56 protein-coding genes (2 of these 56 cut by a window edge) are annotated in these 55,643 nt (G+C 56.4%); 23 read left to right on the top strand and 33 right to left on the bottom strand.

The features are described from left to right. From pstS to psbQ, 3 genes are all read right to left on the bottom strand, one after another. Positions 1–445, bottom strand: the 5' portion of a protein-coding gene (gene pstS / locus SynBIOSE41_RS17680) for a phosphate ABC transporter substrate-binding protein PstS (RefSeq protein ID WP_186539145.1). It extends 557 nt beyond the left edge of the window; 445 of the gene's 1,002 nt are visible here — the first part of the coding sequence; it begins with the start codon at positions 443–445; its stop codon lies off the left edge, out of view. A gap of 73 nt (positions 446–518) precedes the next feature. After that, positions 519–1,604 (bottom strand): FAD-binding oxidoreductase, encoded by a 1,086-nt coding sequence (locus tag SynBIOSE41_RS17675; RefSeq protein ID WP_255476068.1) that lies wholly within the window; start codon positions 1,602–1,604, stop codon positions 519–521. A gap of 17 nt (positions 1,605–1,621) precedes the next feature. Next, positions 1,622–2,080 carry a photosystem II protein PsbQ gene (psbQ, locus tag SynBIOSE41_RS17670; RefSeq protein WP_186539144.1) on the bottom strand — a complete coding sequence of 153 codons (459 nt, stop codon included), beginning with the start codon at positions 2,078–2,080 and terminating at the stop codon, positions 1,622–1,624. Between the two features lie 155 nt (positions 2,081–2,235). On the opposite strand from psbQ, the gene SynBIOSE41_RS18250 reads away from it, so the two are divergent. The 3 genes from SynBIOSE41_RS18250 (at position 2,236) to SynBIOSE41_RS17655 (ending at position 4,578) form a co-directional block, all read left to right on the top strand. After that, the gene (locus SynBIOSE41_RS18250; RefSeq protein ID WP_255475870.1) at positions 2,236–2,376 is read left to right on the top strand and encodes a ParB N-terminal domain-containing protein; all 141 of its coding nucleotides are present in this window, start codon (positions 2,236–2,238) and stop codon (positions 2,374–2,376) included. Positions 2,377–2,467: 91 nt separating this feature from the next. Further along, entirely contained in the window at positions 2,468–3,322 is an 855-nt protein-coding gene (gene purU / locus SynBIOSE41_RS17660) for a formyltetrahydrofolate deformylase (protein WP_186539143.1), read from the top strand. Continuing rightward, entirely contained in the window at positions 3,322–4,578 is a 1,257-nt protein-coding gene (locus SynBIOSE41_RS17655; RefSeq protein WP_186539142.1) for an O-antigen ligase, read from the top strand. The genes purU and SynBIOSE41_RS17655 overlap by 1 nt, the downstream gene beginning before the upstream one ends. A gap of 77 nt (positions 4,579–4,655) precedes the next feature. Here the strand turns inward: SynBIOSE41_RS17655 and SynBIOSE41_RS17650 are convergent, their stop codons facing one another. From SynBIOSE41_RS17650 to acnB, 4 genes are all read right to left on the bottom strand, one after another. Further along, positions 4,656–6,887 (bottom strand): C2 family cysteine protease, encoded by a 2,232-nt coding sequence (locus tag SynBIOSE41_RS17650; protein WP_186539141.1) that lies wholly within the window; start codon positions 6,885–6,887, stop codon positions 4,656–4,658. A gap of 352 nt (positions 6,888–7,239) precedes the next feature. After that, positions 7,240–8,805 (bottom strand): radical SAM protein, encoded by a 1,566-nt coding sequence (locus SynBIOSE41_RS17645; protein WP_186541416.1) that lies wholly within the window; start codon positions 8,803–8,805, stop codon positions 7,240–7,242. Positions 8,806–9,041: 236 nt separating this feature from the next. Beyond that, the gene (locus SynBIOSE41_RS17640; RefSeq protein WP_186539140.1) at positions 9,042–10,535 is read right to left on the bottom strand and encodes a ClC family H(+)/Cl(-) exchange transporter; all 1,494 of its coding nucleotides are present in this window, start codon (positions 10,533–10,535) and stop codon (positions 9,042–9,044) included. 18 nt (positions 10,536–10,553) lie between these two features. After that, a complete protein-coding gene (gene acnB, locus SynBIOSE41_RS17635; protein WP_186539139.1) occupies positions 10,554–13,136 on the bottom strand; it encodes a bifunctional aconitate hydratase 2/2-methylisocitrate dehydratase in 2,583 nt (860 codons plus the stop codon). 114 nt (positions 13,137–13,250) lie between these two features. Here acnB and SynBIOSE41_RS17630 point away from each other — a divergent pair, with 114 nt between their 5' ends. After that, on the top strand, positions 13,251–14,330 hold the full coding sequence (locus tag SynBIOSE41_RS17630; RefSeq protein ID WP_186539138.1) for a 3-deoxy-7-phosphoheptulonate synthase: 1,080 nt from the start codon (positions 13,251–13,253) through the stop codon (positions 14,328–14,330). 23 nt (positions 14,331–14,353) lie between these two features. Here the strand turns inward: SynBIOSE41_RS17630 and SynBIOSE41_RS17625 are convergent, their stop codons facing one another. From SynBIOSE41_RS17625 to SynBIOSE41_RS17610, 4 genes are all read right to left on the bottom strand, one after another. Continuing rightward, a complete protein-coding gene (locus SynBIOSE41_RS17625; RefSeq protein WP_255475869.1) occupies positions 14,354–14,998 on the bottom strand; it encodes a diacylglycerol/polyprenol kinase family protein in 645 nt (214 codons plus the stop codon). Positions 14,999–15,002: 4 nt separating this feature from the next. Then, positions 15,003–16,022 carry an RpoD/SigA family RNA polymerase sigma factor gene (locus tag SynBIOSE41_RS17620; protein WP_186539137.1) on the bottom strand — a complete coding sequence of 340 codons (1,020 nt, stop codon included), beginning with the start codon at positions 16,020–16,022 and terminating at the stop codon, positions 15,003–15,005. A gap of 178 nt (positions 16,023–16,200) precedes the next feature. Beyond that, entirely contained in the window at positions 16,201–18,336 is a 2,136-nt protein-coding gene (gene ppk1 / locus SynBIOSE41_RS17615; RefSeq protein ID WP_186539136.1) for a polyphosphate kinase 1, read from the bottom strand. A 93-nt stretch (positions 18,337–18,429) separates the two neighbouring features. Continuing rightward, a complete protein-coding gene (locus tag SynBIOSE41_RS17610; RefSeq protein WP_186539135.1) occupies positions 18,430–19,701 on the bottom strand; it encodes an MFS transporter in 1,272 nt (423 codons plus the stop codon). Here SynBIOSE41_RS17610 and SynBIOSE41_RS17605 point away from each other — a divergent pair. Continuing rightward, entirely contained in the window at positions 19,700–20,167 is a 468-nt protein-coding gene (locus SynBIOSE41_RS17605; protein WP_186539134.1) for a GNAT family N-acetyltransferase, read from the top strand. The genes SynBIOSE41_RS17610 and SynBIOSE41_RS17605 overlap by 2 nt on opposite strands. On the opposite strand, the gene SynBIOSE41_RS17600 is transcribed toward SynBIOSE41_RS17605, so the two are convergent. Continuing rightward, the gene (locus SynBIOSE41_RS17600) at positions 20,128–21,198 is read right to left on the bottom strand and encodes an anthranilate phosphoribosyltransferase family protein (RefSeq protein WP_186539133.1); all 1,071 of its coding nucleotides are present in this window, start codon (positions 21,196–21,198) and stop codon (positions 20,128–20,130) included. The genes SynBIOSE41_RS17605 and SynBIOSE41_RS17600 overlap by 40 nt on opposite strands. A 73-nt stretch (positions 21,199–21,271) precedes the next feature. Next, positions 21,272–21,436, bottom strand: coding sequence for a cyanate hydratase (locus tag SynBIOSE41_RS17595; protein ID WP_186539132.1), 165 nt, complete (start codon positions 21,434–21,436; stop codon positions 21,272–21,274). 178 nt (positions 21,437–21,614) lie between these two features. Here SynBIOSE41_RS17595 and cynS point away from each other — a divergent pair, with 178 nt between their 5' ends. Then, positions 21,615–22,067, top strand: coding sequence for a cyanase (gene cynS / locus SynBIOSE41_RS17590; protein WP_370594248.1), 453 nt, complete (start codon positions 21,615–21,617; stop codon positions 22,065–22,067). Positions 22,068–22,139: 72 nt separating this feature from the next. Here cynS and SynBIOSE41_RS17585 read toward each other — a convergent pair whose 3' ends face one another. From SynBIOSE41_RS17585 to SynBIOSE41_RS17570, 4 genes are all read right to left on the bottom strand, one after another. After that, positions 22,140–22,859, bottom strand: coding sequence for a HEAT repeat domain-containing protein (locus SynBIOSE41_RS17585; protein ID WP_186539130.1), 720 nt, complete (start codon positions 22,857–22,859; stop codon positions 22,140–22,142). A 22-nt stretch (positions 22,860–22,881) separates the two neighbouring features. Further along, complete coding sequence (locus tag SynBIOSE41_RS17580; protein WP_186541413.1) at positions 22,882–23,772, bottom strand: formate/nitrite transporter family protein; 891 nt, start codon at positions 23,770–23,772, stop codon at positions 22,882–22,884. Positions 23,773–24,076: 304 nt separating this feature from the next. Beyond that, a complete protein-coding gene (locus tag SynBIOSE41_RS17575) occupies positions 24,077–25,633 on the bottom strand; it encodes a ferredoxin--nitrite reductase (RefSeq protein WP_186539129.1) in 1,557 nt (518 codons plus the stop codon). A gap of 250 nt (positions 25,634–25,883) precedes the next feature. After that, positions 25,884–26,132, bottom strand: coding sequence for a hypothetical protein (locus SynBIOSE41_RS17570; protein WP_074159328.1), 249 nt, complete (start codon positions 26,130–26,132; stop codon positions 25,884–25,886). Between the two features lie 27 nt (positions 26,133–26,159). Between SynBIOSE41_RS17570 and SynBIOSE41_RS17565 the strand changes: the two genes are divergently transcribed. Further along, positions 26,160–26,819 (top strand): DNA mismatch repair protein MutS, encoded by a 660-nt coding sequence (locus tag SynBIOSE41_RS17565; RefSeq protein WP_186539128.1) that lies wholly within the window; start codon positions 26,160–26,162, stop codon positions 26,817–26,819. Then, positions 26,816–27,604, top strand: coding sequence for a uroporphyrinogen-III C-methyltransferase (cobA, locus tag SynBIOSE41_RS17560; protein ID WP_186539127.1), 789 nt, complete (start codon positions 26,816–26,818; stop codon positions 27,602–27,604). The genes SynBIOSE41_RS17565 and cobA overlap by 4 nt, the downstream gene beginning before the upstream one ends. Positions 27,605–27,607: 3 nt before the next feature. On the opposite strand, the gene moaB is transcribed toward cobA, so the two are convergent. Next, on the bottom strand, positions 27,608–28,177 hold the full coding sequence (moaB, locus tag SynBIOSE41_RS17555) for a molybdenum cofactor biosynthesis protein B (protein WP_186539126.1): 570 nt from the start codon (positions 28,175–28,177) through the stop codon (positions 27,608–27,610). 7 nt (positions 28,178–28,184) lie between these two features. On the opposite strand from moaB, the gene SynBIOSE41_RS17550 reads away from it, so the two are divergent. Beyond that, entirely contained in the window at positions 28,185–28,448 is a 264-nt protein-coding gene (locus tag SynBIOSE41_RS17550) for a MoaD/ThiS family protein (protein WP_066908768.1), read from the top strand. Between the two features lie 62 nt (positions 28,449–28,510). Further along, positions 28,511–28,897, top strand: coding sequence for a molybdenum cofactor biosynthesis protein MoaE (locus SynBIOSE41_RS17545; RefSeq protein ID WP_255476067.1), 387 nt, complete (start codon positions 28,511–28,513; stop codon positions 28,895–28,897). 14 nt (positions 28,898–28,911) lie between these two features. On the opposite strand, the gene SynBIOSE41_RS17540 is transcribed toward SynBIOSE41_RS17545, so the two are convergent. Genes SynBIOSE41_RS17540 through SynBIOSE41_RS17530 form a run of 3 tightly spaced genes read right to left on the bottom strand, consistent with a single transcriptional unit; the run spans position 28,912 to position 30,893 of the window. Beyond that, complete coding sequence (locus SynBIOSE41_RS17540; RefSeq protein WP_186539125.1) at positions 28,912–30,183, bottom strand: molybdopterin molybdotransferase MoeA; 1,272 nt, start codon at positions 30,181–30,183, stop codon at positions 28,912–28,914. Continuing rightward, positions 30,164–30,640, bottom strand: a complete 477-nt coding sequence (gene moaC, locus SynBIOSE41_RS17535) for a cyclic pyranopterin monophosphate synthase MoaC (RefSeq protein ID WP_186539124.1) — start codon at positions 30,638–30,640, stop codon at positions 30,164–30,166. The genes SynBIOSE41_RS17540 and moaC overlap by 20 nt, the downstream gene beginning before the upstream one ends. Positions 30,641–30,677: 37 nt before the next feature. Beyond that, positions 30,678–30,893 (bottom strand): hypothetical protein, encoded by a 216-nt coding sequence (locus tag SynBIOSE41_RS17530; RefSeq protein WP_186539123.1) that lies wholly within the window; start codon positions 30,891–30,893, stop codon positions 30,678–30,680. Between the two features lie 295 nt (positions 30,894–31,188). On the opposite strand from SynBIOSE41_RS17530, the gene SynBIOSE41_RS17525 reads away from it, so the two are divergent. Further along, complete coding sequence (locus SynBIOSE41_RS17525; protein ID WP_066908782.1) at positions 31,189–31,656, top strand: nitrate reductase associated protein; 468 nt, start codon at positions 31,189–31,191, stop codon at positions 31,654–31,656. Here SynBIOSE41_RS17525 and SynBIOSE41_RS17520 read toward each other — a convergent pair. Beyond that, positions 31,637–33,865: a molybdopterin oxidoreductase family protein gene (locus SynBIOSE41_RS17520; protein ID WP_186539122.1), complete on the bottom strand. Its 2,229-nt coding sequence runs from the start codon at positions 33,863–33,865 to the stop codon at positions 31,637–31,639. The genes SynBIOSE41_RS17525 and SynBIOSE41_RS17520 overlap by 20 nt on opposite strands. Positions 33,866–33,945: 80 nt before the next feature. Beyond that, entirely contained in the window at positions 33,946–35,514 is a 1,569-nt protein-coding gene (locus SynBIOSE41_RS17515) for an MFS transporter (protein WP_186539121.1), read from the bottom strand. Positions 35,515–35,770: 256 nt separating this feature from the next. Between SynBIOSE41_RS17515 and SynBIOSE41_RS17510 the strand changes: the two genes are divergently transcribed. Together SynBIOSE41_RS17510 and SynBIOSE41_RS17505 are read left to right on the top strand one after the other, a co-directional pair. After that, on the top strand, positions 35,771–36,355 hold the full coding sequence (locus tag SynBIOSE41_RS17510; RefSeq protein WP_186539120.1) for a molybdenum cofactor guanylyltransferase: 585 nt from the start codon (positions 35,771–35,773) through the stop codon (positions 36,353–36,355). Then, positions 36,352–37,395, top strand: a complete 1,044-nt coding sequence (locus SynBIOSE41_RS17505) for a GTP 3',8-cyclase MoaA (protein WP_066908791.1) — start codon at positions 36,352–36,354, stop codon at positions 37,393–37,395. Before SynBIOSE41_RS17510 ends, SynBIOSE41_RS17505 begins: the two co-directional genes overlap by 4 nt. 213 nt (positions 37,396–37,608) lie before the next feature. Here the strand turns inward: SynBIOSE41_RS17505 and SynBIOSE41_RS17500 are convergent, their stop codons facing one another. After that, positions 37,609–38,544, bottom strand: a complete 936-nt coding sequence (locus tag SynBIOSE41_RS17500) for a DUF5672 family protein (protein ID WP_186539119.1) — start codon at positions 38,542–38,544, stop codon at positions 37,609–37,611. Positions 38,545–38,687: 143 nt separating this feature from the next. On the opposite strand from SynBIOSE41_RS17500, the gene SynBIOSE41_RS17495 reads away from it, so the two are divergent. The 3 genes from SynBIOSE41_RS17495 to SynBIOSE41_RS17485 all read left to right on the top strand — a co-directional run bounded on the left by SynBIOSE41_RS17495 (position 38,688) and on the right by SynBIOSE41_RS17485 (position 41,697). Continuing rightward, complete coding sequence (locus SynBIOSE41_RS17495; protein ID WP_186539118.1) at positions 38,688–40,436, top strand: glycosyltransferase family 4 protein; 1,749 nt, start codon at positions 38,688–38,690, stop codon at positions 40,434–40,436. Between the two features lie 439 nt (positions 40,437–40,875). Continuing rightward, complete coding sequence (locus SynBIOSE41_RS17490) at positions 40,876–41,124, top strand: hypothetical protein (RefSeq protein ID WP_255475867.1); 249 nt, start codon at positions 40,876–40,878, stop codon at positions 41,122–41,124. 81 nt (positions 41,125–41,205) lie between these two features. Continuing rightward, positions 41,206–41,697, top strand: a complete 492-nt coding sequence (locus SynBIOSE41_RS17485; RefSeq protein ID WP_186539117.1) for a redox protein — start codon at positions 41,206–41,208, stop codon at positions 41,695–41,697. Here SynBIOSE41_RS17485 and SynBIOSE41_RS17480 read toward each other — a convergent pair. The 9 genes from SynBIOSE41_RS17480 to SynBIOSE41_RS17440 all read right to left on the bottom strand — a co-directional run bounded on the left by SynBIOSE41_RS17480 (position 41,685) and on the right by SynBIOSE41_RS17440 (position 49,819). Further along, positions 41,685–42,578 carry a transglutaminase family protein gene (locus SynBIOSE41_RS17480; RefSeq protein ID WP_186539116.1) on the bottom strand — a complete coding sequence of 298 codons (894 nt, stop codon included), beginning with the start codon at positions 42,576–42,578 and terminating at the stop codon, positions 41,685–41,687. The genes SynBIOSE41_RS17485 and SynBIOSE41_RS17480 overlap by 13 nt on opposite strands. After that, positions 42,551–43,546 (bottom strand): alpha-E domain-containing protein, encoded by a 996-nt coding sequence (locus tag SynBIOSE41_RS17475; RefSeq protein ID WP_186539115.1) that lies wholly within the window; start codon positions 43,544–43,546, stop codon positions 42,551–42,553. The genes SynBIOSE41_RS17480 and SynBIOSE41_RS17475 overlap by 28 nt, the downstream gene beginning before the upstream one ends. Then, positions 43,540–45,015 (bottom strand): circularly permuted type 2 ATP-grasp protein, encoded by a 1,476-nt coding sequence (locus SynBIOSE41_RS17470; RefSeq protein ID WP_186539114.1) that lies wholly within the window; start codon positions 45,013–45,015, stop codon positions 43,540–43,542. Before SynBIOSE41_RS17470 ends, SynBIOSE41_RS17475 begins: the two co-directional genes overlap by 7 nt. A gap of 392 nt (positions 45,016–45,407) precedes the next feature. Beyond that, positions 45,408–45,575, bottom strand: a complete 168-nt coding sequence (locus SynBIOSE41_RS17465) for a DUF4278 domain-containing protein (protein ID WP_074159330.1) — start codon at positions 45,573–45,575, stop codon at positions 45,408–45,410. A 167-nt stretch (positions 45,576–45,742) separates the two neighbouring features. Continuing rightward, entirely contained in the window at positions 45,743–46,480 is a 738-nt protein-coding gene (locus tag SynBIOSE41_RS17460) for a type 1 glutamine amidotransferase (protein WP_370594158.1), read from the bottom strand. A gap of 14 nt (positions 46,481–46,494) precedes the next feature. Beyond that, entirely contained in the window at positions 46,495–48,204 is a 1,710-nt protein-coding gene (ureC, locus tag SynBIOSE41_RS17455) for an urease subunit alpha (RefSeq protein WP_186539112.1), read from the bottom strand. 3 nt (positions 48,205–48,207) lie between these two features. Continuing rightward, a complete protein-coding gene (locus SynBIOSE41_RS17450) occupies positions 48,208–48,528 on the bottom strand; it encodes an urease subunit beta (RefSeq protein WP_066908810.1) in 321 nt (106 codons plus the stop codon). 10 nt (positions 48,529–48,538) lie between these two features. Continuing rightward, positions 48,539–48,841 (bottom strand): urease subunit gamma, encoded by a 303-nt coding sequence (locus SynBIOSE41_RS17445; RefSeq protein ID WP_066908813.1) that lies wholly within the window; start codon positions 48,839–48,841, stop codon positions 48,539–48,541. A gap of 18 nt (positions 48,842–48,859) precedes the next feature. After that, a complete protein-coding gene (locus SynBIOSE41_RS17440; protein ID WP_186539111.1) occupies positions 48,860–49,819 on the bottom strand; it encodes an urease accessory protein UreD in 960 nt (319 codons plus the stop codon). Between the two features lie 99 nt (positions 49,820–49,918). On the opposite strand from SynBIOSE41_RS17440, the gene ureE reads away from it, so the two are divergent. The 7 genes from ureE to urtD all read left to right on the top strand — a co-directional run. Beyond that, positions 49,919–50,407: an urease accessory protein UreE gene (ureE, locus tag SynBIOSE41_RS17435; RefSeq protein ID WP_066908961.1), complete on the top strand. Its 489-nt coding sequence runs from the start codon at positions 49,919–49,921 to the stop codon at positions 50,405–50,407. After that, positions 50,404–51,075, top strand: coding sequence for an urease accessory protein UreF (locus tag SynBIOSE41_RS17430; protein ID WP_186539110.1), 672 nt, complete (start codon positions 50,404–50,406; stop codon positions 51,073–51,075). The genes ureE and SynBIOSE41_RS17430 overlap by 4 nt, the downstream gene beginning before the upstream one ends. Further along, positions 51,075–51,677 carry an urease accessory protein UreG gene (ureG, locus tag SynBIOSE41_RS17425; RefSeq protein WP_186539109.1) on the top strand — a complete coding sequence of 201 codons (603 nt, stop codon included), beginning with the start codon at positions 51,075–51,077 and terminating at the stop codon, positions 51,675–51,677. The genes SynBIOSE41_RS17430 and ureG overlap by 1 nt, the downstream gene beginning before the upstream one ends. A 234-nt stretch (positions 51,678–51,911) precedes the next feature. Next, the gene (urtA, locus tag SynBIOSE41_RS17420; RefSeq protein ID WP_186539108.1) at positions 51,912–53,216 is read left to right on the top strand and encodes an urea ABC transporter substrate-binding protein; all 1,305 of its coding nucleotides are present in this window, start codon (positions 51,912–51,914) and stop codon (positions 53,214–53,216) included. A gap of 101 nt (positions 53,217–53,317) precedes the next feature. Beyond that, positions 53,318–54,472 (top strand): branched-chain amino acid ABC transporter permease, encoded by a 1,155-nt coding sequence (locus SynBIOSE41_RS17415; protein WP_186539107.1) that lies wholly within the window; start codon positions 53,318–53,320, stop codon positions 54,470–54,472. Between the two features lie 3 nt (positions 54,473–54,475). Next, on the top strand, positions 54,476–55,603 hold the full coding sequence (gene urtC, locus SynBIOSE41_RS17410) for an urea ABC transporter permease subunit UrtC (protein WP_067326961.1): 1,128 nt from the start codon (positions 54,476–54,478) through the stop codon (positions 55,601–55,603). Continuing rightward, a protein-coding gene (gene urtD / locus SynBIOSE41_RS17405) for an urea ABC transporter ATP-binding protein UrtD (protein WP_186539106.1) crosses the window boundary here: on the top strand, positions 55,600–55,643 show its beginning. The gene runs 730 nt beyond the window's last position; only the first 44 of its 774 coding nucleotides appear in the window; the start codon lies at positions 55,600–55,602; its stop codon lies off the right edge, out of view. The genes urtC and urtD overlap by 4 nt, the downstream gene beginning before the upstream one ends.

Below are 55,643 nucleotides of genomic sequence, written 5' to 3'. Positions count from 1 at the left end.
ATCCGAGTGCGCTGTAGTTCGTGATCTGCCCGAGAAAAATCCCTGCCAGTTGCTTTTGGGTGAGTGATAAATCGCAGCCGGGGTTGTTGTAAGCCACGGCGATCGCCCCGGCGGTCATGGGGATCTGCACCACACCGCGACTCACCTTGGCAATGGCTTCGGGCTTCATCGGTTTGTCGGAGGCGCCGAAATCGACCGTTTCTGCGGTGAATTGACGGACACCAGCACCTGAACCCACTGACTGGTAATTGACATTCACACCATGGGACGACAATCCCTGAAACCATCGCTGGTAAATAGCCGCAGGGAAGGAAGCGCCTGCTGCGGAGAGCTGGCCCTGGACTTTTTCATCACCACCACCACCTGTGGAGCAAGCAGCCAGGCTGAGTCCTGCGGCCATACCCGAGATGACAGTGAGCGTTCTCGTGAGAAAAGAGCGTTGCATGAACTCTTCTAAAAAATCGATGGAGAGTGAAGAACACCCGGATTGAACTTATTGCAATGCGATGAGACCCGATTTAAGGGCTGGTTATCGATTGTTGATCAACGTGCTGGCCAACCCATTCAGCGGTTGCGGGTGTCAGCAACACGCCGTTGCGGTAGTGCCCTGACGCCAGCAGCAGCCCAGGTTCGAGCTCTTCCAACAGTGGAGCAGGTCGTTCTCGTGGTCGTGCACGCAAGCCATGCCATTGGCCGAGCAGCTGGGAGTCTTCCAGCCATGCCGGGGCCAGGTCGTTGAGCCGTTTCATGGTCTCTTGGGCTGCAGGATCCGCTGTCACGCCAGGCTCCAGCGTGGCTCCGATCCACAGGCGGTTCTGCCCCTGGGGAATCAGATTGATGCCGCCGCAGGTGAGCACTGCTGGCCACCCTGACCATGGCTTGGCTGGCTTGTTGAGCTGAAGTTCAAGCACCTGTCCGAGCACGGCATCCATGGGACGTTGATGCCCAAGGCTCTGCAGCAGTTTGGTGCTGCCCAAAGCAGAACAGATCACCACCACATCGAAGTCGTCGATCCCTCCGTCTGCAGTGAGGAGCCTCCACTGGCTCCGATCTGAGCTGCTTTGCCGCAGCAGTTCCACAACCTCTGTCGCTCGTAGTTCGATGTTGTGCTCAACCAGGCTTCGTCTCAGGGCTCGAAGCAGCTGCAGCGGATCGATCCGTCCATCACGTTTCGACAGCATCGCCCCATGACCAGCCTGTGGCCATGGCGGATCAGCCTGCTCAAGCTTTTTGTTGGTGATGAACTGCAGTCCTGAATCGGGTCTTGAATCTGCAAGCTGTTGCATCCGCTGTGCTTCTTCCGCGTCGCTGGCGAGTTGAATCAACGGAGTCTCCAGCTGCAGCGGCGACTCCGGATGATTCAGTTGCTCAACCCACGACGGCCAAAGCGTCATGCTGCGTTGACGCAGCCTCCAGGCCCGGCCGCTCGAACGCCGGAAGGCATGGCCCATCAGCACGCCAAGAGATGCGGTGCTGCCATTCAGATCACGATCAGCTGGCTTGGACGGGATCGGCCTGGCCAGCAATGGGTCCGCAAGCAAAACTTTATGCCCTTGCCCAGCAAGATGCCAAGCGGTGCCAGTGCCGGTGACTCCGGCACCAATGACGGCGATGGAGGCGATCAGCTCAGAGCCTGCTCGGGGATGACGGCTGCGTAATTGCTGAAGCCTGATTCCAGCTCGTCCAATGACTTCTGAAGTTTGCCGTCGTCCTGGAGACGAGCGGCTTCATCGAGATCAGCCATGGCGTCCTTCAGGGACGTCGCCAATTTGTTGGCTTCTGCTCTGTCCTGGGGAAGCAGCCGTTGGTTGATGTACAGCATTTCGCGGCCCACTTCCTGCATGGGGCCATGGATCAGGTTGCGAGTGAAGGTCCAGTCGCGTTCTTCAACGAGCTTGGCCAGTTCAGGCAGTCGGTCCCTGGCAGCCGTGAAGCCTTCCACCTGCCGGCGGATCACAGCCATATCTTCAGGGCTGATGGTTGCGGGATTGGCATTGGCACTGCCATCACAAGCTGCGAGGCCGAAACAGAGGGCGAGGCAGAGGCAGAAGGCGGCCACGCGGCGCAGGGCGCTCAGCATCGGGGTTCACAAGAATCGAGGCGACTTTAACCGCCATCTAAATTTGGTTGAAACACCATCGTTACGAGTGCTCTCATGCGGGTGGACATGGTGCCGTTGGCTTCCGTCCGCAGATCTCGGAGTGATGTCTTGACGACGACAAGCTGGAAGCTCTGATGGCCTCCATTCGTGAGGAGGGATTGCACGAACCGATCGATCTCTTGGAGGTGGATAGTCAGCTCAGTGGGTTCAACAACTGTCACAGGGTTGCGGCCCATGAACGTCTTGGACTGACAACCATTCGTGCTCGGATCTGACAGGCCATCTCCAGGGACGTGAACCTGCATCTTCGCTGACAGGTAAGCAACCATCCGGGCCCAGAATCAACGCTTCATCTTTCTCAGAGTCTTGTCCTCCGCTTCGGTCATCCTTCAGCTGATCTGTCCCGACCGTCCGGCACTCGTGAGTGAGCTCGCCGGCTGGGTGGCTGCGAACGGGGGCAACATCCGTCATGCCGATCACCACACCGATTCCGGTGCCGGCCTGTTTCTCAGCAGAATTGAGTGGGGTCTGGAGGGCTTCGGACTACCGCGCCAGGCGATTGCACCAGCGGTGGAGTCACTGGCGCAACGGCTCGTGGGTGAGGCTCAGCTGCACTTCTCTGATGAGCATCCCCGTGTGGCGATTCTGGTGAGCAAGCAAAGTCACTGCCTGCTGGATCTGCTCTGGCGGGCTCGCAGTGGAGAACTGCCCATGCAGGTTCCCATCGTGATTGCCAATCACCCTGATTTGGAGGGCAGCTGCAAAGAGTTCGGAGTCCCGTTTGTGCATGTTCCGCTAACCCGAGAGACCAAGGCTGAAGCTGAGCACACCATCCTTGAGCTGCTGATCGAACATCGCGTGGAGCTGGCGGTGCTGGCTAAGTACATGCAGGTGCTCAGCGGTAGTTTCCTTGAGCAATTTCCCAATGTGATCAATATCCACCACTCATTTCTGCCTGCCTTCAAGGGTGCACAGCCGTATCACCGTGCCTGGGAACGGGGCGTGAAACTGATCGGTGCAACGTCCCACTACGTGACCGAGGAACTGGACGATGGCCCGATCATTGAGCAGACCATCGCCCATGTGAGCCATCGCGATGAGGTGCAGGATCTGATCCGCAAGGGTCGTGACACCGAACGACTTGCTTTGGCCAGGGCTCTACGCCTTCACCTCTGCCGTCAAGTGATGGTCTATCGGGGCCGTACGGCAGTGTTCGCGTGATGGCCTGGCTGGATCAGGGCCGTCCCTCCCTGGCATCGTCACGTGGTTGGCGCTGCTTTCAGCTCGGCCTGTTTCTGCTGCCGTCGTCAGCTCTGCTGGGAAGTCTGTTGCTGTTCCCAGCGCTGTTGTTCGGCTGTGCCGGGCGTGATCGGCCCTACTGGCGTGACCCCTGGAATGCTCCGCTGCTGGCGGCTGCCGGCCTGATGGTGCTTGGTTGCTTTGGGGCCTATGACCAGGGGCTTGCCTGGGTGGGGCTGGCCAATTGGCTGCCTTTTTTCTGGGGTTTCTGGGGTTTTCAGCCCTATTTGATGAACCCTGAGTCCCGCCGCCGCTCTGCCCTCTGGTTGGTGGCCGGCAGTGTGCCTGTGGTGGTGACCGGTCTCGGTCAGCTGTGGTGGGGATGGCAGGGACCTTGGCAGCTGTTGGGTGGATTGATCGTGTGGTTTGTGGCCGCAGGGGGTCGTCCTGAAGGGCGCCTTTCCGGTTTGTTTGATTACGCCAACATCGCTTCTGCCTGGTTGGCTCTGGTCTGGCCACTGACCCTGGCTGCCCTCGTGCAGCAGGGGTTGAACCGCTGGCGCCGTGTCGTGGTGGTGATCCTGGCCGTGTTGTTGGTGGTGGCGTTGGTGCTCACGGAATCCCGTAACGGCTGGGGTTCATTGGTGTTGGTGGTGCCGATCGTTCTGGGTCCACCCAGTTGGCCCTGGTTGATTCCTCTGCTGGCGCTAGCGCTTCTGCCGGTATTGCTGTCCGTGCTCCCAGGGGTGCCGCTTATGCTTCAGGATCCAGCCCGGACTCTGGTGCCTGAAGGTCTCTGGGCTCGTCTCAACGACAGCCAGTACGGCGGGGAAAGAGTTCTGGCTTCTACGCGCATCAGTCAATGGAATGTTGCGCTGCAATTGATTGTTGAACGGCCCTGGCTTGGCTGGGGAGCGGCGGCGTTCTCAGTGATCTATCCCCTGCGCACCGGTCAGTGGCATGGCCATGCCCACAACCTGCCGCTGGAGCTGGCCATCAGCCATGGTCTGCCGGTGGCAGTGCTGATGGTGGGTTTTGTCTTAGCCCTGTTGGTGGTCAGCCTGCGCCGAGGACTGTCCGGCTTGTTCGACCGGGCCTGGTGGACGGCGTTGTTCGTGCTGATGGTTCTGCACGGCACAGATCTGCCCTTCTTTGACAGCCGGTTGAACATTGCCGGCTGGATTCTGTTGGCAGGGCTGCGTAGCAGTTTTAGTGAGCGGGCTCATGCCCAACATTGACCTCTGGCTTAGCTCAGCAGGTGAAGTTTGTGTTCACGCGATGAGAACAAAGATGGGGCAGTTGTTTCTTTTAATTCTCAAGCCCAGCTCAAGATGGGCATGATTCCATGGCTGGCAAGTTCGCTCCAGCGGGCTGTGAATGTGTGATTGCTGCTGCTACTGCTGGATCCCCAAGGATTCACGATCGTGAATAACCCAGTGCTGGCGTTGTAGTCAGTAATTGCAAAAGCATGTCCATCCACGAAATCCCTTCGGCCGTTACTCCCCCAGGTGTTACCTAATGACCCCAGCCAAAGTGCTTTGTTGTTGTTAAGTGCAGCAATCGCTTGAGATTCAAATGCATTCCAGCTTGTTTGGCTCCTATAGGCACTGGACCAGCCATTCAGGCCTGTTCCAGAACCACCAGTTCCTGTGTAGTAGAAGGAAACAGTTGTACTTGTATTTCCTGAAAGGTGTGTCAGAGCATCCATCCAACCTCCTTCTACAGCCGCATAACTGTTTTTGGAGCTGTCGCTACCTCTCGAGAAAGCCTCTGTTTCATTGGCTTGTGCATAGCCTTTTTCCAGTAAGGCCACCCACTTTTCGCCTGTTAGCCCCCAAGATGCGTTGCCTGCAAGTGCTGTGCTGTAGCCGTTCGTGCTTGGCACGTAAGAATCGACGGTGACCCAGACTTCGCTGAGGCTGTTGTCATAAAACCGAACGCCATAGGTACCATCACCATTGTCTTTAAACATCTCTGTGATGATGCTTGAATCAGCGTCTGCGTAGGAGCAAGCAGCTGCTAAGACATAGCAAGTTCCTGCTTGTCCTTGTCTGATATCGTCAAAGTTAACTCCATCGACAAACAGATCACCAACCATTTCGTCGTAAGCAAATGTCATCGCGCTTGCACTTGCGGCAGAGTCGCCTTGGACGAAGTTTGTGGGGCGATCAAGACCGCCATACCACTTATCCACGAGTGAATTGAGATGAGCTTCAGTGGAGCCCTCGTAGAGGTTGCCAAGATTGATACGGCTTGACTCGCCTCCAGTCCACCACTGATTTGCGCTATTGCCATTGACGACGGCATCAAAGATATAACTTTGGTACGAAGCTTCTGTCGCCGAAAGGTATCCACCGAGATTGGTTTCAATGGTTTGCAGGTCGGTCAGTTCTGTTGCAGTGACGCCTCCACTGGCAACGTCAGCCAACAGTGATCTGAGCTCCTGGTGGGTGAACAGTTCGTCGCTTAAAGCGATGTTTACATTGTTAATGATTGAGCTGTTTGAGATGCCGTTGATTTTGTTTGTGCTTCCAATAATGGAATCGCCATTGAAATCTTGCTGAAAATTAGATTCAGCCTGGAAGTAAGTAGATGAGCCAGCAGATGCATAGCCTTCTGAAATTGTGTAAGCCCAGTTGGAATCATGCCGTCCAAGCCAAAGCTTGCCGTCGGAAAATTCCCAAGAGGAGGTATTGATACCATCGATGGTTTCAGCGCCGACGAGTGTCCATCCGGTCCAGGTGCTATCACCCCATTGCGTGCCATCGGAGTGTGTGATGGAGACGGAGTTGCCCGTTGAATCTTGTACATAGCCGTAACCGTCAGAATCTTTGAGCAGGTTGATTGAACCAGCAGATTCGGTTGTGGTCAGAGGAGCACCAGTGACGCCATCTTCATTGAAATCTTGCTGAAAATCAGATTCAGCCTGATAAAGAGATGCTCCCGTCAGCCAATCGCCATCAACGGGATTCCAATCGCTATCCATGTTGTATCTATAAAATGATTCATATAAAGAGCTCCCGAAAGCCAGTTGATTGATTTCGTTAACTCTTTCGGCGCCAATGATGCTCCATCCGTTGGAGTCGGTGTAGTCAATGAAGTTGTACCCAGCTTCGTCGTAGACATAATAATTGCCCCAGTAGTTGTAGAGACTGGCGTTACCCTGTTCTTCAATCCATCCGTAAGAACTGTGGAATTGATTTTGTGCATTACCGCTCTGCTCTATGTTGCAGCCATCAAATTGATGAGTTTTGCTTGTCTCAAATCCGTCCTCAGGTGTTGTTGTGGAGTCGGTAATAGTTGAAGCAATTCCTCCACTATATTCTTTCTCTTCAATCAAGGTTTGCTCATTTAGAGCCCCGTCTAGATTGATTTCAGTATCGCTGCTAATCAGGGACAGTGCTGCATTGTTCTCTGAGTAATTGTTGATATCCTGTCCAAACCCATAACCCACATTCGAATGAATAGCTGCAGAAGACGAAGCGCTAATAATATCGTCTACTTTTCCGGAGGTCGAAGATAATTGAGGTGTATTGAGGTCTTCCATGGTGAAACATCTATAGGTTTAATTTAATTCCATGCATTGACGATTCTATGCATTGAGTTTGACTTAATCTCAGGTTGTGATCTGTGACTGAGATCCACTAATCCTGTGATCTTGATTACAGGTTTCAAATAACCGCTTTTAGTTTGCTGCCGGACTTCGCCCCTTGTGGAAGTGTTCTCTGTAATCAGCCTTAAAAAACGGTGAGAGGCTGTTGGTCTTGGCTGAGATGTGCGACTGAATTGACCAGTTTGTGGTGGCCTTTCAAAGTGAGACGTTCGTCTCTGTAAATACCGCAACAACTTTTGAGTTTCAGATTGCATCACGCTTCTAGGTGTTTTTACTTGTGCTTCTTTTAACTGATCGACTTCTCTCGATCCTTGATCAGACGGTCCTTGGTTAAAGGACCGTTGAGGTGCCCCCAAGGTAGCTCTGATTCGGTATCCCAAACGTCGTGCACGACATGTTCCCAGCTTGCGGGTAAAGGCAGAGTGACGCCCCCGCTCTGGGCTTTTGGAAGATCGCCTGCTAACGCCGCTCTGTAGGCCTTCTTCCAACCCCCGAGGCTTTCCTGCGAGCCGCGTACTGCAGCGATCACAGGTGCCAGGCGGCGGTCACTGCGGGAGAGCAAAGCCTGGATCACACTCCAGCCGTAACTCTCGGGCCTCAGATCAATCCCTTTTGGCTTCAGGCGTTTGGCCAGTCGTTTCAGTCGTTTGTCGGCTTCAGGCCTGACGCCCTGCCATTGGAACGGGGTTTGAGCCTTGGGGACGAAAGTGCTCACGCCCAGGGTGAAACGCAAGCCAGGGGTGCTCTTTTTGAGCTGAAGCAGCAGATCAGCAGTTAATTCCACATCTTCTTCTTCTTCGCTGGGGAGCCCCACCATTCCGTAGAGCTTGAGGGCACGCAGCCCCCCGTCTTTGGCATGGCGTGCAGCGGCGCTGATCTCTTCGTTGCTTAATTTTTTATTCACCACCTCGCGCATGCGTTCGCTGCCGCTTTCGATGGCGATCGTGAGTGATTTGCTGCCGCGCCTGGCCAGTCCACTGGCAAGTTCTGTGGTCACGGTGGCTGCCCGCACCGAACTCACACTCACCCGCACGTCATCAAAGCGCTCATGACCGAGCCAGCTGAGCAGGTCTGCGAACTGTGGATGCTGAGTCACCGATGCACCCAGTAGTCCCAGCCTGCGCGTTGCCACCAGACCTTTCTCGACAGCAGGGATCAGGCCGTCGTCTAGAGAGGGCGTGCGGAAGGGAAGCGTGAGATAACTGGCCAGACAGAAACGGCACAGTTCCGGGCAGCTGCGGACCACCTCCACCATGTGGATATCGGGCCAGGCGGATTCCGGGGTGATCACCGTTGAATGGCTAAGGCTGTTACCGCGCCAGGTTTGCTTGGTGATCGTTGCTGGAAGATCTGCTTCGATCGGGTCGATGCTTTGCAGACTGCCGTCATTGCTGTAGCGGGGGGCGTACAGCGATGGCACATAAATCCCAGGCACCTGAGCCAACCGCCGCAGGCGCACGGATCGTGATTCAGACCGCACCTCCTGAAGTGCGTCGATGAAGTTGGGCAGCAGTTCTTCGCCATCCCCCAGCAGGATCACATCGAAAAAGGGAGCCAGAGGTTCGGGGTTTGCGGTCAGCACAGGACCTCCACCAAACACGATTGGATCCTGATCCGAGCGCTGCTCGCTCCAGATGGGAATCCGCTGTTGCTCTAGCAGATCCAGCAGCACCGGACCATCCAGTTCCCAGCTGAGGGAGAGTCCGAACAGATCGCACTGTCGATGCGGTGGATCGCACTGATCGGTGAACAGGCGACGCACATCCAGATCCGAGCGCATGGCCAGAGTCGCCCACACGATTTGGTAACCGAGGCTGGTGATCCCCACCGTGTAAGTGCTGGGAAAGGCCATCACCGCACGCAGGGCTCCGGTTTCCGGCACAGCCGGATCAAACAGCAGGGTTTCCTGGTTCAGGAGGGCCTGGGCCTCAGATGATCATCTTCATCCTGAAGGATCAATGATTCAGAGGCTCCTGCCAAGGCCATCAATGCTGTTGCCCCGCGACGTGAAGAATTGCTCATCCTCGGCAGCGGCAGAAACTCCTTAGCCAAATGTTGTTTGTCTTAGCCATGGAATGAAGATTGCTCCTATGGATCAGGTTTTTTGGTTTTGTCTTTAGGAGGAGTGGATGGTTTGGGAGGGTCAAACTTTCTGCGTCGAATCGATCCCTCCCAAGCGTGGTGAATGCCGCCCCGTCGTTCCCTGCGGGCTTCCAGGTGATCTTCCTCCAGCAACTCCATGCCCAGCTGGCGCTCATAGATCGAGCGGTCATCAAACAGACGTGCCACGAGGAAGCTGGCCAGGCAGGCCACCAGGATCGGCTTAAGGATCAGCAGATCTTTGGTGAGTGCGAAGGCCAGGAACATGGCCGTGATCGGTGTGCGCGAACAGCTGGCCACGAAGGCACCCATGCCGGCGAACACGTAGGTGCTTGGCACGTGTCCGGTGAGCGCTTCCACCCAGATGCCGCAGGCCAGACCGATGGCGCCGCCAAGGGTGAGCATCGGGTAGAACAATCCGCCTGGAGCTCCCGACGCTGCAGCCAGGCCGGTGCTGAAGAACAGCACGATGAAGGTGCCGAGCGCCATGGGGATATCGGCCTTGCCATCAGCGATCAGGTGCTGCAGCCCCTCCAGGTTGTGAAAAGCCTCAGGCAAAAAGGCGTAGACGCCCCCCAGCACAGCACCACTGATCACCATGCGCATCACCAGGTGATCGCCGAACCATGCGTTGCCCTTGCGTTGCATGGCGAGCACATAGCGGCAGTACAGCTCCGCCAGCACCCCAACCACGACGCCAAGCCCGATCAGATAGCCAAGATCGATCGGCAGGAAGTTCACCAGTGGTGTGTATTCCCGTTCCAGCTGGAATCCCTGCGTGGCATCGAGGCCCCCTCCACTGGAATTGAGGCCGGCCAGACCCAACACGTCAGCCCAGGCATCGGCCCAGAAGGTGGTAACAATCACCAGCAGCAACACCACCGGTCTGGCGGAGTGCAGCAATTCCTCCACTGCGTAGACGAAGCCTCCGATGGGGGCACTGAACACCGCTGCGATACCGGCTCCGCCGCCGGCAGCAACGATCAAGCGGCGAAAGGCCACAGGTGCTTTCAGCCAGCGCGCCATCTGCCATGCCACGGAGCCGCCCATTTGAACCGCAGGTCCTTCCGGGCCGAGCGGGAAGCCGCTGCCGATGGCCACGATTCCAGCCACCAGCTTCACCAGGCCCACCTGGAGCCCCATCGGCACCGCTCTGTGTTTCAGAAATCCCATGATGTGGGTGATGCCTGAGCCACCAGCCGCTGGGGCCAGGTAGGCCACCATCAGGCCTGAAATCAGGCCGCCCATGGCTCCGAGTCCTGGCAAAACAGCCCAGGCCGGCAGATCTGCCAGCAGTTCCAGTCGCCAGCCGCCCAACACTTTGATGCCGGCCTTGAACAGCACACCGGTTAGGGCAGCGCCCAGGCCCGTGAGCATCAGGGCCAGCACCACAACCCACCAGCGTCGCTCCAGCAGGCGTCGGATGCTGCGGCTGGAGCCGAGCTGATGGCGGCGTTGTTTTAGTTCACTCAGAGCGACCATTGCATTGCCTGTCCGGGGTCAGGCCCCGGCAAGCATCTGGGCCTCCTCATCCGCACTCACAACCCGACCCTGATCCTCGAAGCCGCTGATCTGGTCAAAATTCAGATAGCGGTAGAGCTCGTCGGAAAGAGGATCGATCTTTTCGGCGGCGATGCTGCGGTATTCGTCCGCTGTGGGGATCCGGCCCAGCTGGGCACAGACTGCGGCCAGCTCGGCGCTGCCCAGGTACACCTGGGCGCCTTTGCCGAGGCGGTTGTTGAAGTTTCGGGTGCTGGTGGAGAACACGGTGGTGTCGTCCTCGACTCTGGCCTGGTTGCCCATGCACAGCGAGCAGCCCGGCATCTCCATGCGTGAGCCGGCCGCTTCGAAGGTGGCGTAATACCCCTCGGTCTTGAGGGTCTCCTCATCCATGCGGGTGGGGGGACACACCCAGAGTCGCGCTTTGTTCTCACCGGCTCCCTCGAGCACCTTGGCTGCGGCCCGGTAATGGCCGATGTTGGTCATGCAGGAGCCGATGAACACCTCCTGCACCGGAGCTCCAGCCACCTCGCTGAGCAGCTTCACATTGTCGGGATCGTTCGGGCAGGCCAAAACGGGTTCGCTGAGTTCATCGAGGTTGATCTCCAGCACTTCGGCGTACTCGGCATCGGCGTCAGCGCTGAGCAGCTGGGGATTGGACAGCCATGCCTCCATCTCCTTGATGCGGCGGGCCAGGGTGCGCGCATCGCTGTAGCCGCGGGCAATCATGTTCTTGAGCAGGGCCACGTTGCTGCGCAGGTATTCGCTCACCGTTTCCTCGGAGAGCTTGATCGTGCAGCCGGCACAGGAGCGCTCGGCGCTGGCGTCGGTGAGTTCGAAAGCCTGCTCAAGCTTCAGATCAGGGAGGCCTTCAATCTCCATGATCCGGCCATTGAACAGATTCTTTTTGTTGGCTTTCTCGACCGTCAGCAGGCCGCGTTGAATGGCGACCCAGGGAATGGCGTTCACCACGTCGCGCAGGGTCACTCCGGGCTGCAGGGAGCCGCTGAATCGGACCAGCACCGACTCCGGCATGTCGAGGGGCATGGCGCCAATGGCCGCAGCGAAGGCCACTAGTCCTGACCCGGCCGGGAAGGAGATGCCGAGAGGAAAGCGGGTGTGGCTGTCACCACCGGTGCCCACCGTGTCGGGCAGCAGCATGCGGTTCAGCCAGCTGTGGATGATGCCATCGCCGGGCCGCAGCGCAACGCCGCCGCGCTGAGCGAAGAAGTCGGGCAAGTCCTTCTGGGTCTGAAGATCCACAGGCTTGGGATAGGCCGCGGTGTGGCAGAAGCTCTGCATCACCAGGTCGGAGGAGAAGCCCAGACAGGCCAGCTCCTTCATTTCGTCACGGGTCATCGGCCCGGTCGTGTCCTGGGATCCGACCGTGGTCATCAGCGGCTCGCAACTGGTGCCGGGGCGCACACCCGTGAGGCCGCAGGCCTTGCCCACCATTTTCTGCGCGAGGGTGAATCCCTTGCCGGTGTCCTCCGGAGCGCTGGGGCGGATGAACAGTTCGGAAGGGGGCAAACCAAGCTTGGCGCGCACCTTGTCGGTGAGGGCCCGGCCGATCATCAATGGAATGCGGCCACCGGCGCGCACCTCATCACTGATCGTGGCTGGCTTGAGTTCGAAGCGGCTCACCAGCTCACCATCCCGTTCGATCGTGCCTTGGTAGGGGCGAATGGTGATCACATCACCGGTGTTCAGACCGGTCACATCACATTCGATCGGCAGTGCACCCGAGTCTTCCGCAGTGTTGAAGAAGATTGGGGCGATCTTGCCGCCCAGAATCACTCCGCCGGCCCGTTTGTTCGGCACGTGGGGAATGTCTTCACCCGTATGCCAGAGCACCGAGTTGATGGCGCTCTTGCGTGAGCTTCCCGTACCAACAACATCTCCTACGTAAACAACGGGATGCTCACCTTGTTTCAGTGTTGTGATCGTCTGAAGGCCGTCAGGGTCTCGGGTCTCCAGCATCGCCAGGGCATGCATGGGAATGTCCGGACGGGTCGTGGCATGGGTTGCCGGAGACAGATCGTCGGTGTTGGTTTCGCCTTCGATCTTGAAGACGGTCACGGTGATGGATTCAGCCAGCTCCGGTTTGGAGGTGAACCACTCCGCAGCTGCCCAGCTGTCCACCACCTGTTTGGCGAAGCGGTTGTCTGCCGCCAGCTCCATCAGTTCGTTGAAGGCGTCGTACACGAGCAAGGTGCGGCTGAGGCCCTCAGCGGCACATCCAGCCAGCTCCTCATTGCTGTGTTTGAGCAGCTCAATCAGGGCGGCCACGTTGTAGCCCCCCACCATCGTTCCCAGCAGGCGGATCGCTTCGAGCGGTGATACCAATGGGCTGGTCGCTTCGCCCTGCGCCACAGCACTCAGCCAAGTTGCCTTCACGTAGGCGGCTTCATCCACCCCAGGTGGAATGCGTTCACTCAGCAGATGCAGCAGTTCCTGCTCTTCCCCGGCAGGCGGGTCCTGCAGCAGCTCGGTGAGCGCTTGGGTCTGGCTGGCATCGAGTGGCAGCGCTGGGATCCCCTGGGCCAGGCGTTCTGCAGCGTTCTCGCGGTAGGTGCTCAGCATCGGAATCGGCGCAGGAACGGCAAACGCACTTCATTCTCCTGCGTCACCGTTCCGTGCCGACGGCATGCGCTCTGAACAAGCTTGCGTAACCTGAAGCCACTGATCAGTCGGGGCATGACCACCACTCACGATCTGCATGTGGTGGAGACCCGACCACTGGTCCCTCCCGCCTTGCTGCAGGGTGATCTACCCACGGATGCCAGGGCCACAGAAACCGTTGCCAGCGCCAGACATCGCATTCAGGCCATTCTCCGGGGCCAGGACCATCGCTTGCTGGTGGTCGTTGGGCCCTGTTCGGTGCACGATGTGGATGCGGCCCTGGATTACGCCCGCCAGCTCGCGCCCCTGAGGGCCCGTCATGCTGGGGAGCTTGAGATCGTGATGCGGGTGTACTTCGAGAAGCCCCGAACGACAGTGGGCTGGAAAGGATTGATCAACGATCCCCATCTCGACGGTTCCTACGACATCAACACGGGCCTGCGTCTGGCGCGTTCACTGCTGCTGGATCTCGCTCGTGACGGCATGCCTACTGCGACGGAACTCCTCGACCCTGTGGTTCCGCAGTACATCGCCGACCTGATCAGCTGGGCTGCCATCGGTGCCCGCACCACAGAGAGTCAGACCCACAGAGAAATGGCCTCAGGACTTTCCATGCCCGTTGGCTACAAGAACGGCACCGATGGCAGTGCCACCATCGCGATCAATGCGATGCAGTCAGCCTCGAGTCCCCATCACTTTCTGGGGATCAACTGCCAGGGGCACGCCTCCATTGTGAGCACTACCGGTAATCCGGATGGTCATCTGGTGTTGAGAGGAGGCAACAGCGGCAGCAACTATCACTTGGAAGCGATTCAGGAGGCATCCGCGGAACTGGCTGCAGCTGGCCTGCCGGATCGTTTGATGGTCGACTGCAGTCATGCCAATTCCAACAAGGACTATCGCCGCCAGGGGGAGGTTCTCAGGGCTGTGGCTGCTCAAGTCCAGAAGGGATCAACCCATGTGATGGGTGTGATGCTGGAAAGCCATCTGGTTGAAGGCAATCAGAAGATCAGTGCTGATCGCTCCTCACTCACCTACGGGCAGAGTGTCACCGATGCCTGCATCAGTATTGAATCAACGGCTGAGTTGCTGGCTGAACTGGCTGAATCCGTGAGCAAAGCCGGCATTCCTGCATCCGCAATACCGGTGTCCTGAGCTGTGAGTGAGGTGGAGGCCGCTTAAACGGTCATCCACGTCCAGCTCAGGCCTACCGCCATCGGCACACTGAGATTGTCGATTCCCCAGCGTCCCAATTGCTCCAGGCCGACGGCCAGAGCACAGACAGCGATCAGCCGCAGAGGGTGCAAGGGACTCTCGCTGATCAGCACCAGCGGAAGCAACACCAAGGCGGTGACCAAGCCCATCGTGAGGGTGCCAGCGACGGATTTTCGCTGTTGCCACACGGTCCAGCTGGGAGATGTCATGCCACGGCCAATAAGCCCCGCAAGCCCGTCGGCAAAGGCCATCACCAGCACTCCGGCGCAAACTGCAACCGCTTGGTCGGGCCAGAATAGGATCAGTAGCAGACTGATCGCCAGTCCATACGCCACGGTTCCGTAGCTGTTGCGGTCAATATCCTCAACTGCAGGTAGGAGTTGCAAGCGGCGATTGACAGCTGTGATCACGGTGACCGTGAGGGCCACTGGCACAGCAATCGATGCTGGAATTGAGAGCCACCAAGCCAGAACAACAATTGGACCGGTGCCGATGTGCACGATCTTGCGACTGAGTTCTTGTTGGTCCGGCCATTGCTTCCGACAGATCACAGCTGCTGAGAGCACCAGCAGCATCCAGATTCCGATGATCAGCAGGGACGAGAGCAAAAACTCAGGCTGCCTGCTGATGGTTGGTCATGACACGCAACTTCAAGATGGCCTTGGCTTCCAGCTGTCGCACCCGCTCACGCGACACATTGATCTGACGTCCGATTTCGGCAAGTGTCAGTGGCTCGGCTCCATCCAGTCCGAAGCGCAATTTGAGGATTTTTTGCTCTCGCTCATTCAGCTGAGAGAGCCACCCTCCCAGGTGCTCCTTCTGAATGCTGCGATCCATTCCCTCCATTGGCTCAGCACCATTGGGGTCCGGAATCAGTTCGCCGAGCGTGCTGCGATCTTCTTCGCCACGGGCATGGGCATCAAGGGATGCACAGGGCGCACTCTGGGCGATGAGGTCTTCGAGATCGCGTGGTTCGATTCCCATCGCGTTCGCCAGTTCCAGTCGATTCGGCTGACGACCGAAGCGGTGGGAGAGCTCACGTGTGATGCGGCGCATCTTGGAGAGCTTTTCACTGATGTGAATCGGCAGGCGAATGGTGCGTGCGCTGTTGTCAATCGCGCGAGTCATGCCCTGGCGAATCCACCAGTAGGCATAGGTCGAAAACTTGTAGCCCATGGCCGGGTCGAACTTGTCAACCGCTCGCTCCAGGCCGATGGCTCCTTCCTGAACCAGATCGAGCAGCTCCAGGCCCTGGTTCTGATACTTCTTGGCAACGCTCACGACCAGGCGGAGATTGGCGGCCATCATCCGATCCCGGGCACGCTTACCCATGCGGATGCGGTGACGTTGCCTGGGAGTGCGATCCTCTTCGGCAATCTCCAGCAGTTCCTTCATGGCTTGCACATGATGTGCAAGTTCGATTTCTTCAGCCGCAGTGAGCAATGGAACTCGTCCAATGCTGCTCAGGTAATAGCCAATCGAGTCGGTCGCCAAGCGCCCGCCCTGACGGGTTGAACGATTGGAAGTTGAGCGTGAACGTGCACTGTTGTCACGACGACCAGTGGTCGGCAACACAGGCTCTGATGAAGCAACCTTTTGGGTTACTCCTTCAGATTCCAGAGGGATCCCCATCACCCTGGCCTCCTGAAAATTAGATTTGGGAAAAATTTAGCACCCAGAGCAAAGAGTGAGCTGATTAAATCGAAAGTTTTTACGAATCAATGATGCAGTGTTAAGTCATATGGATCGAATATGAAATAAAGACAAAAAGCACGATTTCGCTGTATCGATGAACACGGGTCTCGACGGATCAGTTTTTCGCTACCAGTCCTTTTCTCCAGGTTTCAATCAGGCTCAGCTGCGAATTGCGCTCCTCGCCCTCCGGATGGCGCTGGCTGAAGGATCCATCGGCCTGCATATCAAATGATCCACGGTTGTCATCGAGATAGATCTGCATCAAACGTTCCAGTTGTTCGCGAAGTGCAGGTTCTTCAACGGGTGTTACTGCCTCAACGCGTCGGTCCAGATTTCTTGGCATCCAATCAGCGCTGCCGATGTAAACCTCGGGTTCGTCGTGATTGGCGAACCAAAACAGGCGTGAGTGTTCAAGGAAGCGACCGATGATACTGACCACGCTGATGTTGTCGCTTACGCCCTCGCGCCCGGGGTACAGGCAGCACATCCCGCGCACGATCAGTTCGATCTTCACACCTGCCTGTGAGGCTTCATACAGCAGGGCGATGATGCTTGGATCCACCAGAGAATTCATCTTGGCCCGGATATGGCCGCCACGGCCGTTCTGCGCGTGTTCGATCTCTCGGCGAATCAGATGTTCCATGCCTTTACGCAGTGATACCGGTGCCACCAGCAACTTTCGAAACTCCTGCTGTTTGGAGAATCCGGTGAGGTAATTGAACAGCTCAACCAGATCCTGCCCGAGTTCGGGGCGTGCGGAAAGCAGGCCAAGATCGGTGTAAAGACGTGATGTCTTCGAGTTGTAGTTGCCGGTGCCGATATGGACATAACTTCGGAGACGTTCCTTTTCCTTACGGACCACCAGCACGATCTTGGTGTGAGTTTTGAGGCCCAAAACCCCATAGACGACATGCACTCCTGAGCTCTCCAGGTGTTTGGCCCACTGGATGTTGTTGTCTTCATCGAAGCGTGCTTTGAGTTCCACCAGTGCCATCACCTGCTTGCCGTTTTCCGCAGCGCGGATCAACGCGGCGATGATCGGTGAATCCTTGGAGGTGCGATAGAGCGTCATCTTGATCCCCATCACAAGAGGATCGTCTGCGGCCTGGTTGATGAATTCCTCCACCGATGTGGAAAAGAGGTCATAGGGGTGATGCAGAAGCACATCGCGGCGGCGAACCACCGAGAAAATGCTTTCAAATTCCTCCTCTTTGATGGAGCCGTCTTCGAGCATGTTGCGCTGGGCGCGACGCAGAACTGAGGGTGTCTGGCCTGAGTGTGACTCGTTTTTGAGATTGGGCAATGGGATTCCCATCAGACCAAACAGATCGTCGAGGCCGAGTGGACCGTTGACTCTGTAGAGATCCGCTTCCTCAACGGACATGCCATCCATCAGCATTTCGATAACGTCCTGCGGCATTCCATCGGCGACCTCGAGCCGCACCACTTCGCCGCCCATACGGCGCTTGCGCAGGCCCTGCTCGATGGCGATCATCAGATCGTCGGCTTCCAGGTCGCGCAGTTCCAGATCCGCGTCTCGGGTGACCCGGAAGAAGTAGTGCCCTTCGATGCTCATGCCCGGGAAGAGAAGGCCGAGGTTGAAAGCCACCACCTGTTCCAGAGGAACAGCTGTGTGTACAGGCTCTGACTGTTCAGCTGCGAGGTCGATCGGGATGGTGACAAATCGGGGCAGGATGGTCTGGGGCACCTTCACGCGGGCGAGCAGTCTTTGACCGGTTTCCGGGTCATCAATCAGAGCCGCCACATTCAGGCTGAGGTTGCTCACGAATGGAAATGGATGAGCCGGATCCACTGCCAGGGGAGTCAGCACAGGGAAGATCGCTGTCTGGAAGTAGTTGTCAACCCAAAGTCGCTGGCGTTCGTTGAGCTGCTCGTAATCGAGCAGATGGGCGCCATGGCTGAGCAGTTCACACCTGAGTTGCCTGCGGTAGTGCTCTTGCTGACGTTCAAGCAGAGGAGTGAGACGGTCTCGTATCGCCTGCAGTTGTTCCAGAGGAGTGCGGCCGTCCTCACTGCGTTTGTCAATGCCTGCTTCCACCTGGGCCTTGAGGGAGGCCACCCTCACCATGAAAAATTCGTCGAGGTTGTTGCTGAAGATGGCGCTGAATTTGGCCTGCTCCAGCAGAGGGGTCCGTTCATCCAGCGCTTGAATCAGCACCCGCTCGTTAAAGGCGATCCAGCTGAGCTCTCGGTTGATGTAGAGGTCGGTGGAAAGAACGTTGTCACTCATCGGGTGACCAGGTGTGCATGAACCGACTCGCGCAACGTAGCAATCGTCCTGAGGCAGGACTGCAGTCAGCCCGATGTGGCTCAGATGGTTCAGTCATTGCGTTCTGGAGGGCAGCGGGCTGCCTCCCACCAGCAGCATCACCATGATCAGCAGGCAGGCACTGCCAACGAAGGGACTGATCTGTCCCAACAGGTCGTAACTCAGTCCCGCCAAGGGTGGTCCCAGGAAACTTCCCAGGCTCTGCAGTGCCTGAAGACTGCCCAATGCCGTGCCTTGTCCTTCGGAGTCGAGGCGGCGTGACACAAGGCTGCGCAAGCTTGGGGTGACCAGGCCAGTGCCAGTGGCCAGGATTGCCACGGAGCTGAACACACCGGCCTGGGCCTGTTGAGGATCGGTCGAGGGAATAAGCAGACATCCGACGATCACCAACCCCAGACCGATCAGCGTCAGTTTCCACTCTCCCAGCCGTTTCACCAGTGGGCCGATCAGGCCCCCCTGCACCACGGTGGCGACTACGCCCACAATCAGAAAAGCGGTTGTGGCCAGCTCTGGCCCCCAGTTGAAGCGCTGTTTGAAATAGAGCACCAGGATGGCGGTGAAGCCGTTGAAGGCCAGAAAGAACAGGAAGAAGCTGAGACAGAGTCGGCCGACGGCGGGGTTGCCGATCACCTTGGCGATCTGGGCGAAGGGGTTGAGGTCCCGTTTGCGCGGCATGGCCTGACGGGCTGTGCGGGGATGGGTCTCCGGCAGTAAACCCAGCACCACCAGCAGGTTCACCAGGGCGAAGCCTGTAGCCACCCAGATCGGTACCGTCACGTTGATACGGGCCAGTTGTCCTCCCACGAACGGCCCGATGATGAAACCGAGACCGAAGGCCACCCCGATCAGACCGAAGGCGCGTGCCCGTTGTTCCTCCGGGGTGATATCTGCCAGGACAGCTCCAGCTGTTGCGGCGGTACCGCCGCTAAAACCATCGATCAGGCGAGCGCCGAACAGCAGCATCAGCGGCAGAAGGGCGCCCTTGGGCCATTCCATGCTGACGGTGATGGCAAACAGGCCCAGGCCCAGCACCGAGCCGGCAACGCAGGTAGCGATCACGGGCCGGCGACCGAAGCGATCACTCAGGGCTCCGATCAGGGGAGTGGCTGCAAATTGCGCGAGTGCGTAGCTGCCGGCAAGCAGACCCAGTGTGCGCCCGTCGGCGTTGAAGCTTGCCAACAGGAACGGCAGCAGTGGGAAAACGATGCTTTCGCTGAGTCGGTCATTCAGCAGCGTCAGGAAGGCGCTGAGCAGGGTGGGAATGCGTGGTCGCTGCAAGGCAGCCGCTGGGCAGGTGAGACTCACATTCCCATAGGCATCGGCCATGGTCCTGCGTTTGATCGTTCCAGCTGACGAGATTCTCCTGAGGGAGATCTATGCCGATGCCATCGAGAGTCAGGCTCCCCAGTTGTATTCGGATCAGCAAGTGAAGTCCTGGGCAGCACTTGCCTGGTTGCCAGGTGTGCTGGATCAAACCCTGAGGGAGGGATCCGGTTGGATCAGTGGCGAGGATGCCGCCTTTGCGATTCGCTATCCGCTGGACAGGCTTGCTCTTCTGTATTGCCGTGGCCGCGCGGCGCGTCAGGGCCACGGCAAAACACTCCTGGAGAGGATTGAAGCCGATGCGATCGCGGATGGAGTTTCATTTCTGCGCACCGAAGCCAGTCAGTTCAGTCGCCCGTTGTTCGAGCGCTATGGCTGGAGGCTCGTTGCTCCGGAAACGATCACGATCGCCGGAGTGCCCTTTGAGCGCTATCGGATGCACAAAGCACTGGGCAAGCTGCGCAGCTGATCCAGCTGATCCAGTGTTCGACCTTGTTCGAGCACTGTGGTGGCCATCTCTATGCCCGAGTCAAGACTGTCGCTCAGGCCCGCGTTCCAGAGATAGACGCCGGCATTCCAGCGCAGAGCTTCGCTGAGGGGCCCACGGTTTCTGAGTGCCTCGAAGGCCTGGCTCTGCCAGGTGCTTTCCGATGTCCATTCCACATCTGCGTTGTGGCATCCGTGGTCGCGCGGGTGAAGGATCATGCGTTCCGCCTTCCCATTGCGGACACGGGCCGTGATGCAGGCTCGGCCGATGGGAAGATCCGTCCCCCCTTCGAGGCCTTTCACGGTGAGCAGGTCGGTTTCGCCGGCGAGCCTGAGTGCTTCCCAGGCACGGCTTTCGGTTGGAGGGTGCACAAATCCACTCACCAGGAGGTGCTCTCCCCGGTGGGCTGTCCACATGAGCTCAAGGCTGGCAACCGGAGGCCGCTTCCCCAGCTGCTCCCGGTAATCAATCAGGGTTTCCGCGATACGGAAGTGATCAGGCTGGTGGATGAGCGCGAAGCCATGCGTGTTGAACCCTTCCTGAACAGTGCTCATGGGCAGTCCACCCAGATTGAGATCCAGAAGGCGGTATAGGTCGAGGGCGGTAATGCCGTACTTGATCGGCATCCGGTCACCTCCCTGCAGGACGACCGGTTGACCGCAGGCCACCAACACCAGGCTGGTCAGGGGGTAGATGGGCGCAGTTCTTGTGCGACCGTCAAACGGCATGCCGAAGCAGAGAGGTCTTTTCTGATCAGCAGGGCTGTGAAGAACGGGCCCCATCGTTCTGTAGGTGTCGAGCATGCCAGTGAGTTCCTGGGGCTCAGGCCGGCGGATGCGATGGGCGATCAGAAAGGCCCCAATCTGTGCCGCAGTGGCTTCCTCCCGAAGCATCAGTGCTAGAGCATCGGCAGCTTCCTCTCGACTCAGACCTTTGCTGGTGTGCTCACCGCTTCCGACTTTGCGCAGGTGCTGCTTGAAGCGGTCGCGACCGCTTAAGACATGACTTGTCAAGAGCGTTACCCCCGCTTAGGGCAGTGTTCAGCAGTGGGGTCACCTTCAGGGGTAGCCATTGCTACCGATCAGCTCACGCAAGCACGGAAAGACCCTGGAAGCTTCCATGTTTTGGATGGCTGGGGTTGTGGCGGCCATCGGCGTAATAGAGGCGCTCAAGTACCAGACTGGCGCTCACGCTGGAGGAAAGAGTCGGGTTGTTCAGAAGTGAAGTGAGTCTGCGGAAAATGGTGCTCATTGGGTCCACGATCGATGAACTCAATAGAGCAGTTCTGTATTCGTGAAGTTGTAGTCAATGACTCCAAACTCAGTTTTGAGTTTGGTTGTCTTTGTTGCTGTTTTCTGGCATGAAGCGCGACAGGCTTTTCCAGATTTCAGTGTTTTTTATGACTGTTTCGTCGATGTCCACCCCATCTCTGGCGGCTCCTTCGCAGGCCACGCTGACTGCTTCGTTGATGGCTGCAAAGAAGGCAAAAGATATGAGTTTTGCAGATCTTGAGTCGGCCCTTGGACTCGATGAAGTGTGGATCGCTTCGCTTTTCTATGGACAGGCCACAGCATCAGCTGAGGAGGCCGAGAAGCTGGCATCCCTGCTGGCGTTGGATCCAGCGATCACAGCTGCGATTCAGGAATTTCCGACCAAAGGCAGCCTGGAGCCAGTGATTCCGACTGATCCCCTGATTTATCGTTTTTACGAGATTATGCAGGTTTACGGAATGCCACTGAAAGATGTGATTCAGGAAAAGTTTGGTGATGGAATCATGAGCGCCATCGATTTCACTCTGGATGTGGAGAAGGTTGAAGACCCCAAAGGTGATCGTGTGGAAATCACAATGTGTGGCAAATTCCTGCCATACAAGAAATGGTGATCTCATCGATTTGTTTTAACTGATATTTTTCGATCAAGCTTCAAGCCCGACAGATGTCGGGCTTTTGCATGTTCAGGTTCGAAACTGTTGCTCCAACTGCTGACAGGCAAGTTGTTTGCGAGATTCAATGTTTAGCGTTTCACTGAGCTCTTTCAGGCAACGTTGACTGACTGGGGTTGCGATGCAGCCGAGGGCTCTGAACGCTGCGATGGCCACATTGTCGGATCCGGTTTTGCATAGATCCGACAAGCGTTCACTGATCGTTGCGCCATCCCGGCGTTGCAACACCCGAACCGCGGCAATCACCACTGGATCACGGAAATCGTTCAGCGGTTCTGTGCACAATGTGAGCAATGCGTCGTCGCTCAGGCAGTGAGACCGGAAACCAAGTAGCTGTAATCCCGCTAAGCGATGGTGCTGACCCGGATGATGTAAGCACTCCTGCACGACACGTTCTGGAACATCTGCGCCCCAGCAGGACAAGGCTTCAATGATGCAGAGGTTCACTTCAGCTAATTCGGAACTGTTCCTCAGTTGGTCCAGAAGCCAATCCCTTGCTTCTGGCTGGTGACACAGCCCGGCCGCCAGTACCAGATCAGGTAGAGGGCCATGCTGCTGAATCAATTGTTCAATGATTGGCCAGCCTTGTTCAGCCAGCATTCCCAGTTTTTCGCAGAGAGCACGGCGAAGCTCAACAGAAAAGCTGGGGGAGTAGACCTCCCCCAGCCATTCGGGCTCCAACGGAGCACGGCGTGATCTGGAAAGCCGATCCCAGAGAGCGGCTTCGTTCACCGGTTGTGACACAGAACGTCAATCAGCGGGCGCCGAGCTCAGCGGCTAGTTCGCGTTCCAGTTTGTCATCGTGCTCGCTGGGCAGTACGTTGCCGATGTCGGTGCGGTGGGTGCTGTAAAAGAGCATTCCGATAAACACCATGCCACCAATGATGTTGCCAATGGTGACGGGCAGGAAATTCCAGAAAATGCATTTCCAGAAGGGAACCCCAGATCCGAGGATTGGCCCGGCGGTGTGTAGAAACTGGTTGACCACAATGTGTTCCATGCCCATTGATTGGAAAGCGGTGATCGGTAACCAGCAAGCCAGGATCTTGCCCGGAACACTTTTGCTGACCAGGGCCATCGTCACACCCAGACAGACCAGCCAGTTGGCAATCAAGCCCCTCACAATGGCCAGGAAGAAACCAAGAGATTGAAGATTCTCATATTTGGTAACAACGTTGGTTTGATTTAACCCGACGATTTTTGCTGCCACCTGCTGCCACATACCACCACCGTCAGCAGCCGAGGCTGGCTCAACAGTTCCTCCACTCGTGAGGCTGATTGCCATCAGCACTGCCACAACGGCAGTTCCGATCCAGTTGCCGAGCCATACCCATGCCCAGTTTCGAAAGGTTGCCCCCCAGGTGCTTTTGCCTGCCCAGGTGGCCATCGGCAGAAGGGCAAAGTTGCCTGTCACCAGTTCCATGCCGAACAGCACGATGCTGGCGAAACCAAATGGGAAGAGCAGAGAACCGAGCCAAGGTTGACCGCTTTTGAGTCCAACCGTGAGCGCAAGGATCACAGCCAAGCCGAGAATTGCGCCGGAATAGAATCCTCTCAGCAACAGGTTTTTGACGCTGACAGTGGATTTTTTGCCTCCGGCGCCGATCATGCCGTCGACAAGTTCATTGGGCAGGACGTAGTCCATCTGCGAAGCAGTAACACTCATGATTTCAATTCTTTTGATAGGGAATGAAGTGATTGAGTTGAAGCGCGATGATCAACGATTAGCCGCTTATTTTGTTCATTAATTTAGAGAATGGATCTCGTTGACTTTCTGTACGTGAAATCGGTTGTTTGTCTTGACCGGTTTTTGTGAACCAGTTGACAAAACGTGAGAAGAAGTCTTTGTTGTCAGACATAAATAACCTCGTACAGATTGGTAATCAGATCAGTTGTGCCGTGGTGGTCTCAAAAAGTCAGCACCAACACTTGTGTCGTTCCTGAACCGATTATGTGTTCGACATTTCACGCCGTGGCTTTGCACCGAAGCGTTCGATGAGAACTTCCTTCAGGACCTCTTTGATCTTTTCCGCAGGGATTGCTTTCTGATGTAATTCACCCACTGTTGGATTGGGACCCTGGGACCCTCCAAGAGTCATCGTGTACCCATCATCTGTTTTGCCCTCACTGTTTTTGGCCTTGGCGCCCGTCAGGCCGATTGCCCCCATATAGGCCTGTCCGCAACTGTTTGGACATCCGGTCCAGTGGATTTTCAATTCCTCAGGCAGCTCCAGCTCCTGATCAAGTTCCTTGGCGGCAGCCAGAGCCTGATCCTTGGTGTTGGTCAGTGCAAATCCGCAGTAGGTGCTGCCTGTGCATGACACGGTGCCTGCAGAAATTGCGCCGGGTTCAAGCGGAAATCGTTTGAGCAGCGGATCACTTTCAAACGATTCGACCTTTGCTTGTGGCAATCCGACAATGATCACGTTCTGATCTTCGGTCAGTCGAACTTCTGCGCCTCCATAGGTGATGCTCGCTGTGGCCAGATCATGGAGATCCTGTGCTGTCAGGCGACCAACCGGCACGTGCAGACCTGCGAAAACAAGCCCTTCCTGTTTCTGCGGGTGAATGCCGTAATGCGACCGGGGTGTGGTGTCGAAGACAGACCCGGGGTCGGGTGTCAGCGGTCCAAAAAGCTCTTCAACCTGATTACGGAAGTTTTCATGGCCCACTTCATCGAGATACATCCTGAATCGACCCTTGGGACGCTTATTGCGCTCGCCGTTATCCCTCCAGAGGCGAATCACCGTGTCTGTCATTCGACAGATTTCCTCAGGCCTCACCCAGGCATTCAGGGGAATTGCATAGGCATTCATCTGGGATGAAAGAATGCCGCCAATCCAGACACCAAAGCCCATCACCCCCTCCTTCTCAACCGGGTGGAAGGCAATGTCGTTGTGAAGCAGGAAGTTGTCTTTTGCGCCGGCAACGGCGGTATTCCACTTTCTAGGCAGATTGGAATACTCAGGATTTCCTTTGCGGTTATTTGTTAAAAACTGTTCAAGTTCGTCTGTGTAAGGCCTGGTGTCGACAATTTCATTGGGATCGATTCCAGCAATTGGGTTTCCGGTGACATTCCGAGGATTGTCAAATCCTGATTGAATCGTACTCAGACCAGCTTCCTCAAGCCGCTTCAGAATTTCCGGCAGATCGCCAAGCAGCACCCCTCTTAGCTGCAGATTTTGTCTTGTGGTGATGTCACAGCTGCCGTTATCGCCGTAGCGTTCAACAATGGAGCCCACGACACGCAATTGCTGAGCTGAGAGCACACCATTGGGGACTCGCAGGCGCAACATGAATTTGCCTGGAGTTTTTGGCCGCCAAAACATTCCATACCACTTGAGGCGAAGTTGAAGATCGGTTTCATCAACCTGCTCCCAACCCATTTCGGCGAATTTTTCAATTTCACTGCCGACAAGAAGGCCATCTTTGGCCGACTTGTTCTGCTCGATCTTATTCAGCTTCTTGCCGTCCAGATAAGGCCTGGAAGGAGAGCTAACTGTCATGATCTTGTTCTGCGAGGGGCGGATGATTGATCAAGAATTGGTGTTGGTCAATCAAAGTGGTCGGAGGACCAGCGCTTCAAAAAGAACGGGAGCGCTTTTGCAGCAGTTAAGAGGCTTGTCAGGGGGTTGTCCGTAGTGGATCAAACAATTTCCCCTGCTGACTCTTGAAATCAAATGGGATGGGCGAATTGGTGACTGTGACTACATCTCATCCGCCCGACGGAGCCCTAGAAGGCTTGCTTTCGCGGACTCAGTATTGACGTCCAACTTCGCCGATCATTCGTATCGCTCCATAGCGAAGCATCTGCCAGACGCGTTTCATGGCGGCGAAATCTCTGTCGAGTTCACTTCTGAGTTGTCCATCTCCCCGACGAACGCTCCGTCTTCCTTCGCCATGCCTCTGACGGAGAACCCTTGCCGAGCGATAGCTTTGGACAGTGTTCTCGCGCTGGAATCGACCTTCAGAGACAGTGCGATCAAGGGATCGACGGCGGGACATGGCACCAGGGGGAATGATGAACAACTGATGACAACAGCCAGCTCGGCCATCGATCCGTGGCCATTGCTACGGAACCGTGATTTGGGTTGTCAGCGGGCGATCAGGTTGGTTGTGCATGGACGTTCAGGTGGTGTTGTTCCTGAATCCTTGCTCGAGCTCCAGCAGGCGCTCCAGCAGCGCCGTCAGGCTCCTGTGCAGCTTGAAGTGCTCACGGCCGATTCACCTCCGGTATGCCCAGAACAAGCGAGCTGGTTGGTCCCTTTGTTGTTATGGCCGGGTTCTCATGCTCGCGCGGATGTGCCTGAGATTAAAAGTCGCATGCAGCGTGAAGGTGCGGACGTTGAGTTGCTTCCTTTTCTCGGCTCCTGGCCATGTTGGTGGGTTCTCGTGGCTGAAGCGCTTCAGCCCTTCGCTGCTGAAGGCTCGGTTCTCGTTCATCACCCGTTGAGTTCCGAGGAGGCGGATCGTTTCCTCCTGGAGTTGTCCGATCGCATGGGGCTACCGCTGCTGTCTTTCGACCATTGGTCTGACTATCGCAAGAGGCACCCGGAGGCACATCCACTGATGCTTGCGCTCGCCCCCAATCGCATGACGGAGGCACTGAGCGAGGCTGGGAGTATTCCACCGCTTCTTGATCTGGCTCTGATTCGTCAGGGCCTGATCGACTTGCTTGCCGCTCTGCCGTGAAGACTGCTGAACTCACCGGAACCGTTTATCTCGTTGGTGCAGGCCCTGGAGACCCCGATCTACTCACGGTGAGGGCCCATCGCCTTTTGGGTCGCTGTGATGCACTGGTTTACGACTCCCTGGTTCCTCGAGAGGTTCTTGATCTGGTGCCCGAGAACTGCGAGCGCCATTTCGTTGGCAAGCGTCGTGGGCATCATTCCGTTCCACAGCCAAGCACCAATGCGGTTCTCGTGAAGTTGGCAGCTCGGCACCGCTGCATTGTGCGTTTGAAGGGTGGTGATCCTTTTCTGTTCGGGCGCGGTGGTGAGGAGGCTGCGCATCTCGTTAAACACGGCGTGTCGGTTCAGGTGGTGCCAGGGGTGACCGCCGGAATCGCGGCACCCGCATACGCAGGGATTCCAGTGACCCATCGTCGTGCCGGTTCTTCCGTCACCTTTGTGACCGGTCATGAGGAGATCGACAAGCGACGTCCCACGGTGAACTGGCGGTCTCTGGCAACAGCCAGTGATGGGCTGGTGATTTATATGGGCCTTCATAACCTGCCTCGGATCGCTGCTGAGCTTGAGGCAGGTGGTCTCAGTGCCGAGACTCCAGTGGCTGTGATTCAGCAGGGGACCGTCGCCGGGCAGCGCTGCCTCAAGGCAACTCTCTCCGATGTGGCTGCACGCACTCGCAGCGAAGGCTTTGCCTCCCCTTCTGTGATTGTGGTGGGAGAAGTGGTCAATCAGCAGGTGGAGTCCTGTGCGCCTCGGCCGGCGGATGTCACGATGCCGATCCCCTTCTGACGATCAGATTGCCGGCCTTTCTGCAGATTCCTTCAGTCGTGATTTGAGCTGCGCCAAGTTGCAGGGGCGTGTCTCGCTGTTCAGCTGGGCTGAGATCAGTCGCTCCCAGGCTGTGGTGACGGCATCCTGAGATCCAGGCAGAACAAAGAGGAATGTGCCGTTGGCCACCCCGGCGATGCAGCGGCTCTGCAGGCTGCTCGTGCCGATGGTCTGGAAGGAGAGCATCCGGAACAGTTCACCGAATCCATCGATGGTCTTATCCAGCAAGGGGGCGATGGCTTCAGGGCTGCCGTCGCGTCCGGTCAGGCCTGTGCCGCCTGTGGTGATCACCACGTCAACGGCGGAATCCACGATCCATTGGCTCACCGCTGCTCGGATCCGATAGCGGTCGTCCGGACAGATTTCGCGGCTGTGCAACTGATGACCAGCTCCGAGCACGCGTTCCTGAAGCAGATCTCCGCTTGGATCGTTCTCCAGGGTCCGACTGTCTGAAATCGTCAGCAGGGCAATGGACAGCACGCAGCGTTGATTGGGGATGTGAGCAGCAACGCTAGAACCGTGATGGTTTCTCATGGCATGCATGAAAGGGAGGCAGTCCGGTCCGGTTGATTCGGTGCAAGTCCTGCTGTTTGCCTCATTGCGGGACCAGGCGGGCTGGTCTGATCGTTGTTTTCCACTGAATGATCCAGTCGTGCAGACAGCCAGAGAGATCTGGAATCAGCTTGAACTTGGTGACTTACCTCGAGTGGTGCTTGTTGCCATCAATCAGGAGATCGTCAGCGCCGATCATCCTGTGCATGCAGGTGATGAACTGGCTTTCCTGCCGCCATTCACCGGAGGTTGACCGTGGTGTCGAAGTCGGTCGACTTGGAGCTTGTCATTCTTGACCAACCCACTTCGGGTGTCTTGGAGCTTGACGCCTGGTTGCGTTCCCAGAGGGGTGCCGCCACAGCGATGTTCATGGGGCGCGTGCGTGATGTCGCCATGGATGGACGAGCGCTGGAGGTCCTTGAGCTCAGCCACTATCCGGGTTTGTGTGAACGTTTGATTGAAACTTCCGCCCGCCAGCTGCTGCAGCAACACGGTGCTCGTTCCGCGCTTGTGCTGCACCGAGTTGGCCGGTTGCTGCCAGGGGAGTTGATCGTTCTGGTGGCGATCAGTGCTGATCGCCGTGGTCCCGCACAACGCTGCTGTGCCGCGTTGCTTGAGGCTCTCAAGCATGACGCTCCCTTCTGGAAGCGGGAATGGAGTCATGGAGAGGGGACCTGGCTGTCGGAGAACACACCGCTTTGAGCCTGAACGGTGGCTCAGAGGATTCGCCGTCGTAACAGTTGTGCCCAGATCTGATCACCAGATTCCAGTTCGCCTGACTCTGCAGGGATCTCCAACAGCAGATCCGCATTCCGCAGTGAGCCGATTCGTGAGGAGGCCTGGGATCCATCAATACGGGCACGCAGTTGTCCGTCGTCAGCGCAGATCAGCGAAGCCCTGGCCAGTTCCGGCCGTCCTGGCCTGCGCCTGAAAGGCGTTTCAAGGCTCACAAGCAGTCGCGGTAACAACTCCGGTTCCTGCTGGCCCTCCAGCAGCTGGAGGGCTGGCCAGAGCAGTTGCAATGCCGTGATGGCTGCTGCAACGGGATTGCCTGGCAGGCCAAAGAACGGAAGCTGATCTCCCACGTAGCCAAAGGCGAAGGGCCGCCCTGGTTTGAGGAACAGTTTCCAAAAGTCGACCTGACCCAGCTCCTTCATCAACGGTCGGATCCAGTCGCTGTCACCTGCGGAAACACCGCCTGTACTCACCAACACATCGCAGCAAGCGCTGAGTTCAAGGATTGTCTCCCGCAGTGCCTGCGGTTGATCGGCCACCACTCGGCAATCCCATGCTCGATAGCCCAGTTGCATCAGCAAACCTTTGAGCAAGGTGCTGTTGCTTTCCCAGATGGCTCCCTCAGGTCGCTGTTCACCCGGAGCAACCAGCTCGTCGCCACTGATCAGCAGTCCAATTCGTGGTTGCCTATGAACACGCAGTTGCTCCACGCCACAGCTGGCAGCTTGGGCAAGATCTGCGAGTCCGAGGCGCTGGCCAGGGTTCAGCAAGGTGAATCCTTGGCTGCATTCCTCGTTAGCCGGCCGGATCCATGGGTTGGCGGAGGCTTCGTGTTTCAAGCAAAGAGTGTCGTTCAGCCTCTGCACCAGTTCCTGGGGGAGAACCCAGTCAGCCCCCTCAGGTAAAGGTGCACCGGTGAGAATTCGGATGGCTTCACCGTGGGCAAGCGCCGCGGGGTAAGGGGCGGCTGGTGCGGAGCGGCCCACCAACCGCCAGGTGTCATCAACGGCTGGTTGCTGACTCTGGCCCAGGGCATAGCCATCCATGATCGCGGCCCTGAAGCCGGGAACATCGGCTCTTGCCAGCACCGGGGCTGCGTTCACGCGTTCCAGAGCGTCTGTCAGTGGAACTGCTTCAGTCGACCCTTCAGCACGTTGAGCTTTGCCCGCCTGGATGGCTGCCAGGACACGTTGTTGAGCCTCTGAAAGATGCAGCCCCTCGCGGCCATAGGGGTCAGCAGCTCCAGCTGCCATGGCGACCTCCGTCTTTATGCAGCAGCTGAATTCGATTGATCGTCATGCCTGGTTCAACCGACTTCAACATGTCGTAGAGGGTGACCAGCGCGAGCGAGACCCCTGTGATTGCTTCCATCTCCACACCGGTTTGACCGGTCGTGCGACAGCTGACCTGCACAGTCAGACCAGGCAACGAGGAGTCCGGTTCAATGGTTACGTCGATGCCGCTCAGGGGCAAATGGTGGCACAGAGGAATGAGCTCTGATGTGCGCTTGGCCGCTTGAATGGCAGCAACGCGTGCTACCGCCATCAGATCGCCTTTGGATGTCTGGCCGCTCAGGACCAGATCCAATGTGGATGTGTTCATCACCAGCGAACCCGTCGCGGTCGCTTCGCGTTTGGTGATGGCGCGATCACCGACTTCAACCATGTGCACCTCACCCTGATTGGTGAGGTGCGAAAGCTGTTCAGACATCGATGAATGAGGTGCTGACTGAGGTCGTCAGTGTTGATCAGCGCTCTCCCAGCACCGACCACATTGCAGCCTGGGAGGTGATCACGGGCTCCACCTGGGTTGATGACGCTGACGTCACCACAGGGGCGACTGCAGCTCGCTGACTGCGGACCATCTGCACGGCCAGGGAGGCCACGATGAAGGCGCCGATGAAACCTGCTGCAACGGTGATTGGGCTTCGGCTTGAGCTGCTGGTTGAGTAGGAAGGGCCCATTCGGAGATGAACGATCTCCTTTCACTATGGATAAAAACTGTAAGAACCGCTACTGAGCTCACTGAAACTTTGCAGTGATGTCTTTTCTTGCGGGGAGTTGACTAATAGGAGGCCGGAAGCGAGTCCTTCGGAGGCCAACCAGCCATGGGCCGAGCCGAAAATCATTCCCAGACAAAGGGCGAAACGCATTGCAATGAACAACGTTGGGCTGAGCATCTCTGCTTTGCGCCATGTCGTTGGTCGTTGTTGCCACTGTTTCCAGCTAGAGATAGGCAAAGCGTTGTTGTTACTACCAATGCATCCGCAGCTGGATCAGTCGCGGCACTGTTTTGCATTCGAACAGGACTTCATCGGCTCCTGGCGATGTATCCCTTTATGTGTTCGCCGCAAACTTGATTTGGCGGGAATCAAGCTCAAGCTCAGTCACTGGTTGGCGATGAGTCACGAGCAACGTCAGGACCTGGTCGACTGGAATGATTCCCCCGAGCACCTGGCTCAGATGCGCGATCACTTGCGCGCCTGCACCGCTGCGATGCCTGATGGCATGGTCAAAGATCTGCCCCCAGCCGAGATGGAGCCCTGGCAATTGCCGGCTCGGCTTCCGGATCAGCTTCTTGAGGCTGCTCGGCTTCGTGGGATCGACCTGACCTCCCAGGCCTGGATGAGGTTGCGTGAGCTGGATCGCTTCGCACTCTGCAAGCTGGCGCGCCCGGGCCACGATCATCACAACCTTGATGCTGCGTTCAGCGAAGTGCTGGGATGAGCATCCTGCGCAGCCTCTCCAGTCGTCCGCTCTGTTGTTCGACCGGTTGCATCACCGAGACGGCAGGGGCGACAACCACTGCCGTTGCCTTGAGTTCAGGTTGTTTGGAGATCGGGCAGGCCTGATCGTGCATCAGCGTGTTGGCCTCGCAGGCTTCAGGTTGCGTGAAACCCCAGTGCATTGGGAGAAAAACTGAGCCCCTGCGGATCCGGTCAGTCACGCTGACACGTGCTGTGAGTGTGCCTCGCCTGGATGTGATCGCCGCCAGTCCTTCATCCTCGATGGCGAATCGTTCGGCATCACTGGGATGAATTTCCAGGCGAGGTTCCGGATGCATGCTGTTCAGTCGTTTCACTTTTCCAGTGCGCGTCATCGTGTGCCACTGGCCGAGATAGCGACCAACCGTGAGCACCAACGGGTAGATCTCACAGGGTGGCTCCGCCAGTCCGAGAGGCGCATCCGCCTGAAAGCGGGCGCGACCGCTGGCTGTAGGGAATCGCTTGCCCACGTACAGACGCTTGGCTGCTTGCGTCGGCTCATGGCCAAGGGGGAAAGGCCATTGCTGGGGACCATGCTCGTTCAGCAGTTGGTGGCTCAGCCCTGAGACATCACAGACACGGCTTTCAGTGAGAGCGGCGAATTCGCTGTACACCTCTTCTGATGTGGCATAGGTGAACTGATCGACGTACCCAAGACGGCGTCCGAGTTCGGCAAAGACCTCCCAGTCGGGTCGGCTGTCGCCATGCTGCGGCCTGAACGCCGGGCAGAGCGTGACGCGACGCTCTGAATTGGTCATGACGCCTGACTTTTCGCTCCACTGCGATGCAGGCAGTAGGAGATGCGCGTAGTGCGACGTTTCCGTGTCGGCGTAGGCCTCGCTTACCACCACCAGAGGGCAGCGCTCCATGGCTGCTTTCACCCGCTCCAGATCAGGCATGCTCACAAGGGGGTTTGTGGCAGCGACCCACCAGAGATCCAGTTCGCCACGCTCCATGGCTTCCACCTGCTGCCAGGCACTCAGTCCCGGTTCTGCAGCGATGGATCCGCCGGCAAATCCCCAGGCCTGCTCCACGTCGGCGCGATGATCCGGGTTGGTCACAAGCCTGTAACCCGGCAGCAGGTGGGCCAGGCCTCCAGCTTCGCGGCCGCCCATGGCATTGGGCTGGCCAGTCAGTGAAAAGGGCCCAGCACCGGGTTTACCGATTTCACCGGTGAGTAAATGCAGGTTGATCAGTCCACTCACCACGGCGGTGCCTTCCCTGCGTTGGTTCACGCCCATGGACCAGAGGCTGAGGATGCCTTCTCTGCGGCTCCAGAGCCTGCCAACGTCGCGAAGTTGTTGTTCCGTGATTCCGCAGAGTTTGGCAGTTTCTTCAGCTGTCCAGGCGTTGATGGTCTTGGCGTAGTCCGAGAATCCTTCAGTGGCGGCATCGATGAAATCGCTGTCGAAGCCGTTGTCTTCAATGACGAGACGAGCCAGCCCGTGGAGCAGGGCGAGATCGCTGCCCGGGGTAATGGCTAGATGATGATCGGCAATCTTGGCCGTGTCTGTGCAACGAGGGTCAACCACCACGATGGTGAGGCCCTTGGGATCACGTTTTTTGCGTTTGAGCAGGCGCTGGAACAGCACGGGGTGGCATTCGGCCGTGTTCGTGCCGATCAGGAATGCCACGGAACAGTGATCGAGATCCTCGTAGCAGCAAGGAGGACCGTCCGAGCCAAGACTGCGGGTATACCCGGCCACGGCTGAACTCATGCAGAGGCGTGAATTGGCATCGAAATTGTTGGTGCCCAGAGCTCCTTTCAAGAACTTCTGGGCCATGTAGTAGTCCTCGGTGTGGAACTGGCCTGAGCCGTACATGGCGATGGCATCGGCACCTTTGCCGCTGAGGGTGCTGCGAATGCGCCCTGTCAGCAGGTCAAAGGCACTGTCCCAGCTGATCGGCTGGAAATCATCATTGAATGTCGGCCGGTAGAGAGGCTGAGTGAGCCTTCCCCGGGCCAGGGTCTCTCCCACCGTGGCCCCCTTGATGCAGACCTGTCCCAGGTTCGATGGATGTTGTTTGTTGCCTCGCGCAGTCCACATCGGGTTGCCTTCGGCGTCCCGTTTCACGGATTTTCCCGCTTCTCCCGGTGGCATCAGTTCCAGACCGCAACCCACGCCGCAGTAAGGACACTGACTCTTAACGCTCGCGCAGGGACTGGTCATCAAAGAAGTCCGATGGAATGAGAGATCCCCGGTGCAGACAGCACCAGGGATCCGTGATCTCAGTCGAGAGTGCTGATTGATCAGCGAGCCATCGCAGGCGCGGATGGCGATGGACTTTCGCCCTCGTGCAACTCAGCGAAGGATCCTTTGGGTTCCTTGAGGAAGAAGAAGCAGAAGAAAGCCACGATCAGTCCTGCGATGCCCAGAATCTGGAAGAAGGCACTGTTGGAGGCTGCAATCACCTCAGGGGAAGGATCTTTGCCTCCACCCATCCAGAGCGGCAGCAGGCTGAAAATGGTGAGGTAAGTCACGGCGCCGACATTGCCGTAGGCACCAACCAGGCCTGCCACCTGACCCGTTACGCGACGCTTCACCAGCGGTACGAGGGCGAATGTTGCGCCTTCCCCGGATTGAACGAAGAAGGAAGCAAGCATGGTGATCACCACAGCAATGAAGATGCCTGTGGAACCGCTGAATGTGCCTGGTTTGATCAGGCTCATCACCAGATAGCCGATGCCCAGTCCGGCTGTGAGAAAGCCCATGGTGTTTTTTCGGCTGCCGAGCTTGTCGGAAATCAATCCGCCGGCCGGTCTCGCCACTAAATTCACGAAAGCGAAACAGGAGGCCAGGATTCCAGCTGTCGCCTTCGGCAGGTCGAAAGTGGTTTCAAAGAATGTTGGCAGCATCGAAACAACAGCCAGCTCAGAACCGAAGTTCACGATGTAGGTGAGTTCGAGGATGGCCACCTGACGGAACTCATAACGATCTTCCTTGGGATACACCTTGGTTCCCATGATCAGATCACGGTTGGTTCGGATGATTCCCCAGGTTTGAAAGATGAACCAGATGAGAACAGCCAGCAGGGCCAGTAGATAAGTTCCAGTGTTCAGGAATCCAACTTTCTGAAGTCTCCAACACAGAACACAGAGGATTGCGGCGAAGGGAACATTCATGCCGAGTAGTCCCCAGAAATCCCTCATCGACGTGACTTCAAGACCTGCAGTCTTCTCGGGACGTTGATACTCTTTTCCTGGCGGGGTATCGCTGACGTTGAAGAAGTAAATCACTCCATAAACGGCGGAGATGATACCCGTTAAAGCAATCGCTCCTCTCCAGTTCAGGGTTGCACCAGTTGGCAGTTCGAATCCCCCGGAGAAGGAAATAAAGCCAGCAAGCGCAACCAGGCTCAGTGCTGAGAAGGCTGAGCCGAAGTTGCCCCAACCGCCATAGATGCCCTCTGCCAGGCCGATCTCTTTGGGAGGGAACCATTCGGCAACCATGCGGATGCCGATCACGAAGCCGGCGCCCACGATGGAGAGCAGCAGACGGGCCACCACCAGTTGATTGAAATCCTGTGCTGATGCAAACATCAGGCAGGGAATCACCGAGAACACCAGCAGGGTGGAATAGGTGAGTCGAGGCCCGAATTTATCCAGCAACATGCCAATCAGCACACGAGCGGGAATGGTGAGCGCAACATTGCAGATTGCAACCGTACGGATCTGGCCGACGGTTAGGCCAAGATCAGCTTTCACTGTTGTGGCCAGTGGCGCCAGGTTGAACCAAACGACAAAAGTTAAAAAGAATGCAAACCAGGTGAGATGGAGTGTTCGATATCTCCCCTGGAATGACCAGAGTTCGCCAAGCATGGGGTTTGTTGGTGTGGAGATTCAAACCCCGGTGTCGAAACGAAGGCACTCAGGATTTCAAGGTGCGGCGCTCATGCAGACCGCCTGATAATTGCACCATTTGGCGGCTACATGAATCGTTGCATTGGCTACAAAATTGCAGTGTTGGGGCCTCAGCATTACTTTCGTGCATCAGCGACCTGAGTCTTTTTGGTAGTCGTTGTAACTGCAAAGTCGTTGGCTTGAGGTGTTACCAAGGCCCAAGATCTTCGGTCCTATGTCTCGTCGTCTTCTGGGCGTTGTTCTTGCCGGTGGTGCCAGTCGTCGCATGGGTGCCGACAAAGCTTTGCTGACCCATCCGGATGGATCGAGCTGGCTTGAGGCTCAGGTCCAGTTGGTGCGCTCAGCGGGTCTTGATGTGTGTGTGATGACGGGTCATGACACGCATCACGCGTTGCTCAGCACGCGCAAGGGAGTGACTGTTCAAGCGGAGCCCTGGCAGCCTGCAGGCCCCCTCTGGGCTTTGAGCTGTGTTCTGCATGATCGTGATGATGAAGCGCTGCTCACACTGCCTGTGGATATGCCGGGCCTACGTCTGGATGCATTGCAGCAATTGATCCTTCGCTGGAGACAGCAGCCAGCCAGGGCGCTTGTTGCCGATGACGGCTCCAGGCTCCAGCACCTCTTTGGGATCTATCCGTGCGGTGCTTCGTATCGCAAGGCGCTTGATGACGAGCTGACGGAGGGGAAGGGCCGTTGGCGCGAGTGGCTTGGGTGCATTCCTCATGACACGCTGAAATTACCTCCTGATCAGCTGGTCAATGTCAATCGGCCCCTTGATCTGAAAGCGTTGACTGGATGATTGCCGCATTTCCCCCGATTGACCAGCGGGCTCGAGCGCTCGGGGTGCTGCGGTTGTCGCTCACGGCCCGCTGCAATCTGGCCTGTCCCTATTGCTGCCCTGATGCTGAGGATCCTCCTGGGCTGCTCAGTCTTGAGCAGCAATTGCGCCTCATCCGGGTTGCTTCCAGGCTGGGAGCACACACCCTTCGGCTCACTGGAGGCGAACCGTTGCTGAGTGATCGGTTGCTGCCGCTACTTGAGCAGGTGGCTTGCGGGCGTGCCACTCCTGGAGACCCCTTGCAGGGTTTGCGTCAGGTGGCACTCACCAGCAACGGTGTGTTGCTGACGCAGGAACGGGCTCTTGCTCTGCGCGCTGCTGGTCTTGATCGGATCACTATCAGTCTCGATGCGGTCGAGGCTGTGGTGGTGGCGCGTATGGCTGGTCTGCGCGGTGGGGAACCAGCCGGAGCCCGCCTGATTCAGCAGGTGCTGGCTGGTCTTGAGGCAGCTCGTTCTGCAGGATTTGACCCTGCTTCTGGGGCCCTAAAGCTCAATGCGGTGATCCAGCGGGGCGTCAACGACGATCAGTTGATTCCTCTGGCGATGTTGGCGCGTCAGCAAGGGCTGGAGCTGCGCTTGATCGAATATATGGATGTGGGTAATCGCAACGGCTGGGCCATGGAGCAGGTTCTGCCTGCCGCCGTGATGATTGATCGCATCAGCCGCCATTGGCCGTTGTTGTCACTCGGGCGCTCCCCAGGTGGCACCGCCCTGCGCTGGCGTTATCGCGATGGCGCCGCAGACATCGGTGTGATCGCCTCAATCAGTGAGCCCTTTTGTGGAGACTGCAACCGCCTGCGCATCACCGCTGATGGGCAAGCCTTCACTTGTCTGTTTGCATCCTGTGGAACAGATCTGAAACCGGCTCTGACCAGTGACGACGACCTGGAGCGAGCAATTTGCTCTCTCTGGCAGCAGAGACTCGACCAGTACAGCGAAGAGGGCCGGGCGGCTTCCGGGAGCGCCGCTCATGCAGAGATGGCTTATCTGGGGGGCTGAACCGTTATCGACGCCACCGTTTCAGCAGAGAAAGCTCGGTGAAAACTACAGAGTTCGGGCCATGATCCGGCTCATTGGTGATGTTTTCAGTAACCCTGCCGAAGCCACGAAAGTCATCGAGACTGGTTTACTACTAACTTTCTTTCACAGTTGAGCTGGAGGGTAATTTCACCATGCTGTGATTATTAATTAGCGATGTTATCCGTCGATTGTTTAATTCTCTGTCGTGGTTGTCGAGGCTTCGACCAGTGCCATGACATGTTTGCAATGCTCTTCATAAAGAGCAGCGCAGTCTCTTGCATCGATGTATCGCCATGCTGCATGGGCTCCGCATGTGCCCCGATACTCCGTCTCGCAACAAAAGCTTTCTACAATCTCTGGTGGAGCAATGGCACGACTATGGGAGTTGATGTGCTGTGCAAAAAAGATGTCTTCAGCTTCATCCGAGGGGGATTTGTTGGAGTGTTTGATGCATATCTCAGCCATAAGCTTTGGATTCCTGATGCTTAATCCACCATTGCCGTTGATCAGTCCGTCAGGTACGGAATTGCAATAGATGCGAGATTCTATAGCCGCTTCAATTCGATTTAATGTCTTTGAATACCTTGGGAATGAATGCGAGTCATAGCGATTTTTAGCCCAAGGAGATCCAACATAGTCATATTTAAAATATTCGAAATCGACAGGTTTGATGAGCAAAGTGTCGGTTTGAAAGATAAGAATTTTATCGTGATCGAGGCTTTGCCAGAAATCGGCGTTTTTCAAAAGTTGATTGTATCCGTTCCAGCCAAATTCAGAATCAGTTTGCTCAAGGCAATTGATTTTCACGAATGGTTCGAGATCCTTGAATAAGGTCTTCATGGCATCCAGTGCCTTGGAAGTCGTGTAAACAGAGACTTGCCACCGTCGCATCCCCATTAATAAAGTATTGAGAACGCAGGCTCTTAATTGGGGTGTCGGTCGATCATCAATGATGATTGCTCCAATGTTCTCTTTGGACCAAATTTCTGGGAGCATATTTATATCCTCGGTCGGTTTGTTTTGTATTGATTGAACCCAAGGCTCGAGAAACTGCATTTTGATGATTTGGCAGTGAGCTTGGAAAGCGTTCACGCGGTATAGTTCTAAGCTTCTCAAGCGTTGGGGCATGGTGAATCTTGGAGTTGACGTGGACTTTTAATCAAGTTTAGCTTGGATCAAAAAGATATTCTCCTTGCGCGCTGATTGTTTGACTTGATCAGATCTCAGGGTGTAGTGGGGTTCGATTTAAAAATGTTGCAAGGTTGCTCAGTGTGGCCGATCTGGTGCTGATCAAGCATAATTACATTAAAGTAAAGCTTCCAAAGGGTCCTTTGTCGTTGAATCATGTAGCCATTTTTCATCCTCCAGGGCGCTTGGTGGATGTCAATAATCCTTTTGGTAAGGATATCGCCAACGCAGCCTTGTATCGAGCTTTGGTGCGCTGGGGAGATTTCGAAAAAGTTCATATCCTTAACCAGATTAATGTTTCTTCGGATGATCTTCGTGAGGATTTGTATGCTCGTGATCTCGAGAGTACTGATATTCTCTCGGTGCCAACCAGTGAGATCGAAGCGCTTAAATCATCGGGAATTTTGCTTCGCGGTCAACCTTATCTCAGTGAGCTTGCCTGGTTGAGACGATCTCAATGTTCGGATTCAGATTTTAGTCTTGCAGGCTTAATTCATACGGTTGCACCAGCTCAGATACGCGAGCGTATTGGTCAGTCGTTGTTTGCGCCTGTTCAGTCATGGGATGCCTTGATCTGCACATCACCTGCAGTGCAGGACAATGTTGGGCGTCTTTTTGATGCCTATGAGGAATATGTTCTTGAGCGGTTTGGAGGTCGTTGCATTCAACGTCCTCAGTTGCCATTGATTCCTCTGGCCGTTGATCTTCCCGAACGTTCTTCAGGTGTGTCGCTCGAGTTTGCTTCTCTGTTCAGATCAAAATTGCAGGTTGAATCCGACGATATTGTTGTGTTGTGGGTTGGAAGGCTTTCTTTTTTCGAAAAGGCATTTCCTCAGAGTATGTTTCTTGCCCTTGAACAAGCAGCATCGCAGACATCTAAGACTGTGCATTTCTTGATGGTTGGATGGTTTCCTCGAGGTGATAGTGACTACAGTCTTTATTTAGAGGCTGCTCAAAAATTAGCACCCAATGTAAAAGTATCATTTCTTGATGGTAATCAGCCAAAAGTGGTTTCTGCTGCCTGGAATCTTGCTGATATCTTTTTGTCTCTAGTTGATAATATTCAGGAGACTTTCGGTTTAACTCCCCTTGAGGCGATGGCTTCAGGATTGCCAGTTGTTGCCAGCGACTGGGATGGCTACCGGATGACAATTCGTGATGGAGTTGATGGTTTTCTCATTCCTACGTTGTTTCCAGATTTGCAGGATCTGGGTGTGTTACTGGCAAACAGTCATGCGCTTGAGCTCATGGCATATCAAGATTATGTTGGTTCTTTAGCGCAGCACACTTCTGTCGATGTGAAGCTTGCTTCTCGTGCGCTTCTTTCTCTTATTGAATCACCATCCTTGCGTAAAAAGATGGGGGAAGCCGGTCGTGCCAGGGTCGAAACAACTTTTTCCTGGCCTGTGGTTGTTAGTCAATATAGAGAATTGTTCTCAGAGCTTGACGCATATCGTCAACATTATCAGCTCGAACATGCTCATTCAGAGTCCAGGCCTGCCAGAGTTCATCCTTCCCGTGGAAATCCATTTGTCGACTTCCTGGCGTTCGCTTCTTCCAGTCTTGGTGATGATGATTTTGTTCAATGTCGTGTTGAACCCGATCAGTGGTTATTCGTTTGGGATCAGCTTCAGGATGTGAAGCTCAACAGCGTTTACCCTAGTTTTCGTTTAAATCAGCAAGAGCTGATGCTCCTGAGATCACATTTGCATCGTAAGACCTGTTGTTCTGTTCGTGAATTGAAGGATCTGTTTCTGCCATCGCGCAGTGAACACGTTTTGCTGACGCTTAGTTGGCTTTGTAAGTATGGACTTCTATCAATTCCCTCATGACGCCATTATGAATTGAATGATTCAACAACTTCCATTGGCTGGTTAATGACCCTGACATCAGCCGCCGGATGTTTCTGGTTGATTTGACAATATCTGTTCTTTGATGCATTGAGTAAGTCTGTATTTTTTATGGCCGCCTTTCTGTCATCCATCTTTCTTTCTTTCTTTCTTTCGGTTGTTCAGATCATTCTTGCTTTTTGCCGTTAGTGCTGTAGTTGTCGATCAATTCTAAGATCGAAAGATTTTGACAGGTTAGCCGCTTTACCGTCCTCCATCACTTCTTTGATCGGTGTTGAAGTTCTGCTTTACTGCGGAGCCTCACATCGCAAGGCTTTCAGAAGGCTGCAGCACCTCTTTGGGATCTATCCGTAAGCTGCTCAACGGTTCGTCAACGACGATGAGTTGATTTTTTTGTGATGTCGGTGCTGCAGGCATCGGTGTGATCGCCTCAATCAGTGAGTCGTTCTGCGGAGACGGTAACCGCCTGCACATCACCGCTGATGGGCAAGCCTTCATTTGTCTGTTTACATCCCGTGGAACAGATCTGAAACCGGCTTTGATCAGTGACGCCGAGCTGGAGCCAACAATCAGCTCTCTCGGGCAACAGAGGCTTGACCAGTACAGCGAAGAGGGCCGGTCGGCTTCCGGGAGCGCAGCTCATGCAGAGATGGCGGATCTGGGTGGTTGAACCGTTATCGACGCCACCGTTTAAGCAGAGATAGCTCGCTAGAAGAGTGCAGAGTTCGGGCCGGGATCAGGCCCATTGGTGATGTTCGAACTGTTGTCCTTCGAGCGGTTTCGCGATACGCCATCCGTGCGTTTTTTTGACGTGACGGTCGAGACGTCCAATGCCCGCGATCTGGTCATTCACTCAGGCCCTGCAGTGAGTCCCCCGGATGACCGGGAGACGGGAGCCTGGCAGTTTTATATGCATCCCAATCAGGAAGACAATCTTTTGGCTGCCAGTGGAGGACGAACCTTTTATCTGGTCAATCTTGCCTGGGATCAGCCTTTTCATATCGTCCGGCTTGATAGCGGTGGTGACATCCTGCGTATCCCGCCGAGGACGTTTCACCGATCCATCTCCGATCAGGAGGGCTCTGTGGTGTTGAACCAGGCTGTTCGAAAGCCAGGAGTGTCTCTGGTGCAGGAATTCCGCGTGTACAACAGTGCACGGATTCCTTCGCTGATGGACGCAACGACGACTTCGGCTCCGAAACCGCAGCTGCATGGGGTCATGCCCTTGCCTCAAGCTGCCTGAATCAAGGACTGCGAAGTCGTTTCGCTGGTCTCTTCCTCGACGTTGATCGTCCAGCTGAGTTCGCTGTCGGTGTTAGGTGGACCACTGAATGTTCCACTCACTGCTGCCGTGAGCTCGGGCTTCGACGATGTGGCCAAGACCACATAGCGCTCGTTGACCTCGTGACCGGCGCTTGGGTCGAATCCTCGCCACCCTGCTCCTGGAAGGTAGACCTCAGCCCAGGCATGCAGGTCGTACTTCTCCGGTGCCGGTTGCTGAATCTGATAACCGCTTACGAAGCGAGCCGGCAGTCCCGCAACGCGACAGCAGGCCACCATCAACATCGCCAGATCACGGCAAGAACCGATTCGTTCCCGAAGTGTGCGGCCTGCCGTCCATGCCGGACCAACGTGCCGTTGTGTATACATCACCCGCTCCTGAATCAGCTCCAGCAAATGGTTGAGAAAGGCCAGCATTTGCTGGTTGCTACCCATCAGTGCCTCCTGGGTCAGGTCAATGGCAGAGGGTTCGTGCTGGCCATTGGGCAGCCAGCCCTCCAGCGCTCCCAGCAGGTCAACATTCAGCTGGCCACGGGGATAGGGCAGCGGTGGCTCGAGGTCGTTAAAGCAGAGTTCCAGAGATGGAGCAGGGCGTGTCTGCACCTGGCTTCGGGCTTCGAAACACAACTGATTGGTGCTGCCGACAAAGTTGAGTCGCTGGACCTCATCGCCACTGGCAGTGAGCACCTCACGTTGCAGATGGGGCTCAGGCAAAACGATGAGTTCATGGTGCAGCAATGTCTGGAAACCCTGCCCCCGGGGCTTGAGGCAAAGCCTGTGATCGCCGAGATTAACTGGCGCCTCGTAGCGATAGCTCAAGCGGTGAATGATGAAAGCGCGCATGCCGATTCAGATGATGTGCGAGGAAAGTCAGTGCTCATGAAATAGCGCTTTTCGATGAGGCCATGGAGCCGATTGAGGTCCTGCTGCAGTTGATCGATCGCTTCGTGAAGACCGTTTTCGATGAGGTTGTCGATTCGGACGTAGCTCCAGCGGGCAAGCAGTTGACCACGCAAACAATCCAGGTCATCCGGTTGTTTCAAGACCGGTTGGGTTTGGATCTGTTGCAACGTGTCGCTGATTCCTTGCAGGCAGAACCGGACCGATCGCGGAAAGATCGGATCGAGCAGCAGGAATTGGGCGACGGATGTTGGTGTGATTCCCTTCTGCATACTTTGTCTGTACATCTGATAAGCCCCGGCGGTGCGTAGCAGGGTGATCCATTGCAGCTCGTCGAGCACTCCTCCGATCTCTTCGGGAATCGGCAACAGCAGGAAGTACTTCACATCGAGGATCCGAGAGGTTTTATCCGCTCGTTCCATGAGTCGTCCCAGCTGGCTGAATAACCAGCTCAGATCGCGACTGAGCGTGGCATCAGTGATGCCATAAAAGATCTGGCAGCCTCGTCGGATGATCCTCAATTGTTCCTGAGGTGGTTCCTCCCAGATCGTTTCGCCTTTCTGCAGGCTCCAGTGAAGATCATTGATCTGCTCCCACATCTCCGTGGTGATGACGTCGCGGATCTGCCGTGCGTTCTCGCGAGCCATCGCGATGCAGCTCACAATGCTGTTGCGGTTGTCCTGATCCAGGAGCAGGAAGTGGATGACATCTTTGGATGATCCAGATGGATAAGCCTTGTCGAAACTGCGGCGGTCGCCGGTGGCATCCACCAAAGGCAGCCACGGTTCGGCACTGCCTGGAGGGCAGTCGAGAGCCATCGCTTCGCTGACCTCGAGAAAGCGCGAGATGTTTTCTGCTCGTTCCAGATAGCGATTGATCCAGTAGAGGGAGTCGGCGACCCGGCTCAGCACAGGGCGGCCTCCCTTTTCTGCTCCGTTGTGACCCGCTGTTCATCCAGAATCCAGGTGTCCTTGCAGCCGCCACCCTGGGAGGAATTCACCACTAGAGAACCTCGCTTTAGGGCAACACGGGTGAGTCCACCTGGGCTGACCCAATTGCTTTTTCCACGCAGCACGTAAGGGCGAAGATCCACATGACATGGGTAAAGCTCCCCCTCGCTGAGCGATGGCACGGTGGAGAGCTGAAGCGTTGGCTGGGCGATGAAGTTGCGTGGATTCTCCCTGATCTTCGAATCGAAGTCGGCCAATTCTGAGCGGCTTGCCTGCGGTCCGATCAGCATCCCGTAGCCCCCTGCTTCGGCAACGGATTTCACCACTAGCTGTTCAAGGTTGTCGAGGACGAACTGGCGATCCTCTGACCGTGCGCACAGATAGGTGTGAACGTTCTCGATGACTGGCTCCTCACCGAGGTAGTAGCGAATCATTGCCGGCACATGGGCATAGATGAGCTTGTCATCGGCAACTCCTGTTCCCGGCGCATTGGCGATGGAGAGCCTGCCCTGACGCAGCACATCCATGAGGCCGGAGACTCCCAGCATGGAGTCTTTGCGAAAAACGGTTGGATCGAGGAAGTCGTCGTCGATGCGGCGATAGATCACATCCACTCGCGTGCGACCGTTCGTGCTGCGCATCCAAACACTATTGTCCTCGCAGATCAGATCCCTTCCTTCGACTAATGGGATGCCCATTTGCTGGGCCAGGTAGCTGTGCTCGAAGTAAGCACTGTTCAAAACCCCTGGAGTCAGGATCACAACCTGTGGTGAATCGCTCCAGGGAGCCAGGTCCTGGAGGGTTCGAAACAGGTGGGACGGGTAATCGTCAATGGGTTTGACGGTGCGCCCCTCGAACAGGCTGGGGAAAAGGCGTTTCATGACCCGTCTGTTTTCGAGGAAGTAGGCAACGCCTGACGGACAGCGCAGGTTGTCTTCCAGTACACGCCAGTGGCCGTCGCCATCGCGAATCAGGTCCAGGCCTGAGATGTGGCACCAACGATTGAACGGCAGTTCAATGCCCTGCATCTGGGGGAGCCAGCCTGATGAACTCTCCACGTCCTCACGGTCGATGACGCCGTCACGAATGATCAGCTGAGAGCCATAGACGTCGGCGAGGAAGCAGTCGATGGCCTCCAATCGTTGCAGCAGTCCCTGCTCCAGGGCCTTCCATTCGCTAAGGGCAATCAGTCGAGGCAGGGGATCGAATGGAAGAATCCGTTCGCTACCCTCCTGGCCAGAGTCATTGAGGCGAAAGGTGGCTCCAAGCCGGCGTAGCAAGTTGCTTGCAGAGGCATGGTTGCGTTTCAGTTCCGGCAGGCCAATCTGTCCCAGTGAACTGAGCAGGGGGGCCAGATTCTTACGGGGACAGGCTGTACCACTGCAGAAATATTCGTCGTAGCCGACCGATGGTCTGTAGTCGGTGAACATCCCTTCAAGGCGGGTTTACTTGATCCAAGAGCTCGCTCCAGCCACGTCTTGTGACTGTTGCTACGAATCCTTGTTGAGGGTGATCTGATCTCCAAAGATCACAAAATTTGTGTAGTGCTCGGTACGCAATTCACTGATACGAGCTCGATCAGCAGATCACCACGCGTTGCTGAAATGTTCTCAGCTGTTGCAGTGAAAAGAGAGCTGATGACCAGGCAGTCGAAACCGGATGGTTTTTCTGTTTGCAGCCGGAGGACTCCCTGGAGCTTGAAAGGGATTGCTTGCAGCTTTGCCCGATGTTCGATTGAACCACATCAACTCTGATCCAAGTAGAAACTGAGTTTTAGCCACTCAGATCTTTCGATTTGGCCGCATTCAAAAGAATGGATTGCTCAGTGGCTGTAAGCTACACCCCGATATTTCAGCTCGACCACAATCGGGCGAGCCTCTGCCTGACGTGCCCGATAAGTCTGCCTGCGATAGGTGAGTTGAACAGTTGGCTTTTTTACAAAATCTTTGTGCTGATTGTAGGTGTGACCGCGATAGAGAAGTGCGCTCATGATCGGTTCTCCGAAGCAAGCTCAGGTCCCCGTTCCATGGCCTGAGTCGTACTGCGCTTCATTCAAGGATGAAGTGAACGATGTGTAGCTGTGACTACAGATGATTGTGATTGATTGGTTTGTTGCTCTGGTGTTCGTGTTGATACCAGTTTCGAAAGGTTTTGGATTCAGTGGCTGCTGATGTTTTGTAGCTCATTGAACATATTGCTGAACAACTGGCTTCCACTCTGTTGCAGATATCCGCCGAGTTGCTCCCAGTCACTGCGGAGTCGATTGGCTCCATTACTCCCCATCGCGCTAACGATGTAAGCGGCGTCGGATTGAATCCATCGCTCCAGGTTTGGCCCTGAGATTTCGAGATGACACTGGAGGCCAAAGGCATGCCGGCCGATCCTGAACACCTGTTCGGGGCAGTGCAATGACGAACCAAGCAAGGTGGCGTCATGGGGTAGTCGGATGCGATCGCCGTGCCAGTGCAGGACCAGTGCACTTGGATCAAGGCCATCAAGCAGGGGTTCTTCTTTGGAATTCCGCAGCCAGTGAATGGCGCCAATACCCAGCTCTTTCAGTGCCTGTGGTGGGTCGCCCACCTCGAGTGGTCCCACCGATCCTCCAGCCGCCACAGCGAGCAGCTGGGCACCCAGACAGATTCCCAGCACGGGTTTTTTCTGCTGATGCCAGATCGATAACCATTCCAGCTCGCGTTGAAGCCACTTCATGTGTGGCTCATTGCGGTCGTTCACCCCCATCGGGCCGCCAAGCACCACAGCAATCGTGTTCGGGAGGCTGGCTGGATCGAGCAGGACTTCGCCGAGATCTGGACGGATCGTCTGGATGCTCATTCCCCGTTGAATCGCGAGTTCACGAATCAGATCAGGACCCTCATGATCAACGTGCTGAACCACCAGCAGGGAGTGATTCACAACAAGAGGTAGCGCTGGGCGAGGGGCAGAGTCTCGGCGGGCTCGCAGGTGAGCAGGTTGCCATCGGCGAACACCTCATAGGTCTGCGGGTCCACATTCACCTTGGGCAGGGCCGCATTAAGCTTGAGCGCACTCTTGCCCACGCTCCGGGTCTCCTTCACCGCCATGCAGATGCGTTCCAGACCTAGCTGGCGTTGGATGTCGGCATCCATCGCGGCTTCGCTCACGAAGGTGAGACAACTGGGAGCCAGGGCTTTGCCGAAGGCGCCGAACATCGGGCGGCCGTGCACGGGCCCTGGAGTCGGAATTGAGGCATTGGCGTCTCCCATCTGGGCCCACACAATCGAGCCGCCCTTGATCACCAGCTCAGGTCGGATGCCGAAGAAGCCTGGTTTCCAAAGCACCAGATCAGCGAGCTTGCCGGTTTCGATGGATCCCACTTCGTTGCTGATGCCATGGGCGATTGCGGGATTGATCGTCACCTTGGCGATGTAGCGCTTGAGGCGGTGGTTGTCGTTGCGATCGGAGTCTTCCGGCAGTGCGCTGCGCTGCAGCTTCATCTTGTGAGCTGTCTGGAAGGTTCGCGTGATCACCTCGCCGACACGGCCCATGGCCTGGGAGTCGCTGGCGATGATCGAGAAGGCGCCCAGGTCGTGAAGGATGTCTTCAGCGGCGATCGTTTCGCGACGGATGCGTGACTCGGCGAAGGCCACGTCTTCGGGAATCTTCGGATCCAGATGGTGGCAGACCATCAGCATGTCGAGGTGCTCCTCGAGCGTGTTGGTGGTGTAGGGCCTTGTGGGGTTGGTGCTGCTCGGCAACACATTGGCTTCGCCGCAGATCTTGATGATGTCCGGTGCATGGCCGCCACCGGCGCCCTCGGTATGGAAGGTGTGAATCGTTCGCCCCTTGATGGCGGCAATCGTGTCTTCAACGAAACCGGCTTCGTTGAGCGTGTCGGTGTGGATGCAGACCTGCACGTCCATCCGATCAGCGACGGAAAGACAGGTATCGATTGTGGCTGGTGTGGTGCCCCAGTCTTCATGCAGTTTGAGACCGCAGGCACCGGCGCGCACCTGCTCTTCGAGGGCTTCCGGAGTACTGGCATTGCCCTTGCCGAAGAATCCCAAGTTCACGGGAAGCCCCTCGGCGGCCTGGAGCATCCTGCCGATGTGGAAGGCTCCGGGGGTGCAGGTGGTCGCGTTGGTGCCTGTGGCCGGACCCGTTCCTCCGCCCATGAGGGTGGTGACGCCGCTGGCCAGCGCCGTTTCGACCTGCTGGGGGCAGATGAAGTGGATATGGGTGTCGATGCCACCTGCCGTGAGGATGTGGCCCTCGCCCGCAATCGCTTCGGTGCCTGGGCCCACAACGATGGTGACACCTTGTTGTGTGTCGGGATTGCCGGCTTTGCCGATGCCCACGATGCGGCCATCTCTGAGACCTACATCGGCTTTGACGATTCCCCACCAGTCGAGGATCAGAGCATTGGTGATGACCGTGTCAACGGCTCCTGCAGCTCGTGATGTCTGCGACTGGCCCATGCCATCGCGGATCACCTTGCCGCCGCCAAACTTCACCTCATCGCCATAGACGGTGCAGTCTTGTTCCACCTCCAGGATCAGATCTGTGTCAGCAAGACGCACGCGGTCACCGGTTGTGGGGCCGTAGGTCTCGGCGTAAGCCTGTCGGGAAATGCGGTAGGGCATGGTTCAGGCGTCGAGTGGTCCGTTGATGCGGCCGTTGAAACCGATCACCCGACGGGCACCGGCGAACGGAATCAGGTTGACGTCGCGACTGTCTCCCGGTTCAAAGCGGATCGCGGTTCCTGCAGGGATGTCGAGCCGTTGGCCGCGGGCCGCGGCTCGATCGAACTGGAGGGCTGCATTGGCTTCCGCAAAGTGGAAATGAGAGCCCACCTGCACAGGTCGATCACCGCTGTTGGCAACGCTGATGGTGGTGGTGGGCCGGCCCGCATTGAGTTCGATCTCGCCGGGTTCGCAGAGAAGTTCGCCAGGAATCAAGGGGGTCATTGGTCAGTATTCAGCGGATCGGGTCGTGGAGCGTCACGAGCTTGGTGCCATCGGGGAAGACAGCCTCGATCTGCACCTCTTGCACCAGTTCGGAGACCCCTTCCATCACCTGATCGCGGCGCAACCAGGTGGTCCCTTCCTGCATCAGATCGGCAACACTTTTACCGTCACGGGCACCCTCGAGGATCAGAAAACTGAGCCAGGCCACGGCTTCAGGATGATTGAGATGAAGGCCGCGCTTGAGGCGTCGTTCGGCCAGCAGTGCTGCGGTCACGATCAGGAGTTTGTCTTTTTCCTGGGGACTGAGTTGCATGGGAAACCTGGGTCAACTTCAGTGTGTCGCCGTTGGTCCGAGCGCATGGTTCGCTGTGAACAGTGATCGTTGCAAAGGCTGTGCTTGCAAGGGCTGTTCCTGCAGTGGCCAAACCCGTGGAGTCTTTGGCTCGTTCAGGTTTCTCAACAAACGGGTCCGTCTCCAGATGCGGCTGAACCAGAAACGGGCATCTCTGCTGGATGGACCTGTATAGCGGGCGATGAATCCCTGCTGGAGACCTCCGCATCGCATCGTGCCTTCAAGCCCCTCGCGATCGTCACGCGCAGCAGCAACCAAGTCCTTGAGGATGTGGGCACACAGCGGGATTGGAGCGGCCCAGATCAGAGTTCCGAACACTGGTTGGTGATGCAGGCCGTGGAGATCCTGGAGGCTTGAGTCCCCCAGTTCAAGCCTGTCCACCAGTTCCCAGGACTGCGGCTCCGATTGGTTTGCGCTCACCCTTTGGATGCTCAACGACGACCGCCAGCGGCCTTGCTGCAGTGTTTCGCCAGCGGCTGTTCGGCCCAGGCGAACAATCTCGGCTCCTAGGAACGAGGCATCCTCCGGTAGTCGCACGCTGAGTTGCTGTTCATAGAGGGCGTTGGCGTAGACCACGAGTTCCTGGGGAAGCCATTCCAAATCGCTGTTGCTGGAGAGTTGGCAATTCACTTCTTGTCGAGCCCAGGATCCCTGAGGATTCAGGCGGCTGCGACCGATGGAGCCATACACCTTTTGAGCTGCGACGCTGGTGATCAGGCTGCGGCTGTTGGCCTCGAGATCAAGGCTGATGTTGAGCTGGTCCCCGCCCACCAGTCCGCCAGCAGTGTGCAGAAGTGGGATTTCACGGCGGCCGTCAGTGCCGACTTCTGCGCGCAGCAGTTTGAAGGGAGCACTGCAGCCGCCCTGGTGAATGGTGCTCTCACCTTGCTGAATAAACTTCAGACGGCAGTGTCCCTGCCAGGGATCGAGGCGTTGCATCACACCAAGCTCGATGGCTCTCAGCGATCACTCTGTAGCAATGCACACGAAAAGAAGGCTTGGGTCATAGGCAGGCTCAGGGCCGGACAGGGAAGGGTGTTGGTTGAACCTGTGATCGTGCTGGAGCACCGCCAATTGGCCGGCGGATGGACCAAGGCCGAGGCGGTCGGTCGTTTGCAACTGCCGCTCACCGCAGACGAACGCACGGTTTTGCGTGGCCGCCGTCGCACCCGCTGCGGCAGGGAGTTGTTGCTGCAGCTGCCTCGTGATGGTGCTCTCCAGCCGGGAGATCTCCTTTTGGATGGATTGCGCAGTTTGCAGGTGGAAGTGATCGCAGCACCAGAACGGCTGTTGCGGGTTCGCGCGGCTTCGCCGCTTGAGCTCCTGCAGGCTGCTTATCACCTTGGAAACCGTCATGTTCCGCTTGAGCTGCATGAACAGGAGCTTCTGCTGCTTGAGGATTCGGTGTTGGCCGTGATGTTGACGAGTCGTGGACTTCAGGTGGGTACCTGTGAACGGCCATTTGTTCCCGATGGTGGTGCCTATGGCGGAGTTCATTCGCATCCTCATGGACTCGCTCCTGCATGAGATCGCTCGCCTTGCTGCAGATGGTCAGTCCGGCGCTGCCCGTGGGTGCATTCAGTTATTCCGAGGGATTGGAGGTGTTGATTCAATCCGGTGCTCTCAGGGATGAACATGGGATTGAGCTGTGGCTTGCTGCAGAGCTTCAGCGGGGTGGCTTGCGCCTCGAAGCCGCAGCGCTCCCGGAGTTGGCAGCTGATCTGAGGCATTGGCAGGCCAGTGCTGATGCCAGTGCGCGAACCCGGGTGATTGATCTGGATGGCTGGCTGTTGGCGACGCGCGAAGCTGCAGAGCTGCGTGCCCAACAGCGTCAGATGGGTGGTTCGTTGCTTGTGCTGCTCGCAGACCTGGGTCACCCTCTTCCAGAAGCGCTTCCTCTGGCATGGCCTGCTGCATGGGCATGGGCCTCCGTTGCTCTGCAGGTCGCTGAGCGGGAAATGGTTGAGGGCTATCTCTACGGCTGGGTTGCCAATCAACTCAGTGCTGCTGTGCGTTTAGTGCCATTGGGGCCAACAAGAGCCCAGGTTCTGCAGCAACGCCTGCTCCCCCAGATCGTGGATGTGGCTGAACAGTTGTCTGCTGTTCACCCCCATGAGCTTTGGAACAGTGGTGTTGGCGTCTCGATGGCGCAGCTGGCCCATGCTGAGTTGTATTCCCGCTTGTTTCGAAGTTGATGGCTAGCAAGCTTCGTTTAGGTGTTGCCGGACCGGTGGGCTCGGGGAAGACCGCATTGGTTGAGGCTCTTTGCAGAGAGCTGCGCGATCAGTTGCAGCTGGCTGTTGTCACCAATGACATCTACACCCAGGAGGATGCTCAGTTTCTGACCCAGGCAGGGGCCTTGGAGCCAGAGCGGATCCGTGGAGTCGAAACTGGAGGATGTCCGCATACAGCGATTCGGGAGGATTGCTCGATCAATCGGTCTGCGGTGTCTGAGCTGGAAGCCCAGTTTCCCGACTTGGATGTGGTGTTGGTGGAAAGCGGTGGCGATAATTTGGCCGCCAGCTTCAGTCCTGAGCTGGTGGACTTGTGCATCTACGTGATCGATGTTGCTGCTGGTGACAAGATCCCGCGCAAGGGCGGCCCAGGCATCACCCGCTCAGACTTGCTTGTGATCAACAAGATCGATCTGGCACCTTTCGTTGGAGCCGACTTGGGGGTGATGGAGCGTGATGCCCAACGAATGCGTGCAGGCCGTCCCTGGTGCTTCACCAATCTCCAAAGCGGAGAAGGCCTGGATTCTGTTGTTGGATTTCTGATACAACAGCTACCAAATTAAAGACGTATTCAATAATTGTCATTGCTTTTGCTGTCGTTGATACCGAATTACTTTTGGTGTAAGTGGATGTAATCTCATTCCTTGCTTGATGCGCATTTGTCGCAATAGTTACTTTGCTTAGGCACTGTTCAAGACCCTTAACGTCATTATGTTCTCGTTAATACAAAACTGATTTTGAATCAGTCTTACTCAGTCACTTCCGCCATTCGGCGAGCATCCTGAATTGAGGATTTCATGAGTAATTCTTTGTCCAAGCGGTTGTTTTCTGGCTTGGCTGCTGTCTCTCTAGGCCTCGGTGTCACGGCATGTGCAGGTGGCGGTCAGGCCACCAACGCCACCTGTGATGACGAAGGAAATTGCACTGTCACTGTTGGCATCCTTCATTCTCTGACAGGCACCATGGCCATCTCGGAGAAGACCCTCGTTGATACCGAGAAGATGGCCATCGCAGAAATCAACGCTGCCGGGGGCGTTGAGGTTGATGGCAAGAAATACATCATTGAAACCATCGTTGAAGATGGTGCATCCACATGGCCGACCTTCGCTGAGAAATCGAAGAAGCTGATCGACCAAGACAAGGTGCCAGTTGTTTTTGGTGGCTGGACTTCAGCCAGCCGGAAGGAAATGCTGCCGGTCTATGAGTCGAAGAATGCCTTCCTGTATTACCCGATTCAGTACGAAGGCCAGGAATGTTCGAGCAACATCTTCTACACCGGCGCAACCCCGAATCAACAATCGGAACCGGCCACCAAATTCATGTATGAGAAGTCACCTGCTGCTGGTAAGGACTTCTTCCTGGTTGGATCGGACTATGTGTTCCCTCGCACGTCCAATACGATCACCAAGGCGCAGGTTGAGCAGCTCGGTGGCAAGGTTGTCGGCGAGGATTATCTGCCTCTAGGGAATACAGAGGTAGCTCCAATTATCGCCAAGATCAAAAAAGCCCTCCCGGATGGTGGCGTCATCATCAACACCCTCAACGGCGACCAGAACGTCGCTTTCTTCAAGCAGATACAAGATGCTGGGATCACACCGGCCAATGGTTATTACGTGATGAGTTATTCCATCGCTGAAGAAGAAATCAGCACGATTGGACCTGAATTTCTTGAGGGTCACTACGGCGCATGGAACTACATGATGTCGATCGATACACCTGCTTCCAAGAAGTTTGCTGCAGACTTCAAGGCCAAGTACGGCGCCGATCGCATGGTTGCTGACCCGCAAGAGTCGGCATACAACATGGTGTATCTCTGGAAAGCTGCTGTCGAAAAAGCCAATAGCTTTGACGACGACAAAGTGCGTAAAGCGCTGATTGGTATCGAGTTTGATGCACCTCAGGGTCCTGTGAAAGTGATGCCAAACCATCACCTCTCTCAGACGGTTCGGATCGGTCAGATCACCAAAGACGGTCAGTTCGCGATCCTTGAAGAGACCAATGGTCCTGTGTCACCGCAGGCTTGGAACCAGATCCACCCTGATTCCAGTGGCTATGCCTGTGACCACACCGATTCCTCTAAAGGCGGTAAGTACAAGCTCTGATTCAGTTTCATTCATTGACTGATCACTGATTGGTCTTTGGAGGAGTTCCTCATGGGACTCCTCCTTTTGTTGTTCCACCGACTGTTTCAGTCCCGACTTCCGTGCAACTGCTTTTTGAAAGCCTGTTCAATGGTGTCGCCATCGGTTCGGTCCTGCTGATGGCTGCACTTGGATTGGCGATTGTGTTTGGCCTGATGGGCGTGATCAACCTCGCCCATGGTGAGTTGATCATGCTCGGGGCCTACACGACCTATGTGGTGCAGCTCATCTTCAAGCTGCCTGCAATGCAGCCCTTCTACAACGTCTATGTGTTGATTGCGATTCCCCTGGCCTTTGTCGTCAGCGGTGTCGTCGGCATCCTTTTAGAGCGAACCGTCATTCGTCGTCTTTACGGCAGCCCTCTGGAAACACTGCTGGCTACCTGGGGAGTCAGTCTGATTTTGCAGCAGTTTGTGCGCAGTGTGCCGATGGCTTATGCCGCAGGATTGGTCCTCGCTCTGGTGAGCGGATTTGGTTTGCCGTTGGTGCTTCCCGCTCAGTGGTTGATCGCGAAGCGTGCGCGTTTGATTCGTTTTGGCTCCTGGGCTCTGTCGGCCTGTTTTGGGGTTTGTCTTGCAGGGGTTCTGGCTTCGCAGATCAACCGCATAGCTCGAGCGGATGCACGCAATGTGGATGTCACGGCTCCGCAGTGGATGCGTGGCGGACTTGAGTGGATGGACCTGACCTTTCCTGTCCCTCGCTTGGTGATCATCGTGATGACCGTTCTCGCGGTGGTTGGTGTCAGCTTGTTTTTGAATCGCAGTGTCTGGGGAATGCGCATCCGTGCCGTCACCCAGAACCGCTCGATGAGTGATTGCCTCGGAATCCCCACCGACACCGTTGACGTGCTCACCTTCGGCATCGGATCCGGTCTCGCTGGAGTGGCTGGAGTGGCCGTGTCTCTGCTGGGGTCGGTTGGCCCCAACGTCGGGACGTCTTACATCGTTGGTTGTTTCATGGTTGTTGTGCTGGGTGGGGTCGGAAACCTGCTTGGCACTGTTCTTGCTTCCTTTTCAATCGGTTTGTTGACGGATCTGATCGGTGCTGGTCGCTTGCTCACGCTCTGGCCCGAGATGCCGGCACCGCTGGAGCAGTTGGTGAGCTTTTTCGCCACAACGAGCATGGCTCAGGTGATGATTTTCGCTCTGATCGTTGTGTTCCTCCAGTTCCGTCCTGCCGGTCTTTTCCCGCAGAAGGGACGCATGGTGGAGGTCTGATCGATGTTTTCTTCCTTTTCTCATCGTCGCTGGACGATCGTCTGCTTGTGGGTGCTGATCATCGCCGTGATCGTGGCGGCGCCCGCTGTCTTGCCTGTGTTCAGGCTCAACTTGCTGGGACGATTTCTGTCTCTGTCGATCGTGGCTCTCGGGATCGATCTGATCTGGGGTTTCACCGGTCTGCTCAGCCTTGGTCAGGGCATCTTTTTTGCGCTCGGTGGCTATGCCGCCGCGATGTACCTCCAGCTCAGCAACGCAGGTGATCTGCCCAACGGTATCCCTGAGTTTTTTGGTCTTTATGGCGTCAAGGAGCTGCCATTTTTCTGGCACCCCTTCGCCTCGCCTTGGTTCGCGCTGATGGCGATCTGGTTGATTCCCGGGATTCTTGCCGCTGTGCTGGGTGGCCTTGTGTTCCGTAATCGGATCAAAGGTGTCTACTTTTCGATCCTTACTCAGGCAGCATTGCTTGTTTTTTACAACTTTTTCAATGGCCAGCAGAAGCTGATCAACGGCACGAACGGTTTGCAAACCCCGGCCACGAAATTGTTTGGCCAGTACGTTGGCTCCGATTTGATGCAGCGTTGGTTCTTCTGGGTCACCGCTGTGGTGGTGATTCTGATCTGGGCTTTATTGCGGTGGGTGGTGCGTGGTCGTTTTGGTGATGTGTTGATCGCGATCCGTGATGACGAACCGCGATTGCGCTTTGCCGGCTACAACCCAACGTTGTTCAAGACGTTTGTGTTTGGACTCGCCGGTGCATTGGCTGGCATTGGCGGTGCGCTTTACACCGTTCAGTCGGGAAGTGCGTCGCCGCAGTTCATGGAAGTGCCCATGTCGATTGACATGGTCATCTGGGTTGCGGTTGGAGGTCGCGGAACTCTGGTGGGCGCGATTCTCGGTGCTGTGGTAATTAATTTCGCCAAGAGTCTCGTCAGTGAGGCGATGCCTGAAAGTTGGCTCTTCATTCAGGGCGGTTTGTTCATCCTCGTGGTGACCGCGCTCCCGGAAGGGGTGATTGGTTGGTTCCGAGGGGAGGGTCCAGGCAATCTTTTGAATCGTGTAGGACTCTCTCGACCTAGTGCGACTTATCCAAGGCTTGAGCTCGATGGTCAGGAGGAGGTGCAGCCATGACCATGCTCTCAACAGGAGGCGAAGCTCTGTTGGAGCTGCA

The organism is Synechococcus sp. BIOS-E4-1, assembly GCF_014279995.1.
GTDB lineage: Bacteria > Cyanobacteriota > Cyanobacteriia > PCC-6307 > Cyanobiaceae > Synechococcus_C.
Note: the sequence above shows the minus strand (reverse complement) of the source record. Positions and strands in the feature narration are given on the sequence as shown.

What these genes read in the sequence shown, in the direction of transcription:
- SynBIOSE41_RS17530 (WP_186539123.1), bottom strand. Translation starts at nt 30,893, where the DNA reads ATGGGCCCTTCCTACTCAACCAGCAGCTCAAGCCGAAGCCCAATCACC.
- SynBIOSE41_RS17465 (WP_074159330.1), bottom strand. Translation starts at nt 45,575, where the DNA reads ATGAGCGCACTTCTCTATCGCGGTCACACCTACAATCAGCACAAAGAT.
- moaC (WP_186539124.1), bottom strand. Translation starts at nt 30,640, where the DNA reads ATGTCTGAACAGCTTTCGCACCTCACCAATCAGGGTGAGGTGCACATG.
- SynBIOSE41_RS17605 (WP_186539134.1), top strand. Translation starts at nt 19,700, where the DNA reads ATGGTCCTGCGTTTGATCGTTCCAGCTGACGAGATTCTCCTGAGGGAG.
- SynBIOSE41_RS17550 (WP_066908768.1), top strand. Translation starts at nt 28,185, where the DNA reads ATGAAAGGGAGGCAGTCCGGTCCGGTTGATTCGGTGCAAGTCCTGCTG.
- SynBIOSE41_RS18250 (WP_255475870.1), top strand. Translation starts at nt 2,236, where the DNA reads ATGGCCTCCATTCGTGAGGAGGGATTGCACGAACCGATCGATCTCTTG.
- SynBIOSE41_RS17430 (WP_186539110.1), top strand. Translation starts at nt 50,404, where the DNA reads ATGAGATCGCTCGCCTTGCTGCAGATGGTCAGTCCGGCGCTGCCCGTG.
- SynBIOSE41_RS17570 (WP_074159328.1), bottom strand. Translation starts at nt 26,132, where the DNA reads ATGTCCCGCCGTCGATCCCTTGATCGCACTGTCTCTGAAGGTCGATTC.
- SynBIOSE41_RS17580 (WP_186541413.1), bottom strand. Translation starts at nt 23,772, where the DNA reads ATGGACTACGTCCTGCCCAATGAACTTGTCGACGGCATGATCGGCGCC.
- SynBIOSE41_RS17470 (WP_186539114.1), bottom strand. Translation starts at nt 45,015, where the DNA reads ATGTTCACCGACTACAGACCATCGGTCGGCTACGACGAATATTTCTGC.
- ppk1 (WP_186539136.1), bottom strand. Translation starts at nt 18,336, where the DNA reads ATGAGTGACAACGTTCTTTCCACCGACCTCTACATCAACCGAGAGCTC.
- SynBIOSE41_RS17595 (WP_186539132.1), bottom strand. Translation starts at nt 21,436, where the DNA reads ATGAGCACCATTTTCCGCAGACTCACTTCACTTCTGAACAACCCGACT.
- SynBIOSE41_RS17610 (WP_186539135.1), bottom strand. Translation starts at nt 19,701, where the DNA reads ATGGCCGATGCCTATGGGAATGTGAGTCTCACCTGCCCAGCGGCTGCC.
- SynBIOSE41_RS17620 (WP_186539137.1), bottom strand. Translation starts at nt 16,022, where the DNA reads ATGGGGATCCCTCTGGAATCTGAAGGAGTAACCCAAAAGGTTGCTTCA.
- SynBIOSE41_RS17515 (WP_186539121.1), bottom strand. Translation starts at nt 35,514, where the DNA reads ATGCTTGGCGAACTCTGGTCATTCCAGGGGAGATATCGAACACTCCAT.
- SynBIOSE41_RS17525 (WP_066908782.1), top strand. Translation starts at nt 31,189, where the DNA reads ATGCATCCGCAGCTGGATCAGTCGCGGCACTGTTTTGCATTCGAACAG.
- SynBIOSE41_RS17565 (WP_186539128.1), top strand. Translation starts at nt 26,160, where the DNA reads ATGACAACAGCCAGCTCGGCCATCGATCCGTGGCCATTGCTACGGAAC.
- psbQ (WP_186539144.1), bottom strand. Translation starts at nt 2,080, where the DNA reads ATGCTGAGCGCCCTGCGCCGCGTGGCCGCCTTCTGCCTCTGCCTCGCC.
- SynBIOSE41_RS17645 (WP_186541416.1), bottom strand. Translation starts at nt 8,805, where the DNA reads ATGGCCTTTCCCAGCACTTACACGGTGGGGATCACCAGCCTCGGTTAC.
- SynBIOSE41_RS17500 (WP_186539119.1), bottom strand. Translation starts at nt 38,544, where the DNA reads ATGCCCCAACGCTTGAGAAGCTTAGAACTATACCGCGTGAACGCTTTC.
- urtA (WP_186539108.1), top strand. Translation starts at nt 51,912, where the DNA reads ATGAGTAATTCTTTGTCCAAGCGGTTGTTTTCTGGCTTGGCTGCTGTC.
- ureC (WP_186539112.1), bottom strand. Translation starts at nt 48,204, where the DNA reads ATGCCCTACCGCATTTCCCGACAGGCTTACGCCGAGACCTACGGCCCC.
- urtC (WP_067326961.1), top strand. Translation starts at nt 54,476, where the DNA reads ATGTTTTCTTCCTTTTCTCATCGTCGCTGGACGATCGTCTGCTTGTGG.
- SynBIOSE41_RS17540 (WP_186539125.1), bottom strand. Translation starts at nt 30,183, where the DNA reads ATGGCAGCTGGAGCTGCTGACCCCTATGGCCGCGAGGGGCTGCATCTT.
- SynBIOSE41_RS17650 (WP_186539141.1), bottom strand. Translation starts at nt 6,887, where the DNA reads ATGGAAGACCTCAATACACCTCAATTATCTTCGACCTCCGGAAAAGTA.
- SynBIOSE41_RS17630 (WP_186539138.1), top strand. Translation starts at nt 13,251, where the DNA reads ATGACCACCACTCACGATCTGCATGTGGTGGAGACCCGACCACTGGTC.
- SynBIOSE41_RS17520 (WP_186539122.1), bottom strand. Translation starts at nt 33,865, where the DNA reads ATGACCAGTCCCTGCGCGAGCGTTAAGAGTCAGTGTCCTTACTGCGGC.
- moaB (WP_186539126.1), bottom strand. Translation starts at nt 28,177, where the DNA reads ATGAGAAACCATCACGGTTCTAGCGTTGCTGCTCACATCCCCAATCAA.
- SynBIOSE41_RS17480 (WP_186539116.1), bottom strand. Translation starts at nt 42,578, where the DNA reads ATGCGCGCTTTCATCATTCACCGCTTGAGCTATCGCTACGAGGCGCCA.
- SynBIOSE41_RS17655 (WP_186539142.1), top strand. Translation starts at nt 3,322, where the DNA reads ATGGCCTGGCTGGATCAGGGCCGTCCCTCCCTGGCATCGTCACGTGGT.
- SynBIOSE41_RS17445 (WP_066908813.1), bottom strand. Translation starts at nt 48,841, where the DNA reads ATGCAACTCAGTCCCCAGGAAAAAGACAAACTCCTGATCGTGACCGCA.
- SynBIOSE41_RS17505 (WP_066908791.1), top strand. Translation starts at nt 36,352, where the DNA reads ATGATTGCCGCATTTCCCCCGATTGACCAGCGGGCTCGAGCGCTCGGG.
- SynBIOSE41_RS17640 (WP_186539140.1), bottom strand. Translation starts at nt 10,535, where the DNA reads ATGGTCGCTCTGAGTGAACTAAAACAACGCCGCCATCAGCTCGGCTCC.
- SynBIOSE41_RS17575 (WP_186539129.1), bottom strand. Translation starts at nt 25,633, where the DNA reads ATGACAGTTAGCTCTCCTTCCAGGCCTTATCTGGACGGCAAGAAGCTG.
- SynBIOSE41_RS17510 (WP_186539120.1), top strand. Translation starts at nt 35,771, where the DNA reads ATGTCTCGTCGTCTTCTGGGCGTTGTTCTTGCCGGTGGTGCCAGTCGT.
- acnB (WP_186539139.1), bottom strand. Translation starts at nt 13,136, where the DNA reads ATGCTGAGCACCTACCGCGAGAACGCTGCAGAACGCCTGGCCCAGGGG.
- SynBIOSE41_RS17450 (WP_066908810.1), bottom strand. Translation starts at nt 48,528, where the DNA reads ATGACCCCCTTGATTCCTGGCGAACTTCTCTGCGAACCCGGCGAGATC.
- ureG (WP_186539109.1), top strand. Translation starts at nt 51,075, where the DNA reads ATGGCTAGCAAGCTTCGTTTAGGTGTTGCCGGACCGGTGGGCTCGGGG.
- SynBIOSE41_RS17440 (WP_186539111.1), bottom strand. Translation starts at nt 49,819, where the DNA reads ATGCAACGCCTCGATCCCTGGCAGGGACACTGCCGTCTGAAGTTTATT.
- SynBIOSE41_RS17485 (WP_186539117.1), top strand. Translation starts at nt 41,206, where the DNA reads ATGTTCGAACTGTTGTCCTTCGAGCGGTTTCGCGATACGCCATCCGTG.